The sequence below is a fragment of the Leifsonia sp. Root112D2 genome (genome assembly GCF_001424905.1).
GTDB lineage: Bacteria > Actinomycetota > Actinomycetes > Actinomycetales > Microbacteriaceae > Root112D2.
The window spans coordinates 1-57,074 of record NZ_LMCU01000002.1; the positions used below are offsets into that span (position 1 = coordinate 1).

Genomic DNA, 57,074 nt, shown 5'->3' on the forward strand with positions numbered 1-57,074 from the left:
CCAGGACTGGATCCACAGCTACAATCACCACAGACCCCATACCGGCATCGGCGGCAAATCACCCATCGACCGCGTTCACAACGTCAATGGGAAGAACACCTAGAGCACGCTGTGGATGAGCGACACCATGCGGTCTGTGCCGTCGCGCATGCCCACGCTGGCCGCCCGCTCACCCATCGCCGCCACGGCGGCGCGGTCGCCCAACAGTGCGAGCACCTCGCGCTCGACGAAATCGGGCGTGAAATTCACATCATCGACGAGGATGCCTCCCCCGGCACCGACGACTCCCGCCGCGTTGAAACGCTGCTCACCATTGCCGACCGGGTATGGGATGTACACGGCGGCGATACCGAGCGCGCTCAGCTCGCTCACGGTCGCCGCACCGGCGCGGGACACGGCGAGATCCGTCACGGCGAAGGCCAGGTCCATGCGATCGCAATAGTCGATGAGGTGGTAGCCCTCGATGCCGGGGTCGGTGAGCTCCGCGAGCCCGCCCTGCACGTGCAGAACCTGCCAGCCGGCGCCCACAATGCGTTCCGCGCTCTGCCGGATGGTGCGATTGATGCGGCGCGCGCCCAGCGACCCTCCGGTCACGAGCAACAGGGGCTTCGCCGCATCGAGTCCGAACTCGGCCAGCGCCTGGGTTCGCACGGCCACGCGATCGAGGGTCTCGATCTCGCGACGCAGTGGCATTCCCACCAGTCGTGCGTTGCGCAACGGTGTGCCCGCGAAGGCCACCCCGATGGCGCGCGCCGAACGGCTCCCCAGGCGGTTGGCGAGCCCCGGCTTCGCATTGGCCTCGTGCACCACCAGCGGAACACCCGCTCGCTTTGCCGCGAGATAGGCCGGTGCGGAGGCGTATCCGCCGAACCCGACCACCACATCCACCTCGCGCTCGGCTATCAGGGTCGTGATCTGGGCGATGGTGCGCCGCAGTCGGGGCAGAAAGGTGACGGCCGAGGCGTTCGGTCGCCGTGGAAACGGCAGCCGCGCGATGGTGAGCAGTTCATAGCCGCGCGCCGGCACGAGACGAGCCTCGAGACCCTCCGCGGTGCCGAGTACCAGGATCGTCGCATCCGGTTCGGTGTCGCGGATGCGATCGGCCACGGCAAGCAGCGGATTGACATGGCCCGCGGTTCCCCCGCCGGCAAGAAGGTACGTCGTCATCGGCGAACGCGTCCCCGGGCGGATGACACCGACGCCGCAGCCGGAGGCCGCGCGGCGGTGTCACTGTCACGCGCGTAGGAGAGCACGATTCCGATGGCCACGAGTGAAGAGATCAGGGCTGTGCCACCGGCCGAGATGAGCGGCAACGGCACCCCCAAGACCGGGAACACCCCGAGCACGACGCCGATGTTCACGAGGCCCTGGCCGATGAGCCAGACCATCACGGCCGCCGTCGTGACCCGCGCCGCCGGGTCCGTGCTCGCGTGGAAGATGCGCAGGAAGGCGACGGCCAGCAGCGCGAACAGACCGAGCACGAGGATTGCGCCGATGAGCCCGAGTTCCTCCCCGATGATGGCGAAGATGAAGTCCGTGTCTGCCGACGGAAGCCAGGCCCACTTGGAATGCGAATTGCCGAGCCCCACACCGAAGACGCCGCCGGACGCGAGGGCGAAGAGTCCATTCTGTGTCTGCCAGCCCGTGCTCATGTAGTCGCTCGTGTGCGGCTGCAGGTAGCTCATGATGCGGTCCATGCGATTCGCGCTGGTCACCACGAAGAGCAGCGCGGTGCCGCCGCCGATCAGGAATGTCACGATCAACTGGCGAAGAGGAACCCCGGCGAAGTAGAACGCACCCAGGAGAATCGCGGCCATGATCAGCACGGTGCCCAGGTCACCGCCGGCCAGCACGAGGGCTATCGCAACCCCCATGACCAGAACGGCCGGCAGTAACGTGTGACGCCATTCGGCGAGCTTGTTCTGCTTCTTGGCGAAGAACATGCCCAGCCACAGAACCATCGCGACTTTGATGGCTTCGGAGGGCTGCAGTGCGGGAAGGGAACCGATCTGCAGCCAGTTCTGGTTGCCGTTGACCTCAAGGCCCAATGGGGTTGCAACGACGAGAACCTGAAGGCCACAGGCGGCGGCAAGCGCGACCCATGCCCACCTCTTCCAGAATCGCGCAGGCAAGCGCGACGCGATCAACATCAGCGGAACGCCGATGATCGCGAACATGCCCTGTTTCATGAACTTGGCGAAGAAGTTGTTGTCGTCGATGTGCGAATCCACCGAGGAGGAGGAGAGCACCATGATGAGCCCGAAGACCACCATGAAGAGTGTGATGCCGAGCAGAAAGCCGTAATTGGCCGATTCGGCCTTGAACACGCGGCCCAGCGAAATGCGGGCCGAACCCATCGTCGTGATGGGGGGCGCCGATTCCTGGGTCGGCTTCTGCGGCGATTTCAGCGTCGCAGCTGGCCTGGGGCTTCGCACCCTAGTCGGCCTCGCCACCCGAGGCGGATTCGTCATCCGCCTCACCTCCCAGATACTCATCGACGGCAGAGGCGAAAAGACGACCGCGCTCCGCATAATCCGCGAATTGATCCATGGAGGCTGCGGCCGGCGCGAGAAGAACCGTGTCTCCCGCCCTGGCCGCTTGTCCGGCGAATCGCACCGCGGTCGGCATTACTCCCCTAGTTTCGTCGGCGTCGACCTCGAACAGGGGAAGTGTGGGCGCGTGTCGCTGGAATGCCATCCTCAGCGCTTCGCGATCGACGCCGATGAGCACCACGGCGCGCAGCCGGTCTGCGTGCCGGCTGACCAGGGCGTCGATGTCTACCCCCTTGAGCAAACCACCCGCGATCCAGATCACCGAGTCGAACGCGCGCAGCGAGGCATCCGCCGCGTGCGGGTTTGTCGCCTTCGAGTCATCGACCCAGCGGATGCCCGCCTCCTGCCTCACGATCTGGATGCGATGCGCGTCGAGACTGAACGAACCCAGGCTCTGCCTGATGATCTCCGGGCGAACACCGTAGGAGCGCACCAGGGCACTCGCGGCGAGAATGTTCGCCACGATGTGCGGCGCATCCAGCCCCGCCGCCGCAAGCTCCTCGAGCGTCGTGAGTTCGATGGCGGTGGAGAAGCGGTCTTCGAGGAATGCCCTGTCACAGAGGATGCCGTCGACGATGCCGAGATCGCTCGGGCCCGGCACGCCGAGACCGAAGCCGATGGCACGCGCCCCCTCGGCGACATCTGCCTGCCTCACCATCTGCTCGGTCGCGGCATCCGCCCGATTGTAGACGCAGGCGACGCGCGTGTTCGCATAGATTTTGGCCTTGGCATCCCTGTACCGCTCCGCAGAGCCATGCCAGTCGATGTGATCGTCGGCAATGTTGAGGCACACACTCGAGTAGGGCGAGAGCTGACCGCCAACGTTGCGATTCACCCAGTGCAGCTGGTAGCTGGAGAGTTCGACCACGAGCACGTCGAATCCCTGCGGATCCCGAATCGCGTCGAGCACCGGTATGCCGATGTTGCCGCACGGGGCCGCCCTATACCCTGCCGCCACCAGCATGGTGGCCGTGAGCTGCACGGTGGTGGTCTTGCCGTTGGTGCCCGTGACCGCGATCCAGTCGGCCGGAGTACCGACCTTGTCGCGCAGCCGCCAGGCGAGTTCGATGTCCCCCCAGACCTCTATGCCGCGTTCCTCAGCCCACAGCAGAAGCGGGTGATCGGGGTGGAAGCCAGGTGAGACGACCAGCAGCTCAGGGTCGAATTCGACCAGCCGGGTCGGCGGTTCGCTCAGCTCGGGCGCTGTCAGGAGCTCGGCTCCGATCACCTCAAGCAGGCGAGAGCGCTCCTGGCTGGCGGCGGAGGCGACGACGAGCACATCCGCCCCCAACTCGGCAAGGGTGTCCGCCGCCGCAAATCCCGTCACGCCCAGCCCGAGAACCGCCACCCGAAGGCCCCGCCAGTCGGAATGCCAACTCGTGAGTGTGGCAAGTCGATCCATCAGCGCGTGAGCCATTCAAGGTAGAAGATGCCGACACCGCCCGCGATGAGCAGGCCTGCGACGATCCAGAAACGCACGACCACCGTGATCTCCGCCCAGCCCTTGAGCTCGAAATGATGATGGATGGGGCTCATCAAAAAGATGCGTTTGCCGTGGGTCACCTTGAAGTACGCGCGCTGCACGATCACCGAGCCCGCCTCGATCACGAACAGTCCGCCGATGAGCACGAGCAGCAATTCGGTGTGGCTCAGGATCGCCAGCGCCGCTATGGCGCCACCGAGCGCGAGCGAACCCGTGTCGCCCAGGAAGATCTGCGCCGGCGAGGTGTTCCACCAGAGAAAGCCGATGAGCGCGCCGGCGATGGCCGTGGCGATGATGGCCAGATCGATGGGGTCACGCACGTCGTAACACTTGTAGATGTTGCTCGGATCGATCTTCGAGCTGAAGCAGGACTGGATGGACTGCCAGAACCCGATGATGATGTACGCGCTGAGGGCGAGGATGGACGCCCCGCTCGCGAGGCCGTCGAGTCCGTCCGTCACGTTCACCCCGTTGGAGGTTGCGGTGACGATGAAGTTGATCCAGATCAGGTACAGCACGTAGCCGACCACGACACCGATGGCACCGAGACCGCTCAGGGTTGCGAAGTTGAGGGGGGTGTCGCGAATGAACGACACGGCCATGGAGCCCGGCGTGTGGCCATCCGCCGCCTGCGAGGGAAAGTTGATGGCGAGCACGGCGAACACCGTCGCGACGACCACCTGTCCGCTGACCTTGGCCCAGCCCCCGAGTCCGAGGCTGCGCTGCTTGCGCGTCTTGAGAAAGTCGTCGATGAATCCGACGATCCCGAGTCCCACCATCATGAACAACACGAGCAGGGCAGAAAGAGACGGCACATCGTTGGCGAGCAGAAGCGAGGTGAAGTAGCCGAACAGCACGGCCAGAATGATGATGATGCCGCCCATGGTGGCGGTGCCGCGCTTGGCGTGGTGGCTCTTCGGTCCATCGTCGCGGATGAACTGCCCCCACTGCAGCTTTCTGAACAGGCGGATGAACAGCGGAGTGAGAAATAGCGTGAACGCCAGGGAGAGAGCGCCGGAGGCGAGGAGGACGATCACGAGAACAATTCTCCCAGTCGATCGCCCAGAAACCGCAGTCCTGCGGAATTGGACGATTTCACCAGCACCGTATCGCCCGGTTTCAGAGCGTTCGAGAGGTATTCGAAGGCCTGCTCCGGCGTGTCGGCATAGACCGACTCGCCGTCCCATGAGCCTTCGTTGATCATCGAGATGTGCATTCGGCGGGCGGCAGCGCCCACGACCACGATCCGGGCGATGTTGAGTCGCACCGCGAGCAGCCCGATTCGGTCATGCTCCTCGCCGGAGAATTCCCCGAGTTCGCTCATTTCGCCCAGCACCGCAACGCTGCGACCGCCCGGCTCGACGATCTGCGCGAGGGTCTTGAGCGCCGCGGCCATCGAATCGGGGCTTGCGTTGTATGCGTCGTTGATGATGGTGACACCATTCGCGCCGCCGAGAACCTCCATGCGCCACCGTTCCGCGCGATGCACCGACTCGATGCCTGCAACGATCTGCTCGAGTGGCACACCGAGCCGGTGCGCGGCGGATGCGGCGGCCAGCGCGTTCATCACGTGGTGCTCCCCCAGCACTCCGAATACAACGGGGCTGCTTTCTCCCGTCGGAAGGTGCAGGGTGAATGTGGTGCCGCGCGAGGTGGAGCGCACATCGGTGGCGCGAACATCCGCTCGATCGTCAAGACCGAAGAAGAGAACGGATGCAGCCGTCTTGTCTGCCATGGATGCCACGCGCGCGTCATCGATATTGAGCACGGCCGTGTCAGTGTCGAGCAAATCGGAGACCATCTCGGTCTTCGCGACGAGAGTGGACTCGATGCCACCGAACTCGCCGGCATGGGCAAGGCCCACCTTGAGCACGATACCGACGTCGGGCCGGGCCATACGAATCAGACGCGCGATCTCACCGATACGGCTCGCCCCCATTTCGGCGACGAGGAACGCGGTGTCTTCGGTGAGCTGCAGCATGGTGAGCGGTGCGCCGACCTCGTTGTTGAATGAGGCCTGCGGAGCAACGGTGGGTCCAACACGCTCAAGGATTGCGCGCAACAGGTTCTTGGTCGTGGTCTTGCCGTTGGACCCGGTGACGGCCACGATCTTCAGCCGGCCGAGAGCACGCACGCGGGAGACCACCTCGGTGGCGAGTGCCCCCAGGGCGAGCACGGTGTCGGCCACCACGATCTGAGGCACATCGTGCTCGAGCCGGTGGTCGACGATAAGCAGCGCCGCACCGTTCTGCACGGCCTGCGGTGCGAACAGGTGACCGTCGGTGACCTCGCCGGGCTTGGCGAAGAAGATGTCGCCCGGCATCACCTCGCGAGAGTCGGTGTGCGAGAGCCCCGAGACCAGCCTGTCGTCGCTCGGTCCTGGGCTTGGCAGCAGCAACTCGCCGTCGACGGCGTGTGCGATCTCTCGCAGACTCAGCGCGATCATTCCAGCAACCCCGCTTTGCGCAGCGCGAGCCGCGCATCCTCACGAGCCGAGTAGGGCAGGTGCTCACCGGCGACTTCACGGTAGTCCTCGTGGCCGGGGCCCGCGTACAGCAGCACGTCGCCATCGTGGGCGAGCGAGAGCGCGTGCCGGAACGCGGCACGCACATCCGCAATCTCGTACAGTTCCAGCTCGGGGACCGCGTGCCTGGCGCCCTCGATCAGGGTTCTGCGAATCGCCGCGGGGTCTTCGGTGCGCGGATGAAAGTCGGTGATGACGAGCACGTCGGAGCCACGCGCGGCTATCGCCCCCATGTCGGTGCGCTTGGTGGTGTCCCTGTCGCCGTCGGCGCCGAACATCATGATGATGCGGCCATCGGTGACCTTGCGCAGCGAAGCGAGAGTGGCCAGAAAGGCGTCGGGCGTGTGGCCGTAGTCGATGAATACCGCGGGCCCCTTCTCGCCGGAGACCCGCTCAAGCCGCCCCGGAATGAAGACGTCGATGCCGCCATCCCTCTGCAGGCTGTGGGCGATCGCCTCAACGTCGAATCCGGATTCGACAAGCATGACGATGGCCAGTGCGGCATTCGCCGCCATGTAGGCGCCGGGCAGCGGAATGCTGCTGGTGAGGCTGCGGCCATCCGGTCCGTCGAGTACGAATGCGGTCTGTCCGAGGCTCTCGCTGGTCACCGTGACCGTCCAGTCGGCGTCGCCGCCCGGTGAGGTCGACAGCGTGGTGACCGGGATTCGTGAGGCCGCCGCGATGCGCCGCCCCCAGTCCGAGTCCACCGTCACGACGGCCCGACGCGAGCGATCAGGCTGGAACAACGCGAGCTTCGCCTCGAAGTAGTCCTCCATCGCCGCGTAGTCGTCGAGATGATCGTGGCTGAGATTGGTGAAACCGGCGACGTCGAAGACCAGCCCGTCGATGCGGTGCCGGCTCAGCGCCTGAGCCGAGACTTCCACGGCGGCGGCCCGCACATTCTCTTCACGCATTCGCGCCAGCAGCGCGTGGAGTTCGCTCGCCTCCGGCGTCGTGAGGTTGCTGGTGACGGCCACATCGCCGACCCGGCGCTCCGCGGTGGAACTGAGCCCGGAGACGACACCGAGCTGGGTGAGAATGGCGTTCAGCACGTAGACGACGCTCGTCTTGCCATTCGTTCCAGTCACCGCGAACAGGGTGGCGGGGTTCTCGTCAGTGCGATAGATCCAGGCGGAGACTGCGCCGAGCGCGACGCGGGCATCCGGCGTCACAATGATCGGAAGGCCACTGTCCGCGGCGAGTCTCGCGCCTTCTTCATCGGTCAGGATGGCGGTTGCTCCGGACTCGCGGGCGGCTGCGGCAAAGCTGGCGCCGTGCGTGTGGCGCCCGGGAACACCTACGTAGAGATCGCCCGGCTGCACCGCACCCGAGCTCAACGAGACGCCACTGACCTCGACGCCGTCGAGCGAGCCGCGATTGTCGAGCTCGAAGGCCGCGACGAGCTCGGCCAGTGATCGAACGACGGGATGCTCGGGGCGCAGCGCCTGAGACACCGATGCGGTCACGGGACTCACTTTCTACGTATGCGGAAGGTTTAGTAGTACGCGGGAAGGTTCGGCGACGGCGTCGTCGACGGCTTCACCCGATACGCTTTCAACACCTGCGACATGATCGTCTTGAACAACGGTGCGGCCGCGGCGGACGTAGTAATGGTAGTCGGGTTCGCGATGTTCACCGAAACGACGTACTGCGGATTGTCGGCCGGCGCGATTCCCGTCACCGAAACGATATACGTGGACTTGTAGCCGCCCTCGCCGTTGGACTGCTGGGCGGTACCGGTCTTCGCGGCGACCCGGTAGCCCGGAATGGTGAGCTTGTCGCTGAGCTCGCCGCCGGTGACCACACTCTCCATCATGTTCACGGTCGTGTTCGCCGAGGCCTTCGACACCACCTGGGTGCCCTTGGTGGAGGGTTTCTCGGTCATGGTCCCGTCGGCCTGACGACACCCCTCGACCAGCTGCACCGGCAGTCGAACGCCGTTGTTGGCGAGCGCCTGGTATGCGCTGACGGTCTGGATCGCGGTTGCCGAGACACCCTGTCCGAAAAGCGTCGCGTACTTCGTCTGGTCGCCCCACTCCTGATACGGGTGCAGGATGCCGCCGCTCTCCGCCGGAAAATCGACGGCCGTCGGCGTGCCGATTCCGAACTTCTTCAGGTAGTCGTAGTGGGTCTTCAGTGGCAGGTTGCGACCGAGGATGGAGATTCCGGTGTTCGAGGACATCATCAGCACGCCGGTCAGGGTGAGCCGCCACGGGTCGTGGTAGAAAGCGTCACCGAGGGAGGCCCCCTGGCCGGATTCGAAGTGGAACGGGGCAAGCACGCGCGATGCCGGGGTCGCCAGCTTCTGGTCGAGCAGGGTGGCGGCCGTCAGCGCCTTGAATGTCGAGCCCGGCTCGAACGGAGAGGTGAACGCCCGCGAGCCGCGATCGTCGGCCTGCGTCGCACCGACATTGTTCGGGTCGACCGAAGGATATTCGGCAACGGCCTTGAGTTTTCCGGTCTTGGCCTCCATGACCGTGACGATGCCCCAGTTTCCGTGTAACTGCTTCACCGCCTCGGCGAGCTTCTGCTGCGCGAACCACTCCAGGTCGCTGTCGATCGTCAATACGACTTCCCCGCCGTCCTTGGCCTTCTTCGTCACGACCGTGCTGCCGGGAATGGCGACGCTGTCGGCACCGCGCTGGTACACTTGTTCCCCATTGGTTCCGGAGAGGCAGGCGTTCTGGGCCAGTTCGAGCCCGGCCTGCGCCTTGCCGTCCGATCCGACGAAGCCGACCAGGTTGCCCGCAACGGCGCCATCGGGGTAGGTGCGCGCCTGCTGCCGGGTGGGGTACAGCCAGGGGATGTTCAAGGCGTTGAGCTTGTTGAGCGTCGTGACGTCGACGCCCTTGACGACGGATGCGTACAGCGATTTGGGGTTGCCTGCCAGCGAATCCGTGATGATCTTCATGACCGCGGCGCCGCCCTGCCCCGTCGCCTTGCCTATCGCGTTGGTGTCGCGGGTCAGCTCGCTCTTTTTCTCGAGATTGGCCACGTATGGCGAGACCGAGAAGTCCCAGCGCAGCACGCTGTCGGCGAGCGTCACCCCATTGGCGTCGACGATGTCGCCGCGCACGCCCGCGATCGTCTGGGTGACCGAGCGGCCATTCGTGGACTTCTTGTTGAGTTCGGCGGCATTCACGACCTGGATGTCGACGAGCTTGACGAGAAAGACCCCCATGACGGCCAGGAGCGCAACCACCGTCAGCGCCGTGCGCCGGCGCATCGACTTTTTGGTCATCACGCTGATCGGCTCCCCCACTCGGCTGTCGTCAGTGCGTTACCGGAGACGGCAGCGCACCCTTGAACGGTACGGTCGCATCCGGTTGCGTTGTGCCAGGCGCGCTTGTGCTTGCCGAATTCTCAGCCTTCACCGTCTTCACCGGCGGCTGCACGGTTGCTCCCGTGCTCTGCTCGGTCACGAGAGGAACTCCGGCGAGCAGCGAGTTGGGTACGAGACCGCCGGTCTTGCCCGTCGCGGTGACGCCGTCGGCGGGGGCGCCGGCGGGAGAGCCGAGCACGGCACCATCCGACAGGCGCAGGTAGACCAGATTCGGGTTGCTCACCATGCCGAGCGCCGTGGCGTTGGCCGCGAGGCTCTGCGGAGACGAGATGCGGCTGAGGTCCTCCGTTGCGGACTGGTAGTTGCGCTGCAGGCTCGTCTGTTCCCCCTGCAGGGATTCGATCTGATACGCGCCCTGCGAGACCACGATGCTCAGGAGCAGCTGGGTGACGATGATGGCAAGAAGGGTGCCTATCGCGATCATGGCGTACACGGTGCGCGGGCGAGCCTTGCGCTGGCTGCGCGTCGCGACGACCTCGAGGTGGCTGCCGCGCTCCTCCCGATCAAAGCGGGGTGAGGGCTTCGCCGACCAGGCGTCGCTGAATCCCTGTGCCAATGGTGTGCTCACGAGAGCCTCCTCACACGTTCTGCCGCCCGCAGTCGCACGGGTGTCGCCCGCGGGTTGAGTGCTTTTTCTTCATCGCTGGCCTGTTCCGCACCACGGATCAGGAGTTTCAGTTCGGGGCGGTGTTCCGGCAGCTCCACCGGAAGACCCTGTGGCGCACTCGAGCTGCTGCCGGCCGCGAGTATGCGCTTGACGATGCGATCTTCGAGCGACTGGTAGGCCATGACGGCGATGCGACCGCCCACAGCAAGCGCATCGATAGCCCGGGGAACGGCGCGTTCGAGATCGGCCAGCTCCTGGTTCACCTCGATGCGCAACGCCTGGAAGACCCGCTTGGCCGGATGCCCCTGCCGTTGCACGGCGACGGGCGTCGCTGCGGTGATGATCTCGACCAGCTGCGCCGAGCGGGTCAGCGGATGCGTCTGCCGCGCCTCAACGATGCGCCGGGCATACTTCGGTGCGAGTCGTTCCTCGCCATAGTCCTTGAAGATGCGGCGCAGCTCGCCCTCGCTGTATTCGGCGAGGATGCGCTCGGCCGTGAGCTCACTGGTGGAATCCATGCGCATGTCCAGCGGAGCATCCTTGGAATAGGAGAAACCGCGATCGACGCGATCCAGCTGAAGCGACGAAACCCCGAGGTCGAAGAGCACGCCGTGCACCTCGCCAATGCCGAGTTGCGCCAGTGCACCGTCGATGCCGCCGTAGACCGTGTGCACCAGCCTGACGCGGCTTCCGAAGGGCGCCAGCCGCTCCCCCGCGATCGACAGCGCCTGCGGGTCGCGGTCGAGACCGACAAGAGTGAGTTCGGGAAAGCGGGCGAGGAAGGCTTCGGAGTGGCCGCCCATGCCGAGCGTGGCGTCCACGAGAACGGCACTCGGCCCCGTGAGTGCGGGGCCGAGGAGTTCGATGCTGCGTTCGAGGAAGACCGGGGTGTGGAGCTGGTTCGCTGCCATGATGACGGGGAGCCGAGCCCCTGATTCCTGATCCCCATCCATTGACGACCTGGCACCGGGGAAGTGTGTCAGGGCGTGTGAATGGCTGGGAGTCAGGCACCAGGCGCTAGAAGAGTCCCGGAATCACCTCCTCCGCGGTGTCGGAGAACACGCTCTCCTGCTCGGCCAGGTAGGTCTCCCATGCCCCGGCGTCCCAGATCTCGGCCCGGCTGCCCGCGCCGATCACCACAAGTTCGCGTTCGAGGCCCGCATAGGAACGCAGCGCACCCGGCACCGTGACTCGGTGCTGTTTGTCGGGAGTCTCCGCGCTGGCGCCCGAGAGGAAGACACGCAGGTAGTCACGCGCCTGCTTGCTCGTCACCGGAGCCTGGCGGATCTTCTCGTGCAGCGACTCGAATTCCCGCTGGCTGAAGACATAGACGCAGTGCTCCTGGCCACGCGTCATCACGATGCCGCCGGCGAGTTCGTCACGGAACTTGGCCGGGAGGATGATGCGGCCCTTTTCGTCGAGCTTGGGGCTGTGCGTGCCGAGAAACATCGGCGCCTCCCCTCGCTCTGCGGCCGCGATCTGGCCGTTACTCCACTTTACTCCACAATGATCCACGATTCAATGGATTTGAAACCGTTTTGGCAAAATGCGTCGCCAAAGCCCAATAAATTATTGGTGTGTAGTGGTGGAGGGAAATGGAAGGGCAGGGAGCAGAATGCGACGAATCACACCGAAATCGGCGCTCGCCCGGCGCACGAGGGCATGAAAAAAGGGCCGATCATCAGATCGGCCCTTCGGGTCTCGCGAGAAAAGTCAGGCGGCTAGTGCTCGCCGTCCTGACGCTTGTCCCATCGTTCATTCAGCCTGTCCATGAAGCCGGCCTGGCCGGCGCCGTGCGAGGCACGTGCTTTGCTCGTCGGCTGACCGGCGGGAGGCTCACCCACACTTCGCGATGGCGCAATCGCCACCATCACACCGACGAACATCAGCACAAAGCCGACGATTCCGACGATGGCGAGCTGGGTCAGGACTCCCGTGAGCAGCGCAGCGATGCCGACCACTATGACGAGAATGCCCAAGACTATCGACCGGTACGCGGGGCGACCTCTGCGCCCACCGACCTTTGCCACGAAGTCGGCATCGTTGTGGTAGAGATTGCGCTCCATCTCTTCGAGGAGGCGCTGCTCATGCTCTGAAAGCGGCATCCTGTTCCCCCCTCTTTCGGGTTCAACGCGTTGTAACTGTCAATTCTAGTGCTGTCGCGATAGCTAGGCTAGGCACGTGGCCGAAAGCACCAGTCTCGCTGAGCTTATTCAGCTCAGAATTGATGAGTTTCTCGCCGACCGCACTTCTATTCTCGCCTCTGTCGGGGCAGATCTGGCACCGGTGAGCGAGTTCTCTCGGGAGTTTCTCAGTGGCGGCAAACGTTTTCGTGCCCAGTTCTGCTGGTGGGGCTGGCAGAGCGTGCGCGCGGAGGGCACCGCGAGCGACGAGGCGGAGGCTGCGCGCGCGCTGCGCTGCATCGTGTCGGCGGCAAGTGCGTTGGAGCTGTTCCACGCCGCGGCACTCGTGCACGACGACATCATCGACAAGTCCGATACCCGCCGTGGTGCGCCCAGTGCCCACCGTCGCTTCGAAGATCTGCACCGCGCGGCGGGATACGCCGGCGAGGCCGCCGACTACGGCCGATCCGCCGCCCTGCTGCTCGGCGACCTGCTGCTCGGATTCAGCGACGAGCTCTTCGACGATGCGCTGGCCGATCTTGACGACACGGGGGTCGCCCGGGCGGCCCGGCGTGAGTTCAATCGCATGCGCCTCGAGGTAACGGCGGGGCAGTACCTCGACATCCTCGAGGAGAACGCGTGGAAGGTTCATCCCGAAGAACAGCAGCTGTCACGTGCAGAACGCGTCGTGACCTACAAGTCGGCCAAGTACAGCGTTGAGGCACCGCTGGTCATTGGAGCAACCCTTGCCGGCGGCACTCCCGATCAAATCGACGCCCTGCGCGCATTCGGCCTGCCCCTTGGCGTGGCCTATCAGCTGCGCGACGATCTGCTCGGCGTTTTCGGCGACAGCGCGGTGACGGGAAAACCCAGCGGTGACGACCTGCGCGAGGGCAAGCGCACCATTCTGATAGCCCACGCACGCCAGGCGCTCCCCACGGGCTCCCGTCACGTGCTCGATGACCTTCTCGGCGACCCGGCTCTCGACGCCGATCAGGTGCGGATGCTGCAACGCACCATCGCCGACAGCGGAGCCATCGACCGCGTCGAAGAGCTCATCGACGAGAACGTCGCAAGCGCACGCGCCGCCATCGACGATGCGCCCCTCACCGACAGCGCCAGGGAACACCTCGGCCGGCTCACCACGACGGTGACCCGCCGCACGTTCTAGGGCACGCGAACCGCGCGCGAACGGCTACGCGAGCGCCTGGGCCACACGACGCACCTCGGCCTTACGGCCAGCACGCAGCGCGTCGATCGGCGCGGCACCGAGCGTGTCGTCGGACTCGAGCAGCCAGGCCACAGCCTCATCGTTGCTGAAGCCGTCGTCGCCGAGCAGCATCAACGTTCCGCGCAGTTCGCTGAGCGGCTCTCCGTCGCGAATAAAGTCGGCCGGAACCTTCAGCACACCATCGATACGGACGGCGGCAAGGTGTCGGTCTTCAATCAGTCGGCGAACCCGGCCCACGCCGATGCCGAGGATGTCTACGAGGTCGGGAATGGTCAGCCACTGGCGGGCTGCTGCGTCGTCGGTCACACCACAAGCCTGCCACGGACGCGGCGCCAGCGTGCGCACGGCCGATTGTTACAATCGCGTTAACTCAAATCACTTGCGCCTCGGTAATTGACTCCTCTATAAATGTGTGCCAGCTTTGTGTGGGACGACGACACCACAACGGGGGCCTTTCATGGCGATCACCGATCTGCAGGGCACGACCGGGCACCACACTTCCGCGGCGCGCATTCCGCGGCACGCCGCGCCCACCGCCTTCGGCAGGCGTTCTCGCAGCCTGATCTTCACGGTTCCGCTCGTCATAGTCGGAACCATCGCCGCCTCCCTCAACCTCGCGACTCCCGCCCAGGCGTTCGCCCCCGCCAAGCGCGTGGACAAGGCCAAGAGCGGCACGACGACGATGACGAAGACCGTGCGCGGCGCCGTGCACGCGACATCCGCTGCCCCATCCGTCTCGGTGGGCGTGGTCACAACGGCGGCCGTCGCTCCTCGCCACTACACGGTTGCCGAGGGCGACACCATCAGTGGCATCGCGGGCCACTTCGGCCTGGCAACAGCGAGCGTGCTCGCCCTCAACGGACTCAGCTGGAAGAGCCTCATCTTTCCCGGCCAGGTACTCGCCCTGACCGCAGCGGCACCGGTCGTTGCGCAGGCTCCCGTGGCGCAGACCCTTACCCGGTACACGGTCGTGGCCGGCGATACGATCAGCGGAATTGCCGCGGCGCACGGCGTCTCAACCCAGGCCGTGCTCAGCGCCAACGGGCTTTCCGCGTCCAGCATCATCTTTCCCCGGCAATCGATCACGATTCCGCGCGGCACCGTCGCCGCTCATGTGCACGCCGCGAAGCCCGCGCCCGTCGCGCCCAAGCCTGCTCCGGTACGCGCGTCATCCGTCGTGCCGTTCACGGCCGAGATGCGCCACAACGCGGCGATCATCGTGGCTGTCGGCCGCAAGGACGGCGTGCCCGATCAGGGCATCGTGATTGCGCTGGCCGCGGCCATGCAGGAATCGGGCCTGCGCAACCTGGACTACGGCGACGCCGACTCGCTCGGCCTGTTCCAGCAACGGCCGAGCACGGGCTGGGGCCCTGCGGCCCAGATCATGGATCCCGCCACGGCTGCGCTCGCGTTCTTCGGCGGCGCGAACAATCCGAACCCGGGAAGGACCCGCGGCCTGCTGGATATCGACGGCTGGCAGAAGATGACGCTCACCCAGGCGGCCCAGGCCGTTCAGATCTCCGCGTACCCCACCGCGTACGCGCAGTGGGAGGCTCCCGCGCGCGCCTGGCTCGCCGCCATCGGCTGAGAATCCGATCCGTGATTTCGGGTCGCTTAACACCGACTTCACGGTGTTTTATCCGGGTTGCGGGCGCACGCATCCATAGACTCGATCCGTGACCTCTGCCCAGACCGACCCGATGATCGGCCGTCTCATCGACGGCCGGTATCAGGTGCGCTCGCGCATCGCCCGGGGCGGCATGGCCACCGTGTACCTCGCGACAGATCTGCGGCTCGAGCGTCGGGTCGCCATCAAGATCATGCACGGCCATCTGGCCGACGACTCCTCCTTCAAGAACCGCTTCGTGCAGGAGGCCAGGAGCGCGGCGCGGCTCGCGCATCCGAACGTCGTGAATGTGTTCGACCAGGGTCAGGACTCCGACATGGCCTATCTGGTCATGGAGTACCTGCCAGGCATCACGCTGCGCGACCTGCTCAAGGACTACGGCAAGCTCACCTCCGAGCAGACCATCGACATCATGGAGGCGGTGCTCGGCGGTCTCGCGGCAGCGCACCGCTCCGGCATCGTGCACCGCGACCTCAAGCCCGAGAACGTGCTGCTGGCGGATGACGGGCGCATCAAGATCGGCGACTTCGGGCTGGCGCGCGCGGCATCCGCCAACACCGCCACCGGCCAGGCGCTGCTGGGCACCATCGCCTACCTCTCCCCCGAACTCGTGACCCGCGGCGTTGCGGATGCCCGCAGCGACATCTACGCGCTCGGCATCATGATGTACGAGATGCTCACGGGCGAACAGCCGTTCGTCGGCGAGCAGCCGATGCAGATCGCCTACCAGCACGCCAACGACTCGGTGCCGACGCCCAGCAGCAAGAACCCGGCCGTGCCCGTCGAACTCGACGAGCTGGTGCTGTGGGCGACGGCCAAGGAACCGGATCACCGCCCGATCGACGCCGGCGCGATGCTCGACCGCCTCATCGAGGTGGAGAAGGTGATTCGCGGCGAATCGGATGCCACGAGCCTGCAGCCGACCATGCTGCTAACGCCGACGTACACCGGCTCCGACGACGACACCCAGATTCTCAACTCCGCGGTACGCACCCACACCGCGGCCACGGCGCCGAACACCGTGGAGATTCTCACGAAGACGGCGAAGCGACGGCGAGGCAAGGGCTGGCTGCTGTTCGTCTTTCTGCTGCTCGTCGCCGGCCTCGCCGGGGGCACCGGCTGGTACTTCGGGGCAGGTCCTGGATCGATGGTTCAGGTGCCCGAGCTGGCGTCGAAGACCGAGGCGGTGGCGACGTCGACGCTGCAGGGTCTGGGCTTCGAAACCGACACGAAGCAGGTCTACAGCCTGACCATAGCGAAAAACCTGGTTACCGGCACCGAGCCGGGCAAGGGCAGTTTCGTGCACAAGGGCGGCACGGTGACGATAGACGTGTCCAAGGGCCCGCAGCCGATCGACTTACCCACGCTTGCCGGCCTCACCCAGGCGAAGGCTACCGAGGCCATCACGGCGCTCAAGGCCAAGGTGGGCGACAAGGTCGACCAACAGTTCAACGCCACGGTGGCCAAGGGCCTGGTCATTTCGGCGGCGACCGCCGACGGCACCGACGTCTCGAAGGGCGGCAATTCGTTTCAGGGCATCACGATCAACCTCGTGGTCTCGCTCGGCGCGATTCCGGATGTCACGGGCAAGTCCCTCGATGACGCCAAGCAGACGCTCACCGGCGTCGGCCTCGTGGGTGAGAGCGGCGCCCAGGAGTACAGCGACTCGGTGGCCGAAGGCAAGATCATCAGCGCCGCCCCGAAGAACGACGGCCCCGTGCGCGCCGGCGACTCGATCCTGCTCAACGTGTCGAAGGGGCCGCAGCTCTTTCCCATCCCTGACGTCGTTGGAAAAACACGAGACGACGCCAAACAAGTCTTGACCGATGCTGGTTTCAAGGTCTCGTATTCAGCGTTCTGGGACGGCATACCCAATGGCTTGACGCAGGTTAAGACGATGTCACCGGATGCAAATTCTCAGGCCAAGAAGGGTACAACAGTCACGCTTGGGATAACCGCTTCAGGCTAACCAGCGGGGTATCCATCGCCCAGCAGTAGAGAGTTGCGCTGGTTGAGGAGCGCGAGGAACGAGCGCGTCTCGAAACCAGCCCGCGCGAGCGGGTTTCGAGCCGCTCGTTCCTCGCTCCTCAACCAGCGGGGTGCGGATACGGGTCAGTGGCGGTGGGCGCCGAGCTCTTCGGCGACGAGGAAGGCCAGCTCGAGCGACTGCATGTGGTTGAGCCGCGGGTCGCAAAGCGACTCGTAGCGCGTGGCCAGCGTTGCCTCGTCGATCTGTTCCGAACCGCCCAGGCACTCGGTGACGTCGTCGCCGGTCAGCTCCACGTGGATGCCGCCCGGGTTCGTTCCCACCGCACGGTGCGCCTCGAAGAAGCCCTTGACCTCGTCGACGACGTCATCGAAGCGCCGCGTCTTGTAGCCGGCGGGGGTCGTGAGTCCGTTGCCGTGCATCGGATCGCTCACCCACAGCGGCGTCGCATCCGCGCCCTTGATTCGCTCCAGCAGTGGCGGCAGCGCGTCACGAATCTTGCCTGCACCCATGCGCGTGATGAACGTGAGCCTGCCGGGCTCGCGATCGGGGTCGAGCTTGTCGATGAGCCGCAGCATGTCGTCGCCGCTGGTCGTCGGGCCGAGCTTGACGCCGATAGGGTTGCGCACCCGGGAGAGGAAGTCCACGTGGGCTCCGTCGAGCTCGCGCGTGCGCTCCCCGATCCACACGAAGTGCGCGGAGGTGTTGTACGGCGTTCCCGTGCGGGAGTCAATGCGGGTCATCGGGCGCTCGTAGTCCATGAGCAGCGCCTCGTGGCTGGAGTAGAACTCGACCCGCTTCAGCTCGTCGAAGTCGGCGCCGGCGGCCTCCATGAACTTGATGGCGCGGTCGATCTCACCCGCAAGCCCCTCGTAACGCTGGTTGGCCGGGTTCGCGGCGAAGCCCCGGTTCCAGCTGTGCACCTGGCGCAGGTCGGCGAAACCGCCCTGCGTGAACGCGCGGATGAGGTTGAGGGTCGACGCGGCCGTGTGGTAGCCCTTCACCAGCCGACGCGGGTCTGCCGCGCGCGACTCAGGGGTGAAGTCGTAGCCGTTCACGATGTCGCCACGGTAGGCGGGAAGCGTGACGCCGCCGCGGGTCTCGGTGTCGCTCGAGCGCGGCTTGGCGAACTGGCCGGCCATGCGACCCATCTTGATGACGGGTACGGATGCGCCGTAGGTGAGCACGACGGCCATCTGCAGCACGGTCTTCACCCTGTCGCGAATCTGGTCGGCGGTGGCACCGGCAAACGTCTCGGCGCAGTCGCCTCCCTGCAGCAGGAAAGCCTTGCCCTGGGCAGCCTTGGCAAGCCGATCGCGCAGCTGGTCGACCTCGCCGGCAAAGACAAGCGGGGGCAGCGTGGCGATCTCGGCGGATGCCGCGTGCACGGCATCCTCATCGCTCCAGTTCGGCTGTTGCTTGATGGGCAGCGAACGCCAATAGTCGAGGCCGGCAATCACAGACTCATCAGCCAAAACCACGGGCTCGTCAGGATCAACCACGGCGCTCTTCTTCTCGTTAGGGGCGCACCGGCGCTATGACGGACGCCGGGCCATTCGGGCATGCCTTGTGGGGCACTGACTGTGCCGGATCCTCGAGGACCGCAGCATAGGGTACCGAGCCTATCGTGAAAGGCTCGCCCGCTTCTCTTTCACGCTGGAGGCGTAGACGTCGACATATTCCTGCCGGCTGAGCGCGTGGAGTTCATACATGATCTCGTCGGTGATGGAACGCAGAATGTACCGGTCGCCCTCCATGCCTTCGAAACGCGAGAAATCGAGCGGCTCGCCCACGATCATTCCGATGCGCATGATCTTCGGCAGCCGTGTTCCCGTGGGCATGGCCTTCTCGGTGTCGATCATCACGACGGGAACCACGGGCACCTTGCCCTCGAGAATCATGCGGGCAACCCCCGTGCGCCCGCGGTACATCTTGCCGTCGGGGCTGCGGGTCCCCTCCGGGTAGATTCCGAGTACGTCACCGCGGGCGAGTACGCCCAGCCCGGTGTTCAGCGAATCTTCGGATGCCTTTCCACCCGAGCGATCGATCGGCAGCATACCCGTGGCGGTCATGAAGTTCTTCGTGAGCCAGCCCTTAAGCCCCTTGCGGGTGAAGTAGTCGCTCTTGGCCAGAAACGACACGCGGCGCCTGATCAGCAGCGGCAAAAAGACGGAGTCGATGAACGACAGATGGTTGCTGGCCAGAATCACGCCGCCGTTTTCGGGGATGTTCTCGAGGCCGACCGTCCAGGGCCGAAAGACACTCTTCAGCAGCGGCCCGACGATCAGGTTCTTCAAGATCCAGTAGATCATCTAGTCCTCGACCCCCTTGAGCGAGCGTGCACAATCCTACCGGCGGCCTATCGGTGGCTCGCGTGCAATCGGGCGAGATCGGCCGCACCGACCACTCCTGCGTCGTTGACGAGCTCGGCAATGCGGAAGTCCGGTTCCGGGTGGTAGCCCCGGGCCGGCAGGTTTTCGAGATACGCCTGCCGGATGGGCTCAAGCAGCAGGTCACCGGCCTGGGCGACGCCGCCGCCGAAAACAAAGAGCTGCGGGTCCAGAATGGCTCCCAGGCTGGCACAGGCCTGGCCGAGCCAGCCGCCGAGCTCGCGCAGCGCGGCGAGAGCGCCGGGGTCGCCGGCCATGATCAGCTTGCTGATGTCTTTGCCACCGAGCGAGCCCTTGCGCGAGCGCACATCGGCGAGAGCCTGACCGATGCCGCCGGCATCCGCCAACACGTTGGCCATGCGCTGCAGGGCCCGGCCGGAGCCGTATTGCTCGATGCAGCCGTGGGCGCCGCATCCGCAGGGCAGACCGCCCGGAACAACGCGCATGTGCCCGAGTTCGGCGCCGGCGCCGAAGCCGCCGCGGAACAGGCGGTCCTCGCTCACGATGGCGCCGCCGACGCCGGTGCCGATGGTGAGAGTCACCATGTCGCTGACCAGTCGGCCCGCGCCGTACTGGAATTCGGCCCATCCGGCGGCATTCGCATCGTTCTCGATGATGACGGGCACATCGAGCCGCGCCTCGAGCTTCTCGCGAAACGGCTCCTGGCGCCAGTTGATGTTGGGTGCGTAGTAGACGATCGACTGCGATGCGTCGATGAATCCCGCGGCCGCGACGCCGGCCGCCGCGATGTCGGGGTGGCCCTCACGCAGCCGCTCGATCATCTCCACGACGACGTTCTCGATCTGGTGGGGCTCGCCCGCGGGTGTGGGCTGGCGCTCCTCGGCGACAATCGCGCCAAACTCGTCAACGACGGCCCCGGCGATCTTGGTGCCGCCGATGTCGATCCCGATTGCATGCACGCGCGGCGGCCTTTCTGAAAAAACTGGGGGTGAGCGCGCCCGGTGGGCTCTCAGGAGCCGTTCGATCGCACCATCTAGAGTGTAGTTAACCACCAAGGCAGTTAGCCACGTGGCCGCTTCCGCCGCACAAGGCGGGAAGGCCATGGGGCACTCATCGGTACCGAAGGAGTTACCGTGGAACAATTCGACACGCCGGCCGTTGTACCGGCCGACCCATCCGCCAACGCGAGCGATCTGCTCGTGGATCGGGTCGCCGCGACCCCGGATGCTCCGCTCTTCTCGTTGCCCGTCGATGGCGGTTGGAAGGACGTGACGAGTCGAGAATTTCTTTCCCATGTCGTGGCTCTGTCAAAGGGGCTCATCGCATCCGGAATTCAGCCGGGCGACAAGATCGGCCTGATGTGCAAGACCCGCTACGAGTGGACGCTCATCGACTTCGCCACCTGGTTCGCCGGCGCCATACTCGTTCCCGTATACGAGACTTCCTCGCCCACGCAGGTGCACTGGAACCTCAGCGATTCGGGCGCGACGGCCATGATTCTGGAGACAGCCGAGTATTTCGCCCGCTTCGACGAGGTGCACCCCGAGCTGCCGAAGATCGGCCCGGTCTGGCAGATTCACCTGGGCGATCTCGACAAGCTCGTCGCCGCTGGCGTCGACGTTCCGGATGCCGAGGTCGAGCGCCGTCGTCGGCTCGCTAACGAAGACGACATCGCCACCCTCATCTACACCTCGGGCTCGACCGGCAAGCCGAAGGGCTGCGTGCTGACGCACAAGAACTTCGTCGAGCTCTGCCGCAACTCGGCTGTAGCGATGAGTGAGGTCGTGCACCAGCCCGGGGCGTCCACCCTGCTGTTCATCACGACCGCACACATCTTCGCGCGCTTCATCGCCGTGCTCGCGGTGCACTCCGGCGTGCGGGTCGGCCACCAGTCCGACACCAGCCAGCTGCTGCCGGCCATGGCGTCGTTCAAGCCGACGTTCCTGCTGGCGGTGCCGCGCGTGTTCGAGAAGGTGTACAACTCTGCCGAGCAGAAGGCGGAGGCCGGCGGCAAAGGCAAGATCTTCCGCCGGGCTGCCGCGGTCGCCGTGGCACACTCGAAGGCCGTCGAGGCCGGATCGGTGCCGTTCGGCCTGAAGCTGCAGTTCGCCCTCTTCGACCGACTGGTCTACAGCAAGCTGCGCACGGCCATGGGCGGCAATGTGAAATACGCCGTCTCAGGTTCGGCACCGCTCGGCGCGCACCTTGGCCACTTCTTCCACAGTCTCGGCATCAAGATTCTCGAGGGCTACGGCCTCACCGAGACGACGGCGCCGGCGACGGTCAACCTCGACACCAAGTTCAAGATCGGCACGGTCGGCCCGGCGCTGCCCGGTGTCTCGCTGCGCATCGCCGACGACGGGGAGATCTTCGTCAAGGGCATCAACGTGTTCAAGGAATACTGGCAGAACCCGGAGGCCACGGCCTCCGCGTTCGACGACGGCTGGTTCAGAACGGGTGACCTCGGCACCGTGGATTCGGATGGCTTTCTCACCATCACGGGGCGCAAGAAGGAGATCATCGTCACGGCCGGAGGCAAGAACGTCTCCCCTGCCGCGCTCGAGGATCCGATTCGCTCGAATCCGCTGGTGGGCCAGGTCGTTGTGGTCGGCGACCAGAAGCCGTTTATCGCCGCGCTCATCACCCTCGACGGCGAAATGCTGCCGACGTGGCTGGCAAACAACGGCGAGAACAAGGCCATGACGCTCGCCGAGGCGGCAGAGAACCCGGCGGTGCTCGCCGAGGTGCAGCGCGCCGTCGACCTCGCCAACTCGAAAGTCTCCCGGGCAGAATCCGTGCGCAAGTTCGTCATTCTGCCGACGGAGCTCACGGAGTCGAGCGGTCACCTCACGCCGAAGCTCAGCATCAAGCGCAACGTGATACTCAAGGATTTCGCCGACGATATCGAGTCGATCTACACGGCGGCGCCGGCGACGACGGGCATCTCGCTGCAGCACTGACCCTTCGGCACGCTCACGGACCGGCGGCTAGAACCAGTCGCTTTCGCGCACCTGCTTCATGGCCTCGCGACGGGTCGGCTTGTCGAGCCTGTCGAGGTAGAGCATGCCGTTCAGGTGATCGGTCTCGTGCTGCAGGGCCTGGGCCATCACCCCGGTGCCACTGACCTCTATCGCGTTGCCGTCAAGGTCGATGCCGGTCGCGCGGGCGAATGGGTAGCGCATGGTGGAGAACCACAGCCCGGGAACGGAGAGGCAGCCCTCCTCCATGGCCTCCGGCTCACCGGAGAGCTCCACTATCACCGGGTTGAGCATGTAGCCGATCTCGCCGTCGACGTTGTAACTGAAGGCACGCAGATTCACCCCGATCTGGGCCGCGGCGACACCCGCACGCCCCGGCGGGCGCACGCTGTCGATGAGATCGTCGACGAGGGCGCGAACGCCGTCGTCTACCGCATCGATCGGGTCGGAGACGGTCTTCAGCACGGGGTCGCCAAAGAGTCGGATCTGGCGTTCGGTCACGGTGCCTCCTCGGCGTTCGGTTGGGGTGCGGCGTTCGTGGTGCGTGCAGCGTTCAATTGCTGCACGGCGGCCTCGCGTTCCGCAAGGGCCTCCTCCGCCTTCAACAGGGCGTTCTCGACCACCTCGCTCGCCGCGGGATGCGGCCAGTACTGGCTGCGCGCGAGCCCCCGCACACTCATGCCGTGGCTGGCGGCAAGAACCAGGGTCTGAATCAGGATGCTCGCCTCCGGCCCGATGATGTGGGCACCGAGCAGCAGACCGCTGTCGGCATCGACGATGAGCTTGCAGAAGCTCGTGGTGTCTTCCAGCGCCCAGCCGTAGGCCGTGGTGCGGTATTCCTGCGTCACCGCAACGAACGCACTGCCGTCGACACGCGATGCGGTCTCAGCCTGCGCCTCGGTGAGTCCGAAGTGTGCGATCTGCGGATGGCTGAAGATGGCCGCGGGAATGGGGCCGGGGTCGCCGCCGATGGGTGCATCCGGATGCATGATGTTGTGCTCGACGACGCGCGCCTCGTGATTGGCGACGTGCTTGAGCTGCCACAGGCTGCTCACATCGCCGAGCGCGAAGACCCCCTCGACCGGCGCACCGTTCGACAACACCCGCTGCTGTGCGTCGACGACCAGTCGAGAATCGTCGTGAAGGTCGAAACCGACGGATGCCGCGGCGAGGGTGTCCGTGTTGGGCACGCGCCCGTGCGCCACGAGAACCATCGAGGCCTCGACCCGCCCGCCGGAGGCGAGTGTGAGGTGAAGCTCGCCTCCCACACGCTCGATGGCCTCGACCGCGTCGTTCGCGAGGTGATGCCAGCGATCGTCTGCCAGCTCGGTGAAGCGCTGCGACACATCCGCATCGAGGCCCGTCAGCAGCCGCCCGGAGCGCGTGATGAGGGTGACATCGACACCGAACGACGAGAACACGTGGGCGAATTCCACGGCGACCGCACCGCCGCCGACAATCACGAGCGAACGCGGCAGCGCATCGATGCGCATAATCGAGTTGGAGTCGTGAATCGCCGGATCCGGCTCGTAGGCCGCCAACAGCGGCCGGGGCCGTGAGCCCGCGGCAATGACGATGACGGGCGCGTGCAGTCGCTCTCCGCTGGCGCTGACGACGGTGTGCTGGTCTTCAAAGCCGAAGGACTCGCGGAAGACGGTGACGTTCGGCGACTTCTGGTCACGGTAACGGAATCCGGCACGGGATATCTTGTCGGTCTTGGCGAAGACGCGATCGCGCACCAGCGGCCAGTTCACGGGGTCAATTCTCGCGCTGAGACCGAGCCGCTCGCCGTCGACGGCGTCGGTGGCGACATCCGCGACCCGCACGAACATCTTCGTGGGAATACAGCCGGCGTTCAGGCAGGTGCCGCCGAACCACTCGCCGTCGTCGATGAGTGCGACATTCCACTCGGCGAACTCGGGCCCGATCAGGGAATTGCCCGAGCCTGCACCGATGACGATGAGATCGAACTCCTGCGCCGGCGCACTCGCGCGCTCAGGCACCGCGATTGGCCGGCAGGCCCTCAACGACGAGCGCGGCGAGGGTGCGCGCCGAGTACTTGGTGATCGGCTTGAGGTCTTTGTACGAGACCACCGAGCCCGCCGCCAGCTGCGGGTCGTACGGAATACGCACGATCTCGCGCACCCGGGAGCGGAAGTGCGATTCGATCTCGTCGAGCTTCACGAGATTGGTGCCCTGCGTTGCCGTGTTCAGCGCCACGACGGCGTTGCGCACCAAATCTCCGTAGCCGTTCGCTTCGAGCCAGGTGAGGGTCTCGGATGCCAGCCGCGCCTCGTCGACGCTGCCGCCGGAGACGATCACCACCGAATCGGCGCGCTGCAGGGTGGCCCGCATGACGGAGTGCACGATGCCCGTGCCGCAATCGGTGAGCACAATCGAATAGAAGCGCTCGGCGAGATCGGCAACGACGTTGTAGTCGTTCTCGTCGAACGCCTCGGAGAGCAGTGGGTCGGTATCAGAGGCAAGAATGTCGAGCCGCGTCTCGTCACGGGAGACGAGTGCCGAGAAGTCGGTGAATCCGCCGATTGACGGGGCCTTGTGCACGACGTCGCGCACCGTGGCCCGGGTCTGCTTGGGCACGCGCTCAGAGAGGGTGCCACGGTCGGGGTTGGCATCGACCGCGATGATGCGGTCATCGCGGGCATCGGCAAGAGCCATGCCAAGCAGGGTGGTGACGGTGGTCTTTCCCACGCCGCCCTTGCGCGTCAACACCGGAACGAAGCGGGTTCCACCCTCGAACTGCTTCTGGATGCGGTGGTCAAGCTCCTTGCGCGCCCGCACCGCGGCGGAATCGCCGAGATTGACCGTGTGGAAAGTGAGCCCGTAGACGAAACGACTCCAGCCACCCTCCGGCGCCGGACGCGTCTTGCGATTCACCTCGAGCAGTCGATCCGCCGTCAGCATGGCCGCGGGTTCCGGCTGAACCGAGTGCTCGCCACGCAGGCGATCGCGGCGCGACTGCGAGAACGCGTCGTTGGCGGCGATGGCCGCCGTGTCGATGATGCCGGTGCGCGGGGCGACGATGGCGACGGACATCGTATTGGCGGCATCCGCGCCGATGACATGCCCCGGATTCACGGCGACGTCATCGATGGTGAGAGCCACCTCATCGTCGGGAACCACGTGCACGGGAGCGGGGGGCAGGTCGACGACGACACTGAGGTTCTGCGGCAGATCGACGGCGAGGTCGTCGCTCAGGGAAGGCCTGAGCTCGCGAGAGAACTCCCCCTCCGGGACGGCCGCGGCGTCGGAAGACGGGTTCCGCACGTTCGCGTCCTTCTTGTCCGTTTTATCTGGCACCTGGGCAGTCTCCTTAGCTGAATGACTGTCTCACAGTTTAGCGTGGCACTGAAAATTCGTTCATCAGCACCCGGGCCGTGGGCACGGCCTCGGCCTCGTGTCAGCCGGCAGGGGTGATGACGACGAGCAGGTCGCCCGCGTCGACCTGCTGGGTCTTGGGAATGGCGAGCCTCTCGATGATGCCGGCGATGGGAGCGGTGATGGCTGCCTCCATCTTCATGGCCTCAATGGATGCCACCGACGCTCCGGCGGCGACCGTGTCACCCACGGCCACCTGCAGGGTGACCACGCCCGAGAACGGTGCGGCAACCTGGCCGGGCTTCGCGCTGTCGGCCTTCTCGGCGGCCTTGCTGTCGACCTGGATGCCGCGGTCGCGCACGAACACCGGTCGCAACTGCCCGTTGAGGGTGGTCATCACGGTGCGCATGCCCTTGTCGTCGGCCTCGCCGATGGCCTCAAGCCCGATGTAGAGCCGCACGCCCTTGTCGATCTCGATGACGTGCTCGGCGGTCGGCTGCAGCCCGTAGAGGTAGTCCATGGTGTCGACCACCGAGAGGTCACCGAAGAGCTCGCGGATCTGCTCGAACTGGCGCGTCGGTGCCGGGAACAAGAGCCGGTTCAGGGTGGCACGACGCGTGGCGCTGTCGCCGGCAAGGCCGGCCTCGTCTTCGGCCGTCAGGTCGGCGGTGGGGATCCGCACCGTGCGGCCCGCGAGCACCTTGGAGCGGAACGGCTCGGGCCATCCGCCGGGCAGTTCGCCGAGCTCGCCGGCCATGAAGCCGATCACCGACTCGGGAATGTCGTAGTTCTGCGGGTTCGCCTCGAAATCGGCCGGGTCGGCACGCACCGCGGCCAGCGACAGGGCAAGATCGCCGACGACCTTCGATGACGGGGTCACCTTGGGAACCCGACCGAGGATCTTGTCTGCTGCCGCGTACATGTTCTCGATGAGTTCGAAGTCCTCGGCCAGGCCGAGCGCCTTGGCCTGCTGGCGCAGGTTAGAGAGCTGGCCACCGGGAATCTCGTGCTTATATACGCGGCCCGTGGGGCCCGGCAGACCCGACTCGAAGGGGCGGTAGACGGCGCGCACGGCCTCCCAGTACGGCTCAAGATCGCTGACCGCGCTCAGCGAGAGTCCGGTGTCGCGCTCGGTGTGGGCCAGGGCTGCGACGAGGGCGGATGCCGATGGCTGGCTGGTGGTGCCGGCCATCGGCGCGCTCGCCACGTCTACCGCATCCGCCCCGGCACGGCTGGCCGCCAGCAGGGTGGCCAGCTGGCCGCCGGCGGTGTCGTGGGTGTGCACGTGCACGGGCAGGTCGAAGCGGTCACGGAAGGCCGCCACGAGCTTCTCAGCCGCGGCGGGGCGCAGCAGGCCGGCCATGTCCTTGATGGCCAGGATGTGCGCGCCGGAATCGACGATCTGCTCGGCAAGCTTCAGGTAGTAGTCGAGGGTGTAGAGCTTCTCGGCAGGATCCAGCAGATCGCCGGTGTAGCACACGGCAACCTCGGCAACCGCCGTGCCGGTGGCCAGCACCGATTCGATGGCCGGCCGCATCTGGTCGATGTCGTTCAAGGCATCGAAAATGCGGAAGATATCAACGCCGGTGGCCGCCGCCTCACGCACGAATGCGTCCGTCACCTCGGTCGGATACGGCGTGTAGCCGACGGTGTTACGACCCCGCAACAACATCTGGATGGCCACGTTCGGCAGCGCCTCACGCAGCGACGCGAGCCGATCCCACGGGTCCTCACCCAGGAACCGCAATGCCACGTCGTAGGTTGCCCCGCCCCAGGCCTCGACCGAGAGCAGTTCGGGCGTCATGCGTGCAACATACGGTGCGGCGGCCAGCAGGTCACGCGTGCGTACCCGGGTCGCCAGCAGCGACTGGTGCGCGTCACGGAACGTGGTCTCGGTGACCGCAAGGGCCGTCTGTGCGCGCAAGGCGGCGGCGAAACCCGCCGGGCCGAGCTCGAGCAACCGCTGCCGGGAACCGGCAGGAGCATCAGCCTGCAGGTCGATCTTCGGCAGCTTGTCCACCGGCTCGGCCGTCTCGGGACGCGGACCGTTCGGCTGGTTCACCGTGACATCCGCCAGCCAGTTCAGCATCTTCGTGCCGCGGTCCTTCGACACCCGACCACGCAACAACTCGGGGCGCTCCTCGATGAACGAGGTGCTCAGGTCGCCTGCCACGAACGACGGGTCGTCGAGCACGGCCTGCAGGAAGGGAATGTTGGTGGCAACACCACGAATGCGGAACTCGGCCAGACCGCGCCGGGCCCGGCTCACTGCAGCCTCGAAGGTGCGACCACGGCAGGTCATCTTGGCCAGCATGGAGTCGAAGTGCGGGCTGATCTGCGCGCCCGGGTTGATCGTGCCGCCGTCCAGGCGCACACCGCCACCACCCGGCGAACGGTAGGTCGTGATCTTGCCCGTGTCGGGCCTAAAGCCGGCGGTCGGGTCCTCCGTCGTGATGCGGCACTGCAGGGCCGCCCCGCGCAAAACGAGGTTCTCCTGGTGCAGGCCCAGCTCGCCCAGGGTCTCCCCCGCCGCGATGCGCATCTGCGACTGCACGAGATCCACATCGGTGACCTCCTCGGTCACCGTGTGCTCCACCTGGATGCGCGGGTTCATCTCGATGAACACATGCTGCCCGGCCCGCTCGCCCACCGTGTCGACCAAAAACTCCACGGTTCCCGCGTTGACATAGTTGATCGACTTCGCGAACGCCACGGCATCCTTGTACAGCGACTGTCGAATCTCCTCGTCGAGGTTCGGCGCCGGGGCGATCTCGATGACCTTCTGGTGCCGACGCTGCACCGAGCAGTCACGCTCGAACAGGTGCACCGTCTCGCCCGTGCCGTCCGCCAGAATCTGCACCTCGATGTGCCGGGGGCGCAACACCGCCTGCTCCAAGAACATGGTGGGATCGCCGAAGGCGCTGTCGGCCTCCCGCATCGCCTCCTCGAGCGAGCCACGCAGTTCTTCCTTGGAGTTCACCCGGCGCATCCCGCGCCCGCCGCCACCGGCAACGGCCTTCGCGAAGATCGGAAAACCGATCTCCTCCGCCTGCGAAACCAGCAGATCGACATCCTTCGACGGCGGCGTCGACTTCAGAACCGGAACGCCGGCGGCAATCGCATACTCCTTCGCCGTCACCTTGTTGCCGGCCATCTCCAGCACATGCTCGCCCGGACCGATGAACGTGATGCCCGCCTCGCGCGCCGCCGCCGCCAACTCTGGGTTCTCCGAGAGGAAGCCATAACCGGGGTAGATCGCATCGGCGCCACACTCCTTGGCGACGCGGATGATCTCCGCCACGTTCAGGTACGCACGCACCGGATGCCCCGGCTCACCGATCTGGTACGCCTCATCGGCCTTCAGACGGTGCATAGAGTTGCGGTCCTCATACGGGAACACGGCCACCGTCGCGGCGCCCAACTCATACGCGGCACGGAAAGCACGGATGGCAATTTCGCCGCGATTGGCAACAAGAATCTTACGGAACATGGAGACCTTTCGACCGGGGGCGCGCCACTCAGCAAACGGTTAGGTTCTCTAAGACTAGTGAAGGTAACGTAGCTTCTTGTGCACGTACTCAGCGTCAGTTCCCTCAAAGGTGGTGTCGGCAAGACCACTGTGACGTTAGGCCTCGCCTCCGCCGCTTTCGCCAAAGGACTGCGCACCCTCGTGGTCGATCTGGACCCTCAATCGGATGTTTCGACGGGCATGGACATCCAGATCGCCGGTCATTTGAACGTCGCAGACGTGCTCGCCTCCCCCAAGGAAAAGATCGTTCGTGCCGCCATCGCGCCGAGCGGCTGGACCAAGGGGCGCTCGGGAACCATCGATGTCTTGATCGGAAGCCCGTCGGCGATCAATTTCGATGGACCGCACCCGAGCATCCGGGATATTTGGAAACTCGAAGAGGCGCTCGCGCACGTCGAGCACGACTACGATCTCGTACTCATCGACTGCGCACCGTCGCTCAACGCGCTCACCCGCACCGCCTGGGCGGCCAGCGACCGCGTGACGGTCGTGACGGAGCCGGGGCTTTTCTCGGTTGCAGCAGCGGATCGCGCATTGCGCGCCATCGAAGAGATTCGCCGTGGGCTCAGCCCGCGATTGCAGCCTCTCGGCATCATCGTCAACCGAGCGCGGGTGCAGTCCCTGGAGCACCAGTTCCGCATCAAGGAGCTGCGCGACATGTTCGGCCCTCTCGTGCTGAGCCCTCAGCTGCCCGAGCGCACCTCACTGCAGCAGGCGCAGGGCGCCGCGAAACCCCTGCACATCTGGCCCGGCGAGAGCGCCCAGGAGATGGCGCACAACTTCGACGTGCTCCTCGAGCGCGTGCTGCGCACGGCCCGCATCGGCGAATACGCGCAACTGCCGTAGCGCGCTGGCGCAGCTCGAGTAGCGAGGGTTGCGCTCAGGAGATCTTGCGTGCGGCGGCGCGACGAGCCGCGAGTTCGTCCATGGGGTCTGCCGACTGGGTGTCGAGCTCGACGAGGCTCGACTCCACCTCGCGCAGAACCTTGCCGACGGCGATGCCGAAGACACCCTGGCCCCGGCTGACCAGGTCGATGACCTCGTCGTTGGAGGTGCACAGGTACACGCTGGCGCCGTCGCTCATGAGCGTGGTCTGCGCAAGATCGTTGACCCCGGATTCACGAAGCTGGTTGACGGCCGTGCGAATCTGCTGAAGAGAGATACCCGTGTCGAGCAGTCGCTTCACGAGCTTGAGCACGAGAATGTCGCGAAATCCATAAAGACGCTGTGATCCCGAACCCGCTGCGCCGCGCACGGTGGGCTCGACCAGGCCGGTTCGGGCCCAGTAGTCCAACTGGCGGTAGCTGATTCCGGCCGCACGAGCGGCGACGGCACCGCGATAGCCGGCCGTCGCATCCATTTCGGGAAGTCCGTCGGTGAAGAGCAGTCCGAGGTCGTAGCGGGAGTCGCTTGCACCCAATTCACTCATGCGCTTGCCTCTCGCCCCGCCTTAGATTTCGACGCCTGAGCGTCGTCTTCTCAACGGTACCCATGCCCGAGGCCGCGGGCAACGACATTCGCGAAAAGCGGTGCGGCGTGTCGGGCCGCATCACGGAGTGAGCCGGCCCAGCGCCGAGCGAATGAGGCTGCCCCGCACCACCTCGAGTTGTGCCGCGATGTCCCGCGCCAATTCAACGGCCTGGGCCCGACTCGAGGCGTCTTTGCGACGAGAGACCGGCATGAGCGCACTCTCGATCAGTCCGAGTTCACGCTCGGCGGCAGCACGGAATCCCCTCAGATGTCGCGGCTCGATTCCGCACCTCTGCAGTTCGACGAGGGCCTTGAGAACCCCGAGGGTCTCTTCTTCGTACATCTCGGCCGGCACGATGACCGAGGCCGAAATCGCGTCTTGCAGCAGCATGGGCGTGGCCCCTGCCTCGCGAACGAGATCGGCCTTCTTGAAGCGCCTGCCGGTGGAGAGCATCGATGGGGCCGTCGTGACCGTGCCCGGCAGCGACGGCGAACGACCGGCATCCAGGTCGGCAAGATAGCCGCGAATGACCTTGAGCGGCAAGTAGTGATCGCGCTGCATCGTGAGAATCGTGCGCAACCGTTCGAGGTCTTCCGCGCAGAACTTGCGGTACCCGGATGCCGTGCGTGCCGGCGCGACCAGCCCCTGCTCCTCGAGGAAGCGCAGCTTGGACGGCGTGAGGTCGGCAAACTCGGGTGTGAGCTTGGCCAGCACCTGGCCGATGCTCAAAAGCCCGGCGGGGGCGGGCTGACGCGCCTGAGCGCCCTCCCGGGCCACTAGTTTGCGGTCGCGATGCCCGCGACGGCTCGTGAGGAATAGAACGTCAGCCGGAACTTGCCGACCTGCACCTCGGCGCCGTCGGCCATCAGTGCATTCTCGATTCGAACACCGTCGTAGTAGGTGCCGTTCAGCGATCCGAGATCCTTGACCTCGAAAGCGCTCGCATGCCGCACGAATTCCGCGTGTCGCCTCGAGACGGTGACGTCGTCGAGAAAGATGTCGGCATCCGGATGACGCCCCACGGTCGTCAGGTCTGCATCCAGCAGAAAACGTGCACCGGAATTCGGGCCTCGCCGCACGACCAGCAGCGCCGATCCGTCGGGCAGCGCAGCGATGGCCTGCTGCTCCTCCGCAGAGATGGCTGCGTCGGAGGCATTCATCGCGCTGGCGAACTCCTCCCCGAAGCGTGCCGTCGTGTCATCGTTTCCACGGGACGCGTCGCGCAGGGGGTTGTTCACGGGGCCTCCATCGTTCTCCGGTGTGCGTTCCCTCTCAGGAACCTCAGGGTTTTGGGAATTGTCCACGGTCAACCTCCTCTCTTCTCCAGCGTATCCGATTGGCGGGGCGCGGGTTCGGTCGGATTTCGAACGACCCGAGTGGTTTCGGCGATATAGATGATGCCTGCCCACCAATACAAAAATGCTCCCCACAGGGCAAACGCCCAGCCCAAGGGCAACGATATCGGGGCAAGCACGGGGAACGCCTCCCCCAACATGAGGAGGGGTAAGGCGAAGAAGAGGCAGAACGTGGCCACCTTGCCCAGATGATGCACAGGGAGAGGCCCGAAGCCGTGATTGGCCAGAATCACGCCCAGGATCGCGAGCATCACGTCACGGCCGACGATCACCCCGACCAGCCACCAGGGAATCACTTCGCGCCAGGCCAGTCCGATGAGCGCGGCGAAGATGTAGAGCCGGTCGGCGGCCGGGTCGAGCAGCTGGCCGAGGCGCGAAACCTGGTTCAGCCGACGTGCGAGATAGCCGTCGAGAAAATCCGTGATGCTCGAGATGACAAGAATACCCAGCGCGAGCGCGTCTTCGCCGAGGATCACGAAGACGAGGAAGACAGGCACGAGAGCGAGCCGTGCAAAACTGAGCACATTCGGCACGGTGAGAACCCGCGAACTGACCGTCTCACCGTTGCCCACCATGAGTGTCGAGTCTACTTAATGTCCGGGCACAGAGGAGACCGCTCCTACAATGCGAAGATGCACCCGTTCACCCTGAGCCTGTACGTTCTCGCCGGTATCTGCGCTGCCACCTGGGTCGCCTCCCTGATGACCCGCGAATACTCGTGGGTGGATCGCATCTGGTCGATAGTTCCGCTCGTCTACGTGTGGATTTTTGCCGCTGCCGCGGGGTTGCAGGATGCGAGGCTGAACCTGATGGCGGCGCTCGTGACGGTGTGGGGCATCCGACTGACATTCAACTTCGCGCGCAAGGGCGGATACGCACCCGGCGGCGAGGACTACCGCTGGGCGATCCTGCGCACCCGCATCGCCGGCTGGCAATGGATGCTGTTCAACCTGTTCTTCATTGTGATCTACCAGAACGTGCTGCTCTGGCTCATCACGCTGCCGGCGTGGACGGCCTTCGAGCACCGCGGAGCGCTCACATCGTTGGATGTGATTGCCGCCGCCGTGTTCCTCGCCCTGTTAGCCGGCGAGACCATCGCCGATCAGCAGCAGTGGGCGTTCCATCGTTTCAAGAAGGCCGAGAGCGCCGCCGGCCGGGAGCCCCAGCCCCGGTTTCTGCAGAGCGGCCTGTTTCGGCTGTCGCGGCATCCGAATTTCTTCTTCGAACAGGCGCAGTGGTGGGTTCTCTTCGTCTTCGGCGCCATTGCTGCCGGCTCGCTGCTGCAGTGGACCGTGCTCGGGGCCGTTCTGCTGACGCTCCTCTTTGTCGGTTCGACAGTGTTCACGGAGAGCATCTCACGCTCGCGCTACCCCGAGTACGTCGAATACCAGCGACGAACCTCGGCCGTCATACCGTGGTTCCCTCGCCGTGCCGAGTCGGCGTCGGTCACTCCGACTTCGTGATCTCAGCGATCTGAGCCTCGGTGAGGGCGACCCACGGCGAGCTGTCCGGGTTCGACGAGGATGCTTCGGGGCTCTCCCCCTGATTCCACCACTTCGACTCGTACGGCACCCCGTCGAAGAGCACGCGATCGCCCTTGTTATAGACGGTGCCGCCCGCCCAGTCGGTGTATGTGCCGGCCGGAAGGGTGGGAACCGGTATCGGAGTCTCGCCAGGCAGAACCGGTCCGACGAGGGTCCACGGCGTCGACCACGCGTTGAGCACGGGATTGTCAGGCAGATCTCCGCGCGTCCACCACTTCGCCACATACACGTTGTGGTGCCACACCACTTTGGTGCCCTGCAGATACGCGGAGGTCTTCGCCCAGATCTGGTACGGGCTGGCCGCGGGATCGTCCGTGGCCTCGGCCGCACTCGTGGGATCGGAGGTCGTGACGACGCCCGCCGCGAGCTCCGGGCTTCCCGAGTAGCCGGGTGAGAGCGCAGCGACGAAGGTCTTGCCCTTTTGGTCGATGCCGCTGCAGGCATCCGATACCACCGTCAGATCGACGTAGTTCGGCCCGCAGCTCGTGTCACGGTTCACCGACCACATCGAGACGCGGGCAATGCCCTTCGTGACGGCGAAGGTGTTGAGTGCCGTGGCATCGTCGAGGCCGAAGACCTCCCCGGCGATGTCGTTCTGCCCGATCATGGGCGTCATGCCGAGCTTTGCCCAGACGCTGGTGTCGCTCAGATTGGTTCCGGCCTGCTTGTACAGGATGCCGAGTTGGCGGTGGGTGGCCGTGAGCGCATTCTCCGAGGCGCGCGCCATGCTGTCCTTGGCGGGCTTCGCGGCACCGTAGTCCATGGTCATTGCATTCACACCGGTGAGGTCGACGCCAGCGGCGAGCATCTGGGCGACGGCATCCGTGCCCTGTTCGCTGAGCCCGGTCGGCGAGACCGGCAGTGTCAGCCAGACCGCGAGGGGCTTACCGGATGCGCGCCGCTCCTTCTGCAGGGCGGCAATGGCCGTTGCCCGCCGTTGGCCGCCCGCGCTGTCGGAGAGCGCCCCCGCCTCGACGTCGAGATCGATGGTCGTGAGCGAATAGCGGTCGATGACCTGCCTGTAGGCGTCGAGGAGTTTCTCGGGATCGGTGCATGCGGTCGCCAGCTCCTGGTTGTTCAAGCCGCCGAACGAGACTATTGCGCCACCGCCGCGCTGTTCCAGCCGGGCAATGCGCCGGTCGAGATCGAGCGACGCCGACGCACCGTCGAGAGAATATGCCCCACCCCAACTGGGTGCGCAGTCGTTCTTGGGGTCGGCGACGATGAAGGAGAGTACGACGTCGCGTGCTGCCTTGGACGAGGAGCCCTCGAAGGCGAACGTCGGCGTGGCGGTGACGTCGACGTATCCGGCGAACCACTTCTGTGCAACGGGATCTGCCTTGGCGACCATCGACTGAAACCCGAGGAATCCGGCGACAATGACAGCGGCCGTCACGACGATGGCGATGGTGACCCGGATCGGCGACAGACGCCGAGCACGGGGCGCACGCCCCTTCGACAGGCTCACCTCGGGGGCTGCGGGGTCAACGACTGACACTGTCACTCTTTTCTCCATGCGCGACCGGGGCCGCTTCGACGACCGCGGAAGTGCGGCGGTGCACGATGTGCTCGCCGTGATTCGCGTTGCCGTGGTAAAGCACGGCGCGCCAGTCGAGCGAGGCCGTCTGGGGGTCACCGGCCTCCGCGGTCTTCGCCTTCGTGTTCTCGACGAAGAGCCAGCCGGTCATGCCGACCCAGATGTCGACGAAGAAGGCTCCGACGCCGATGTACGCGAAGAATGCCCACGTGGCGAGAACGGCGTTCAGCCCGGCAAATGCCGCGTTTCCCCAGTTTGCCGCGAGGATGTCGCGCCACAGCGTGAACAGGGAGAACGCAATGATCAGAACGGGAAAGACCACGTAGAGCACGGGCGAGGCCGTGCGGTTTCTGACCTTCGGCGTTCGGGCGAACGGGATCTTCTTGCCGGTGACGGCCTGCTGCAACGACTTGAGCACCCCGGCCAACTGCACGGGCAGCAGAATGAGGTTGAAGCCGTAGATGCGGAAGATGTCGCTGAACTTGTAGCCGCAATAGCGCAGATCGCTGCCCATCGCCAAGAAGTACGGCAACGCCGCGACCAGCACGAAGGGGCTGAGCAGCCGACTGTCATACGGGTAGACGAGCAGGAAGACCAGACCGAAGCTCGCCCAGGCGATAGACATCATGTAGTTGATGCGCAGCAGCGACTCGGTGAATCCCACGCGCTCGCCGCGCTTGCGGCGCTCACGCAGCTGCGTGACCAGCTTGGGCATGATCAGCAGGCCGCCATTGGCCCAGCGGCGGCGCTGAACGATGAGCGAACCGAAGTCGGGCGGCGTCGCGCTATAGCTGAGGCGCTCCGGGTAGTTCACGAGCGACCAGCCATGAGTGCCAAGGTCGATGCTCGACTCGGTGTCCTCGATGACGGTGCGATCCTGCACGTAACGGTGCACGTCGAATCCGCCGATGCGTTCGGTCTCCACGATGTCCTCGAGGGCGCTCTTGCGGATGACCGCGTTGGCGCCCACCCAGAACGTGGCGTTCGCCTTCGTCATGCCCTGGTGCAGAATGTGCTGGATGTCGGTGGTGGCCCCGGCGAGACGCTCGATGCGCGTGGCTGCCCCGCGGAACGAGGAGTACGGAGTCTGGGTGACCGCAACGCGCTCGTTGCCCGGCTGCTGAAGCAGGTGCACGAGTCGCAGGCAGTACTCACGCAGCAACAGCGAGTCGGCATCGAGGGTGAGCAGAAACTCACTGTCGTCAACGAGAAGATCGGCATCGACCCTGTTCGAAGTCACCCGCAGGATGGTGCCCTGGGGCGTGTGCTCCTCGACGTAGTCGTGGCCCATGAGGCCGATGTACGCGTTGAGATTCATGGCCTTGTTGGCCTCCTGCGAGAGTGAGGCGTAACGCTTGCGCTCGAAGGTTGTCAGCTCGGCGCTGAAGGTGCGCACCAGACGGCGGTAGAGCTGGCGCACCCGCTCGAGACTCGGCATCTCGTTTTGATCGGCTGCCGCGTTCAGCGCTGCCCCGGTGAGGGTGAGTTCTTCGGAAAGGCCGAGCAGAACCTGCTCGATGAAGAAGACATCCACGTGATCGTTCTGCTGCTCGGCATCGGCCATATCCGTGAGCCAGCTGCCCGCCCAACTGAAGTGACCGGCGAGTTCCCGAACCTGGTCGAGGGTGAGCGGCCCATGCTCGGCCAGCTGAAGATCGAAGATGACCTGGGCGTCGCCGAAGCGCAGCGCGGGCTCGCGCAGCGCCGCATCGATATCGGCGGTCAGCGCACGAGTGGCCTCCAGCCGCGCGGCAATGGCCGGATCCGTGGGAAACGGCGGGTCATCCACGAGCAGCACGACGCGCACGGAGGGGTATTCCTGAAGTGCCGCTGACCACAGGGTCTGCCGCACGACATCCGGCTCCTCCGCATACGAGGGCACGAGCACGGTCATGGCCGACTTCTCGCCGGCAAAGTGCAGGTCGAGTTCGGCCCGCGGCGCACGAGCGTGCGCCCGGAACCGCTGCAGAGCGCCCTGGCGGGCCACGAGGTACATGAGCGCCGAGAAGGTCAGGAAGGTGACGACCACGACGTAGGAGACGGCGTCCATCGTGAACCGGAAGCCGCCTGCGCCACCGTCGAGCACCTGGCGCAGGATGGTCGAGACCACGTAAATGACCCAGGCAAGGATCGTCACAATGATCGCCAGACGACCGAGTACGAGCTTGCGGTCGGAGGGATTCGGGTGGGTTACGGGCAACGGTTGAATACGGCGCTCGGCGCCCCACTGCCGTTTTCTGGCAGAGGCGTATGAGGACTTTTCGGGCATGAGGGTCCTTGGAAGCAGGCGGCGGGGTTCGGGTCTCGCCATCGGGTGTCCTGCACCGTTCACTCTATGGTGCGCAAACGCGCACTCGAACGTCCCATTTCGAGGGTCAGCGTCGGCAACCGGATGCCGCTGCGATCGCCCGAGTCACGGCGAGAGCGGGCGTCGCTCCCGCCGCGACGCGCGGCATCCGATTCATACACGATGCCCGTGCAGCGCGGTACCGTGAAAGACATGTCCTGCATTCGATTCAACACACCCGCTCAGCGGCAGGCCATGCGAGACAGCGTTCCCGCGATGCTCACCGCTGAGGAAGCCGCGGCGCTGCATCCGTCTCCCCCGGTGACGGAAAGCAAAATACGCCGACTACGATTGCTGGCGACGAATGCAAATCCGAAGATCCGCGAGAGCGTTGCGAGCAGTTACAACGCCCCTGAAGACGTCTTCGCAGCCCTCGCCGCTGATCCTGACGAGGGCGTGCGCTCGTGTCTGGCGCGCAACGAGGCGACCCCGTGCGACATTCTGCGGCAACTCGCCACAGACAAATCCGAGACGGTACGCGGATGGGTCGCGGTGAACTATTTCGTTCCGACCGACGCCATGGAGGCGCTCGCCAAGGATCGCAGCAAGACGGTGCGCGGTCTGGTCAAGTGGAAGTCGGAGTTGGCGAGCGCCTGAGCGCCGTGCCGACTAAGCGTTGCGTCTGATGAAGCGCAGCAGCCCCACGATGATGCCGATGATCAGCAGCACGATGCCGATCCAGAGCAGCACCTTGACTGCCGCGATGAAGACGCCGAGAAAGAGACCAATCAGGCCGATCACGATGAGGATTACAGCGAGTGATGTCATGTCTGCACCGTACCCTGAGCGGCCTCGACGCGTAAGTGCCACGCGCATGAAGGCTGAGAATACCTATCGCACCATTACCGCCCGGAGCCAGCGGTGCTAGACCGAGGGCATGGATTCAGAACGCCCTGAGCTCGACCTTGTTCCTCTTGCCGGCAGCGAGCGAAGCGCCGCGCCGGGCGTAAGCGCGACCCAGCAGGGGGTGAAGCCGGGAACACGCGTCGAGGCGACGCTCGTGCTGCGTCGCCGGGCGCCGCTCGACGACTCCGTACTGTTCGAATCACCCACCCCGCTGCGCTCCCCCCGTGAGCTCGGCGAGCGATTCGGTGCCGACCCGACGGACGTCACGCTGGTCGTCGAGACGCTCGGCGCGCTCGGCCTTCAGATCGTGAGTACGGATGCCGCATCCCGGCGCGTGCGTATCGCCGGGCCCGTCGAGCTGGTCACCGCGGTCTTCGGCACCGATCTGCGGCAGGTGACCTCGAAGACGGTGACGGGAGCATCCGCGGATCATCGCCACCGTACCGGTGCGCTCAGCATTCCCCGTCAACTCGACGGAATCGTGACAGCGGTGCTCGGATTGGATGACCGGCCGCAGTCACATGCGCAGTTTCGCATCGCGCAGGCCGAGGCCGTAACCGCCAGCTACACACCCGTGCAGGTGGGCGCCTTCTACGACTTCCCCGCGAACACGGACGGTGCGGGTCAGAGCATCGCCATCGTCGAGCTCGGCGGCGGATTCGCCCAGGGCGATCTCGACACGTATTTCTCGGGTCTCGGTCTGGCAACTCCCACCGTCAGCGCCGTGGGCGTCGACGGCGCAGCGAATCAGCCGGGAAAGGATCCGAACGGCGCTGACGGGGAGGTGTTGCTCGACATCGAGGTGATCGGGGCGCTTGCACCGGCCGCAGACATCCGGGTCTATTTCGCGCCGAACACCGACGCGGGTTTTCTCGACGCGGTGAGCGACGCCGCGCATGCCTCGCCCACACCGGTGGCCATCAGCATCAGCTGGGGCCAGAGCGAGGACGACTGGACCGCGCAGGCACGCAACGCACTCGATGCGGCCATGACGGATGCCGCGGCGCTCGGCATCACCGTGACCGCGGCCTCGGGAGACGACGGCAGCACGGACCGGGCGACTGATGGCAAGGCCCACGTGGACTTTCCCGCATCGAGCCCCCATGCTCTCGCCTGCGGCGGAACGAGGCTCGAGGGCGATGCCACGAAGGGAACCGTCACGAGCGAGGTGGTGTGGAACAACGGAAGCGGCCAGGGTGCTTCGGGTGGAGGGGTGAGTGATGCTTTCACACTGCCGAGCTGGCAGCGCAACGCCGGCGTGCCGATGTCACAGGGGCGCGGCGGCGGTCGCGGAGTTCCCGATGTCGCCGGCAACGCCGACCCCGAGACGGGCTACCGGGTGCGGGTCGATGGCACAGACATGGTGATCGGCGGAACAAGCGCCGTGTCGCCACTGTGGGCCGCGCTCATCGCCCGCCTGGCGCAGTCGACGGGGCGAGGATTCGCACTGATTCAACCGGCACTGTATGGCACTGTCGCGGCCGGTCAGGTCGCACCGGGCTTTCGTGATGTGACGCAGGGCGACAACGGGGCTTTCCACGCGGGGGCGGGGTGGGATGCCTGCACGGGCCTGGGCGTGCCGGAGGGCACGGCACTGCTGGGCTTGCTGGATCCGAAGAGTTCGTAAGCGGCGGCCACGCGTCGGGCAAGCGGCACTGCGTCGCACGGCGCGCGTTCTCAGGCGGTGAGCACGGAGAGCACGTTGCCCGCAGGATCGGTGAACCAGGCGATATCGGGGCCGCGCTGTGCCGCTCGACCACGCAGAATACCCTTTGCGTCCGTCGGCATGTTCGGATCATCGTAGATATCGGTCTTCACCCCGGCCGCGTTGAGCTCGTCGACCGCCGAATCGATGTCGTCGACAACAAGATTGAGCACGGTGAACGAGGCAGGCTCATGATTGGGCTTCGGATAGATGAAGACTTCGGCACCACCGGGCAAGGTGAGCTGCAGCGCCCCCATCTCATTCCCGGCAATGGTGAGACCGAGCGTTTCACCGTAGAAGGTCTGCGCGGCAGCGATGTCGTCGACGCTGAATCCGCTGAATGCATGGACTGGGGTGAACATGAAGTGCTCCTTGGGGACTTCGGTAGGCGGCATCGACAAGATCGTTCGGATGCTCACACCGGCTACTTTGCCACCATGAGCGCGGCTTTCCCACCCCTCTCACAAGCTGAGATATGGTCACCGTGTTGGACAAAGACGTTCAGTACGAGAGGAAACCGTGTCAGAAGAACAGTCGTGGAACCTTGCCCGGTTGATTCCGACTTCCGGAATTAACGGTGCGGACGAACAGGAACGTCGAGCAACCTCAGCGTTGCTGGCTGTCATGAGCTCGGTTAAGGAATTTGGCCGGGCATTGACCGCACCTCTTGGAGCGCCCGCCGGGAAGATTGAGACATTCATCGAGGTTCCTTTCAAACTCGGCGAAGCGAAGGTCTTCCCGGATGGCCTCATTCGGTTGACGCGGGGTAAATCGACTTGGACGGCTCTGGTCGAGGTGAAGACCGGTAATAACCTGCTGGCGGTCCAGCAGCTGGAGAATTATCTGGACGTCGCTCGCGAGCACGGCTATCAGGCCTTGATTACGATCTCGAACGAAATTCCCCCCACGGAGGGTCAGCATCCGACGGCGGTGGATAAACGCAAACTGAAGCGGGTAAGCCTGCATCACTGGTCGTGGACCAAGGTCCTGGCCGAGGCCGTCATTCAGAAAGAACACCGCGGTGTTGCCGACCCGGATCAGGCTTGGATACTCGGAGAGCTCATTCGCTATCTTGAGCATCCACGATCCGGTGCACTCGCCTTTGATGACATGGGCCAGAATTGGGTACACGTCAGGGACGCTGTCGAGGCGAATACCCTCCGCGCTCACGACAAGGCCGCCGCGGAAGTTGCATCGCGCTTCGATGCGCTTGTCCGATATTCGTGCCTCAAGCTAGGCCAGCGCCTCGGCACGGAAGTTGTTCCTTTCCTCACCCGTGCGGAGCAGAACGACCCCTTACGTCGACAGTCCACTCTCGTGACATCGCTCGTCGATAACGGCATCATGACCGCAGCAATCCGAGTTCCGAACACGGTCGGACCTATCGAATTGGTTGCAGATATTCGGGCGGGAAGGGTCACGTGTCATATAGACGTCGATGCACCGCGCGAAGGAAGATCCACTACTCGTGTCAACTGGCTTCTGCGTCAGCTGAAGGATGCCCCGGATTCCCTTCGACTGGAGGCGTTTGCCATACGCGCGCGGAGCGGAGCAACCGACCTCCTTGGTGCAGTGCGATCCGACCCAGCCGTGCTCATCGATGATCCAACGAAGGAATTGAAGTCGTTTCGAGTCGCGAACTCGGGGCCGATGGGCACTAAGCGCGGCGTTGGTCGGGGCTCTTTTATCGACTCGGTGCTTGAGTGCGTTCAGAACACATACGAACTGGTGGGCCAGAATATCAAGGCATGGGCGCCCACGCCTCCTCGCCTGCGCTCATCAACTGAGGTTGAGATCGAAGCCGGGAAGCCTCCCGCGATCCCTTCTGCGGCGTTGTCGTCGCAGGACGGCGAAGCTTCCATTTCAGCCGCGAGAGAGCTCAAATCAGCGAACGGAATGCCTTAAACAGCCGCTGTTCTCACCAACTGTAATGTCGGTGGTGTCGTGTTGACTTGAGGCATGAACCGCAGCGCAGCGCATGAGTTGCAGACAACAGCCGGTACCGCTGTTTCTGCCGCCGTTGCCGCGCCGCCTCGCCTTTCTGCGGTCATGGCAGACACGCTCGGCGAGCTTGTCGACGGCATTGCTGCACTCGATTCCATGCTCGCCACCGTCACGGCGATGCGCGCCGAACTGATCGATCAGGCGCGACAGTGGAGCGAGGTGACGGAACACGCATCCGCCCTCTCTGGCGATGCCGGTTGGAGCGCCGAGACGGTCGCGCGCCGGGTTCTCGTGACCGAACTCGCGTGTGCACTGCGGATGCCGGAACGCACGGTGGAAGGACTGGTACACGAGAGCGAGAGCCTCCTGCACGAGTTGCCGGGCACTCTGCGGGCGCTGCACGACGGCGCGATCAGCTATCGGCATGCCCAGTCACTCATCGACCACGCCCGCTCGGTTCCTGAGGAGGCGTTGGAGCAGTTCGAGAGCGCCGCGCTCCCGTTCGCGAAGACGCTGACCGTCAGTCGCTTCGAGCGCAAGGCACGCGTGCTGCGCGAGCGGGCGCATCCGCAGACCATCGCCGAACGGCATGTCGCCGCCGTCGACGATCGCCGTATCGAACTGCAGCCGGCGCGAGACGGAATGTCATGGTTCAGCGCCCTGCTGCCGGCACCCTCAGCGCAGGCGATCTACGACCGCGCCACCGAGCTCGCGGTCGGGTTGCAGTCGCCCGACGAGCCGCGAACCCTGACGCAGTTGCGTGCGGACGTGCTGACCGATCTGCTTGTCGATGGAACAACGGATGCGCCTGGCGCGTCCGCGGATGCGGTGGGAGCCCGCGGTGCCCCCGGCGGCCTCGGTCATGGCATCCGCGCTCGCGTACTCGTGACGGTGCCCGTTTTGACACTCCTCGGTCACAGCGAGGAGCCTGGCAGTCTGGAGGGGTACGGTCCGATCGACGCCGACACGGCTCGTCGACTTGCCGCACACGCGCCGAGCTTCACGCGCATTCTCACTCACCCCGAGACCGGCTGCGTGCTTTCGGTCGGGCGCGAGAGATACGTGGTTCCCCAAGACCTGCGCACCTGGCTTCGGGTTCGCGACGAGACCTGCCGATTTCCCGGATGCGCGCGCGGGGCCGCGCGCTGCGACCTCGATCACACTCTCGACTGGCAGCACGGCGGCCGCACGGAGCACGACAACCTGGCACATCTGTGTCCTTCGCACCACAAGGTCAAACATCACACCGCCTGGACCGTCACGAACGCGCGAGACGGAACGCTGGAGTGGGTGTCGCCGACTGCGCACCACTACACGACGCAGCCCGCGACGAGCATGCGGCAGGCTACGGCGAGCTTTCGGCCAGCAACGGATAGTTCCGAGGAGGAACCGTGCGCTCCGCAACTTCCTCTGACATCACCGCATTCATGAACGACGAAAGGAACAGAACAATGGACTGGAAGATCGAGCTTGTCTTCGTACCGGTGACCGATGTCGATCGGGCGAAGGCGTTCTACACCGAGAAGGTCGGCTTCAACGCCGACTTCGACCATCAGGTCACCGACGAGCTGAGATTCGTGCAGCTCACCCCGCCCGGGTCAGCCTGTTCCATAGCGATAGGTACCGGTCTGGGTAACACGAACATGGCGCCCGGTTCACAGAACATTCAGATCGTGATCGCCGACGCCGACGCCGCGCGTGCGCAGTTGCTCGAGCGCGGAGCCGAGCCGAGCGAAGTCGACGAGCAGGCATGGGGGCGCTTCGTATACTTCAGCGATCCGGACGGCAACAGGTGGGCGCTGCAGCAGCCGCCCCAGCGCGACTGAAATCACCGCACTATGCTGAATTCCTCAGCTATAAAACACATCGGTTATCAAGCACAACGGGGGCATCATGAGTTTTCAGGCTTATCTCGACACCATCAAGGAGAAGACGGGCAAGGGGCCGGACGATTTCGTCGAGCTGGCCGCCGAGAAGGGCCTGCTGGGGCCAACGGTGAAAGCCGGCGCCGTGATCGACTGGCTCGCCGCCGACTACGGTCTCGGGCGCGGTCATGCAATGGCGATCTACGCGATCCTCAAGTCGAAGACACAGCCGAGACCGGCTGCCGATGAGCGTATCGATAAGCAGTTCGCCGGTGCCAAAGCGGTGTGGAGTGCCCCATACGACGCCCTGCTGCACAGGATTCAAGAGTTCGGGCCGGATGTCTCGACCCAGCCCACCGACAGCTACATCAGCCTCGTACGCAACGGCAAAAAGTTCGCGATAGTCGCGGTTGCGTCCAAGCGCCTCGATCTCGGAATCAAGCTCAAGGGCACGGATGCCGTCGGTCGGCTGGCCGAGGCGGGTTCCTGGAATTCGATGGTCACCCATCGGGTTCAGATCGCGGATCCGGCTGAACTCGACGACGAGCTGCTCGGCTGGCTGCGCGACGCCTACGACCGCGCCGCCTGAGCCGACCGTGCCGCCTCGACCGCCCGCTCAGTCAGCAACGCACGCTCACGCTCATTGTCGGTCTGTGCTGCGGCGCGCTCGAATTCGTCGCAAGCCTCCTGCATACGACCGAGTTTGACGAGCAGGTCGGCTCGCACGGCGGGCAGCAGATGGTAGCCATCGAGCCGCCCGGCGGCGGCGAGAGCATCGGCCACGTCGAGGCCGGCCTGCGGTCCTTCGGCCATCGACAGCGCCACCGCCCTGTTGAGCTCGACCACGGGCGAGGCGGTCAGCCGGGAAAGCGCGCCATAGAGCGTGGCAATGCGAGGCCAGTCGGTGTCCACGCCCTCAGCTGCGCGGGCATGACACGCGGCGATGGCCGCCTGCAGTGCATACGAGCCGGGCGCACCCCCGAGCGCCTCGGCACGCCGCAACGCGGCCAGTCCGCGCCGGATCAGCAGCTGGTCCCAGCGGGACCGATCCTGATCCATCAGCAGAATCGGCTCTCCCGCAGCGGTCGTGCGGGCGCCGATGCGTGAGGCCTGAATCTCCATGAGGGCAACGAGTGCGTGCGCCTCAGCCTCGCCGGGAACCAGCTCGGCGAGGATGCGGCCGAGCCGCAGCGCCTCCTGGCACAGCGCCGGGCGCATCCAGTCCTCCCCCGCCGTCGCCGAATACCCCTCATTGAAGATGAGATAGACGGCACCGAGCACCGAGCCGAGACGCTCGGGAAATTCCGGACGAGACGGCACCTCGAACGGCACGTTCGCCGCCGAGAGGGTCTTCTTGGCACGCACGATGCGCTGCGCGATGGTGGGGGTCGAGACGAGGAACGCGCGAGCGATCTCCTCGGTGCTGAGGCCGCCGAGCATCCGCAGCGTCAGCGCCACCTGGGCCGGTTGCGCCAGCACCGGGTGGCAGGCGATGAAGATCAGTCGAAGCAGGTCGTCGTCGATCGGGTTGTCCAGCGCCTCGATATCTATCTCACCGAACGTGGATTCCGTGCCGAGCCGGTGTGCGACCTCGGCGTACTTGCGCTCGCGGTTCTCCAGCCTGCGCCAATGGTCTATTGCGCGCCTCTTGGCCACGGCGGTGAGCCAGGCGCCGGGGTTGCGGGGTACACCGGATGCCGGCCACTGCTCAAGCGCCTCGGCCAGGGCATCCTGCGCCACATCTTCGGCGAGCGACACGTCACGCACCATGCGCACCAGGCCGGCGATGAGCCGCCCCGATTCGATACGCCACACCGCCTCGACGGCGCTGCGCGCGTCTGCTGCCACCACCACTACCCCTGCCTATTTCGAGAGAACCGACCTACACTGCGGTTAAGCCCAACCGCTCAGGGACCTCAACGCAACCGTAGCGTCGCCTGCGTCGGGATCTTTTTCGTATCGCTTGACGAAAACCTTCGTGTCACACCGCGTCCCTCTCGGCGACCGGGCTGCGAAAGGAAGGAAAATCATGCCAGGAAACAGAGCTGTTGCCTATAAGAGCCCGGGAAAGGTCGAGGTCATCGACATCGACTATCCCACATTCGAGTTGAAGGATGGGCCGGGCGTCAACCCCGCCAATGTGGGACGCCAGGTTCGTCATGGGGCCATCGTGAAGACGGTGGCGACGAATATCTGCGGCTCGGATCAACACATGGTGCGCGGTCGCACCACGGCACCCGCCGATCTCGTGCTCGGACACGAGATCACGGGCGAAGTCGTCGAGGTCGGGCCGGATGTGGAATTCATCAAGGTCGGCGATCTCGTCTCCGTGCCGTTCAACATCGCCTGCGGGAGGTGCAAGAACTGCAAGGAGCGCAAGACGGGCGTGTGCTTGAACGTCAACCCGGATCGCCCCGGCAGCGCCTACGGTTACGTGGACATGGGCGGCTGGGTCGGCGGCCAGGCCAACTACGTGCTTGTGCCGTATGCGGATTGGAACGCGCTGAAGTTCCCCGACAAAGACCAGGCCATGGAGAAGATCCTCGACCTGGCCATGCTTTCGGATATCTTCCCCACCGGCTACCACGGTGCCGTCTCGGCGGGCGTCACGACAGGTTCGACGGCGTATGTGGCCGGTGCCGGTCCGGTGGGATTGGCGGCCGCGACATCCGCACAGCTTCTCGGTGCGGCAGTGGTCATCGTCGGTGATATGAATGCCGACCGGCTGGCGCAGGCCCGCAGCTTCGGATGCGAGACAGTGGACCTGAGCAAGGGGGAACCGCTGGATCAGATCGAACAAATCCTCGGAGTCCCCGAGGTCGATTCTGCCGTCGACGCGGTCGGCTTCGAGGCGAAAGGGCACGGCGCAGACGCGAAGGAGGCTCCGGCGACGGTGCTGAACTCGCTCATGGTCATGACCGCGGCCGGCGGCGCGCTCGGCATTCCGGGGCTTTACGTCACGGGAGATCCGGGCGGCGTAGACGAGGCCGCGAAGACCGGCTCACTCTCGCTGAACCTCGGTGCAGGCTGGGCCCGGTCGCTGTCATTCACCACGGGGCAATGCCCGGTGATGAAGTACAACTACGGGCTCATGAAGGCGATTCTCGCGGATCGAGTGCACATCGCGAAGAACGTCAACGCCAAGGCGATCAGCCTCGAGGATGCCCCGCGCGGCTACGAGGAGTTCGACAAGGGTGCCGCCACCAAGTACGTGCTCAACGCGAACGGATATCTCGACGCCGCCTGAGCACAGCACCTGATGCGCAAACGGATCGGGCCGTGCTCCAGGAGAGCACGGCCCGATCCGTTCGTCGGGTTGCATGCGAATCTTCGTATGCGAAAAAGCGCTACGCGGTGCGGGACTCGCCCGTCTCTTCGCGCCACTGCACCTCTTTTTGCACGAACTCGTTGCTCTGGTCGAACTCCTCAACGCCGAAAACCTGGCGCACCTCGATGCGACCCGACTGGATCGGCGCACGACGCGCCCGCTCGATGGCCTCCTGCTTCGAGGCAGCCTCCAGAATCCAGAAGCCGGCTATGAGTTCCTTCGTCTCGGCGAACGGGCCATCGGTGACGGTGCGGTCGTCGCCCGCGAAATCGACGCGGGCGCCCTCCGAGCTCGGGTGCAGTCCCTCACCGGCCAGCAGCACGCCGTCCTTGATGAGTTCCTCGTTGTAACGCCCCATGGCGTTGAGATCGTCTTCGCTCGGCATGGCGTTCGACTCGGTGTTCTCGTCGGCCTTCAGCAGCAGCATGAACTTCATGGTCGTTCTCCTTCGCTCAGGTGTATGGGCCGGTGTGCCCTTACCTTGACGTCGAACACGCAGGGCACACATCGACAGGGTCGCTGACAAGAGTTTCACCATCGCGTGGAACTCTCTGTGATCGGTTCCCAGCGTATGCACGCAGTGCAGATTAAGACAGGGCCGATCAGAGAAGGCGGATGCCATTCTGCAGCCGGGTGCGCACCTCGAAGACGTCGGCGACGTCGAGGCGCCCCGTCAGCCCCGTGCGCAGGAGTTGCGGCAGGATCGAACGCCTCACGAGCGCCGTGGATGCGTGCCTGCCGCGCTCAACGATCTCGAGCGGCTCGGCCAGGGCCTCGTCGGGCACCACAACCGCATAGCCGGTGAAGCGCACACCCAGCGAGCGAGCCAGGCGCCGGGCATTGCGCACAAGCGCCCTCACCGGTTCCTCGCCGCGGCCGAGCGCATCGCCGGTCACCTCACCCTTCACAAGGCGAACCTCGCCACCCCAGTCTTCGGAACGCACGGCGAACAGTCCAGCCGGCCCCAACACGACATGGTCGATGGCATAACCGCGATCGGCAGCGGCCACCGCGTTCCAGATGGTGTACCCGATGCCGAGTGTCGACACCATGCGTGCGGTTTCCTCCTCGGCCAACGCCTTCGCCAGAAGGCGACGGATCTCGAGCGGGGCCGAACGGACAAGGGCAGCATCGTATGGATCCTCGAGCCCGGCCCCGATGCCCGCCCACTCTCTCATGAGAGTGAGAAAGCCCTCCCGGGCTCCCCCGCCCGGGTGTCCGTATGAGCGGGCCCGTGGAGACGATGCGTTGGCGCGCGCACGCGATCGGGAGGGCGCGGGGCCGGCAGGTCGGGCATCCGGAGCCGTCTCGGCAGCACCGTGCCCGCGATCGTATGCGGCACGCTTGCTCGGGTCGCCCACGCGATCCCAGGCGAATTGCACCGCGTGAAATCGAGCGGCGCTCCCGCCGGTATCCGGATGCGTCTCGCGCAGCAAGCGGCGATACGCACGCCGCAGCTCGTCCTGGCTGACGGATGCGCCGACCCCGAGCACCTCGTATGGCGTAGGCGAAGCGGGGCTTTCGGGCATGCGGGGCAGTCTCCTTGTGTGCCCAGACAGCCTACCGGCGCCCGGCTGAGTCACGCCCGAGCGGTCGCCGACGTGCCGCGAGGCGCTGCCGCGCCTCAGCCCCGCGTCCGGTAACGCAGGTAGACCACACCGTTGCCGAAGCGGCGCTCCTCGATCAGTTCGAGCGGAACGTGCACGTCATCGGGCAGGAATCGGGTGCCACCGCCCACAATGACCGGTGAGACGAACTGCCGGTATTCATCGACCAGGCCCGACGCTATCGCGTGGGCCGCCAGGTTCGGGCCGCCAATGCTGATGTCCCGGTTCTCTGTCTCTTTCAATCGCCGCACCGCATCGACATCGAACGTGCGCTCGATACGCGTCAGAGCGCTGGATGGTTCTCCCAACGTTGAGGAGTACACGATCTTGTTCGCCGCACGCCAGATGGTCGCGTAATCCGCTATGACGGGCGGCTCCCCTGCAAGGTCAACACCCTCCCAGAAGACCATCACCTCGTAAAGCCGACGCCCGTAGAGGTAGGTTCCGACGTCACGCTCAAGATCGTTGACGAAGCCGTGCACCTCTTCGTCGGGCATACTCCAATCGAAATTGCCGCTCGCATCCGCGATATAGCCGTCGAGCGAGGTGATTGCCGTGTAGACCAGCCTGGCCATGGTGTACTCCCATCCTCAATATGTGAAGTTAAGCTTTGCAGTTTGCCTTGCTATTTGTTAGCGTGTGATGGTGAAAGCAGAACGACCCTCCGAGTCGAGCCCTCCCCTGAGCGTGGCCACGGATCTTCGTGTGCTGATCGGTAAACTACGCCGCCGATTGCGAGATCAGGGCAATGCGGGGGAATTCACCTGGGCGCAGGTCGCGGTGCTCACTCGCCTGGAACGGGATGGACCCGCGAGTGTGACGGCGCTTGCCCACGCCGAGGGTGTGCGCCCGCAATCGATGGGCGCGACGGTTGCCACGCTCGAAGAAGCCGGAATCGTCAGCGGGTCGCCGGACCCCACAGACGGTCGCCGCACAATTCTTTCCCTCACCGACACAGCGGTAGAACGGCTGACGACAACGCGGGCGGCGAAAGAAGACTGGCTCGCCCGCAGCATCGACACCCTGTTCACGCCAGCCGAGCAACGGCAACTCGCCATCGGGGTCGAACTCCTCACCCGTCTCGCCAACTCCTGAAGAGGACAAGCACACATGACCATCAGCTCACTCGACCCGAAGACCGCCCTCATCCTCATCGACCTGCAAACCGCCGTGCTCGCGCTGCCCTCCGCGCACCCCATGGACCGGGTTGTGGAGAATGCGGGCACACTCGCCGATGCGTTTCGGCTTCACGATCTGCCCGTTGTGCTCGTCACCGTAGCCGGAGGAGCGCCGGGCCGCACCGAGGGGGTGCGCCGGTCAGGCGGCGAGCGCCCGGCGGGGTGGGCCGATCTTGCTCCCCGGCTGGACGGGCATCCGGATGACTACCGGGTCACCAAACACACCTGGGGCGCCTTCACCGGCACCGGGCTCGACGAATACCTGAAGGGCCGGGGTGTGACCCAGGTCGTTCTCTGCGGCGTCTCAACGAGCGCCGGTGTCGAATCCACGGCGCGTCATGCCCACGAGAACGGCTTCAACGTAGCCCTCGCCATCGATGCCATGACCGACTCGAACGCGGATGCGCACCACAACAGCGTCACCCGCATCTTCCCGCGGCTCGGCGAGACCGGCACGACCGCGGAGATTATCGACCTGCTCGAGCACGGCGTCGCCCAGAACAGCAGCATCAAGAACGGCAGTTTCAAGCACGGCGGCGAATGACCAGGCATACAACCACGCACACCAGCCCCAAACCCTTCGGGTGGAGGTTCACCGCTCCCCTGCTGCTCGGTTCCACGCTGAACCCGATCAACAGCTCGATGATCGCGACCGGCCTGGTCGGCATCGGCGTGGACTTTCACACCGGACCGGGAACCACCGCGACACTCATCTCGGTTCTCTACCTATGCAGCGCCGTCATGCAGCCCACGATGGGCAAGCTCTCCACCATCTTCGGGCCCCGACGGGTCTTCCTCGGCGGAATCGTCATTCTGCTCGCGGCCGGGATCGTCGGCGCTGCGGCCCCGAGCTTCGGATTCCTTCTCCTCTCCCGAGCACTGATCGGGGTCGGCACGGCCGCGGCGTACCCGACCGCGATGGCCCTCGTTCGCAAGCGGGCCGATGAGGCCGAGACCGGCGTGCCGAGCCGCGTTCTCGGCAACTTCTCGATCGCCGCGCAGATCACCACCGTGTTCGGGCTACCCCTCGGAGGCATCCTCACCGGCGTATTCGGCTGGCGCGCGCTCTTCGCGGTGAACATCCCGCTCGCCGTCATCACGATGATCTTCACGCTTATCGGGGTGGCCAAAGACGAGCCAATGGTGCGCGAGGGCCGGGCCCGGGTGCTGGCCGCCCTCGATATTCCGGGCATCCTGCTCTTCGCAGGCACCATCACGAGCCTGCTGCTGTTCCTGTCGAGCCTGACGGCACCGGTGTGGTGGCTGCTGCCGGTGGTCGTCGTTCTGGCGGCAGGGCTGATCGTCTGGGAGCGACGGGCGAGTCGCCCCCTCATCGATGTGCGGATGCTCGCCGGCAACACGCCGCTGCAGCGCACCTACCTGCGGCAGATGCTCGCCGCGCTCGGCATCTACTCCGCGCTCTACGGCGCGAGCCAGTGGATGGAACAGAGTGCACACCTCAGCGCCTCGGCCGTCGGTCTCGTTCTGTTGCCGCTCTCGGGGCTCAGCATCGTGATCGCCAGAGTGGTCTCGCGCCGGGGCTGGGTGCGCTGGCCGCTCATTCTCGCCGGCGTCGCACTCGTTCTCACGGCCGGGGTCATGCTCACGATGACGCACGACTCGAACGTTCTCGTTCTCATCGGCATGTCACTGCTCTTCGGCTTCACCAACGGATTCAGCGGCTTCGCAAACCAGGCCGCGCTCTACGTGCAGACGCCCGCCGAGCAGACTGCCGTGGCATCCGGGCTGTATCGAACCGCCGCATACATCGGGGCGATCTTCTCCGCGAGTCTGATCGGTCTCACCTTCGGTGATGCGGCCACGGATGACGGGTTCCACGTTCTCGCCTGGGTCATCGGCGCACTGGGCGTCGGCATCATGCTGCTGAGCATTCTCGACAGGAAGATTCCACGCGTCACGGCGTGACCGGCCAACCGTCGGGCCGCGATTTAAAATATCAGGCGGGCGGTGCTTGGGAAATGCGCACCATGTTGCCCGAGGGGTCGCGGAACGCGCAGTCGCGCGGGCCCCAGGCCTGGTCGATGGGCTCCTGCAGAACCTCGGCACCGGATGCGCGCACCGTCTCGAACGTCGCATCCACATCGTCGGAGCGAAACACGAGCATCGGCAGCACCCCCTTGGTCAAGAGTTCCTGCAGCGCGTCACCATCGGCCTGCGAGCGGCCGGCATGAGGTTCGGAGATCACGATGCCGAGCCCGGGCTGCGCGGCGCTGCCGAGGGTCACCCAACGGTGGTCGCCCGAGGCGACGTCGTTCTGAACATCGAGGCCGAGCGCGCCGCTGTAGAAGGCGATCGACTCATCCACGTCGTTGACGGTGATGTTGGTGTACTGGAGTGAGATTGTCATAACCGCGACTCTATGCGGCGGAATTCTCGGCCGCTTCTTGAATCCTGCTCGAATCGTCGATGCGACGCGGCCCGTTCCGCGCCGGGCGCGTATGCGACTTCGCTACACAGTTGGGCATCGCCTTGACCGCGTGATGCTCGCGACTGCGGTAGGCGCGAGGGCTCTCCCCCACGATCTCGGTGAATCGCGAGCTGAACGAGCCGAGCGACGTACAGCCGACCGCCATGCACGCATCCGTCACGCTCATGCCCTCCCGCAGCAGCGCCATCGCCCGCTCGATTCTGCGGGTCATCAGATAGCTGTACGGCGTCTCGCCGTAGGCCGCGCGGAACTGCCTGGAGAAGTGCGCAGGCGACATGAATGCCCGCTCGGCCATCGTCGGAACGTCGAGTGGTCTCGCATACTCCCGGTCGATCAGATCCCGGGCACGGCGCAGCGAAGCAAGGTTCTCAAGCTCGTGCGGAGTCATGCGCCGAGAGTACCACTGGCGAGAAACGGTTTGCGCGACGTTCTACCCCTCCAGCCCCAAGCGGACGCGTTTGGGGAGCGAGGCGACCACGATGGCGTGCGACTCGGCGATGAGTTCCCGCACGTGGCCGGCGACCACGGTTCCGTCGAGGCGCACCGTGACCCAGTGACGCTTGTTCATGTGATAGCCGGGGTCGATCCCCTCCACGCTGCGAATGAGCCTCGGCACGTTCTCGGGCAGCGCCTTGAGCGTGATGGTGCGCTCCGCCGCATCCGGGCTGTCGATCGAGAAGACCTTGCCTGCCACCTTGAAGACCCGAGCCTCGGGGCCGAATGGATACGTCTCCTCGGCACCGTTCAGGTCGAGGAGGAAGGTCGTCAGTTCGTTGGGTGTCATCTCGGTTGCTCCCCGTCACTCGTCGTCTCCGCCGATCATCGCGGATGCCACCGACAGGGAGGTCTAGCCTCGCAAGTCGAGCCAGCGCACCTGCTCGTCTGCGAGGTGGATGCTCAGCCCCTCCATCGAGGTGCGCGTCTCCTCGATGCTGCGCGGTCCGATCAGCGGGAACGTCGGGAACGACTGGGCGAGAACGTACGCCAGCGCAACCGCGGTCGGCGCGACGCCCAACTCGGCGGAGAGCTGTCGCGCGCGCGCCAGCCGTTCGAAGTTCTCGTCACTGTAGTAGCAGCGCACCAACTCGGCATCCGCGGTGTTCTCGCGGTCGGCCCTGGCGAAGAATCCCCGCGCCTGCGATGACCATGGCAGAAGCGGCGTATTGGTTCGCTCCAGCCACTGGCGATCCGCGGGGTCGGTGACATGTTCGCATCCGGCCCACGGCACATCTTCGGCGTGCGCGAGCCCGAAGTGGTCGCTCAGCGCCGCAAAGCCCGTCTTGCCATTGGCCTGCGCATACCGGTTGGCCTCCTCGAATCGAGGGATGCTCCAGTTGGAGACACCGAATGCGCGGATGCGACCGGCTCGCACGTGCTCGTCGAGCACGTCCACGAACTCCGCGACCGGCACATCCGCGTTGTCGCGGTGCATGAGATAAAGGTCGAGGTGGTCGGTCTGCAGCCGATCCAGGCTCTCGTGCAGCTGGCGCGTAAGCGATTCCGGGTCGCAGTACGGCGTGTGGGCGCCCTTGCCGATGATCACGACGTCGTCGCGAAGGCCGCGGTTGGCCACCCACTGCCCCAGGAGGCGTTCCATCGCTCCGCCGCCGTAGATGTATGCGGTGTCGAAGGCATTGCCGCCCCGCTCGACGAAATCGTCGAACATCGCGGAGGCGTGGCTCAGGGTCGCCTGGTTGTCCACACCCATCACGAGCCGCGACATGCGCTTGCCAATACCCGCGATGGTGCCATACGGCATGGTCGCGTCACCGCGCACGGCGAGCGGTTTTCCGCTGAACGTCGGAATGTTCGCGGTGGCGGCCTCGAAGGGAAAATTCAGCCCCAGCTGTGCCCGCAGCTGATCGAGCGTTCGAGCGTTGCCGAGGCTGTCTGCCCAGCCCATCTGCGGGCTCTGGCCGGCCTCAACGTTCTCGGCCAGCGCATCCGCCTGCACCGCGTACTGGTATGCGGCAGCCACCTCGATGGTCTCGACAGGCTCACCCACACGGGCCACCTCGATGGTCGAGCCCTCCGTCTCGCTCGGCAGCCACGGTTCGCTCACCGTGATGCGCCCGGCCGAGCCGTACACGACGATGCGGTTCTCGTCCTGCAGGCCGACACCGCTCGTGACGTGCGCCGTGAGACCTGAGGCGAACACGAGGGATGCGCTCATCCACTCGTCCACGCCACTCGCGCCGATCGTGCCGTGTGCGGTCAGCGAAACGGGGTCGGCGAACAGTGCGTCGCTCGCAGCCCCGGCGATCAGTCGTGCGGCAGAAACCGGGTATCCGCCGACATCCAGGATGCCCCCGCCGGCGAGATCGGGGTTCTTCAGCCGGTGGTCGGCCGGCAGTTCCGCGGCGAACGCGAACGATGCATCCACGTGCTGGATGTCACCGATTGCGCCCTCGCGCACCAGTTGCGCGAGCCGCTCGGTCTGCGGGTGAAAGCGGTACATGAAGCCCTCGGCCAGGTAGAGGCCGGCCCGTCGGGCCGCCTCCACGACGACCATGACGCCAGCGTGATCGACCGAGAGCGGCTTTTCGCTGATCACGTGCTTGCCCGCCTCGAGGGCCTCAAGCGCCAGCCTGATGTGTTCGGTGTGCACCGTCGCGATGTACACCGCGTCGATCTGCGGATCGGCGAAGAGCTCGGCATAGGAGCCGTATGCGCGCACCGGCGCCGCCTCGCTTGAATATTCGGCGGCGAAGGACTGCGCGCGCTCGAGGGTGCGACTCGCCGCCGCGACCAGGCTGCCGGTGCGGCTATGCACCAGCTGGTCGGCGAAACGATGGGCAATCGAACCCGGCCCGACGATGCCCCATCTCACGTGTTCAAGACTCACGTTCTCGCTCCCTCATCTCTGCGCTGAAATCTGTACAGGAATCTGTACTCAAATTCACTACCGTGAACGTTCACGGCAACAATATCAGTAGCATTCCACTATGACCAGACGCGACGATCAGCAGACGCCCGCCGCCCATTCGAGCCGCGCCGTCACGATTATCGACGTCGCACACGCCGCAGGCGTCTCACGCCAGACGGTGACCAGGGCGCTCAATGGCATGGCCGATGTCAGCGCGGCCACGCGCGAGCGTGTCATCGAGGCGGCGCATCGCTTGAACTACCGCCCAAACCGTGCCGCGCAGGGCCTCGTGCGTGGTCGAGAGATAGCCATCGGCTTCGTCGTCAGCGATCTGCGCAATCCGTACTATCCCGAACTCGCCTCCGAACTGACTCGTCTCGCGTCGGAGCACGGCTGGGGCGTCATGTTGTGCGATCTCGGGTCCGATCGCACCGACGCACGCAAGCGGCTCGAAACGATAGTGCACCGCGTCGACGCCATCGTCGGTCACGTCGCGAATCCTGAATTCTCCGATCTGCTCGCCTCGCTGCCCACGGTCATCTTCGATGCGCCAGCGGATGCGTCCGGACCGCTCGGGCGCGCGGTGATCGAGATCGACTATCGCCCGGGCATCCGCGCAGCACTCGATCATCTGGTGGCGATCGGGCGCAAACGCATTGCGATGATCGACGGCTCCGGAAGCGATACCCGCGCATCTGATGCCCCCGTGCGGGTCTCGGGGCGACGACAGCTTTATCGTGAGCATCTTCGGGAATACGATCTCGCGTGGTCCGAGGCATCCGAAGTGTCCGGGATCGACACCCACGACGGCGGCATCGAGGCGGCCATGCGGCTGAGGGCGCAGTATCCGCATGCCGATGCCGCGCTGGTGTTCAACGACGTCATGGCACTGGGTGCGCTCAAGGGCTTCGCTCGAGTTGGGGCGCGCGTGCCGCAGGATGTTGCCGTCATCGGCATCGACGGCCTGAACATCGGAACGCTCGTCACCCCCGAACTCACCAGCATCGCCCTCGACAAGACCGAGCTCGCACGGCACGCCATCGATCTCGTCGACGGGATGCTGTCCGGTCGCATCGCGGCCGGCCAGGCCGCCCGACGAACAATCACCCACACACTAATCGTGCGCGAGTCCGCCTGAGAGCCACCGTCGCGCCCTCTCGCGCCAATCGCTTCCGCGCGCTCCTCCGCACATGCTGTCGGTGGCAATTGACATACTCGAACATATGTTCGAATATGAGGGCATGGCCGGTTCCGTTGCGACGCTTCCCGAGCCCGTTCCCGCCACGGTGGGCGCGGGCGGCACGTCGCGCGCCCGCACTGCACAGGCCAACAACGCGCAGGCCCGCGACGCGCAGACA

The 57,074-nt window shown here is 65.3% G+C and carries 55 protein-coding genes (1 of these 55 running past the window's edge); 19 read left to right on the top strand and 36 right to left on the bottom strand.

Features of this window, described 5'->3' with window-relative positions; translation table 11 throughout:
• Positions 1-103, top strand: a 103-nt coding sequence (locus tag ASC63_RS16355; protein WP_157487724.1) for an integrase core domain-containing protein, incomplete at its 5' end; no start/stop codon positions are given.
• Here ASC63_RS16355 and ASC63_RS13870 read toward each other — a convergent pair.
• The 11 genes from ASC63_RS13870 to ASC63_RS13920 all read right to left on the bottom strand — a co-directional run bounded on the left by ASC63_RS13870 (position 100) and on the right by ASC63_RS13920 (position 12,614).
• Positions 100-1,167: a UDP-N-acetylglucosamine--N-acetylmuramyl-(pentapeptide) pyrophosphoryl-undecaprenol N-acetylglucosamine transferase gene (locus ASC63_RS13870; RefSeq protein WP_055815605.1), complete on the bottom strand. Its 1,068-nt coding sequence runs from the start codon at positions 1,165-1,167 to the stop codon at positions 100-102. The genes ASC63_RS16355 and ASC63_RS13870 overlap by 4 nt on opposite strands.
• Complete coding sequence (gene ftsW / locus ASC63_RS13875; RefSeq protein WP_055815608.1) at positions 1,164-2,471, bottom strand: putative lipid II flippase FtsW; 1,308 nt, start codon at positions 2,469-2,471, stop codon at positions 1,164-1,166. Before ftsW ends, ASC63_RS13870 begins: the two co-directional genes overlap by 4 nt.
• Positions 2,437-3,969 carry a UDP-N-acetylmuramoyl-L-alanine--D-glutamate ligase gene (gene murD / locus ASC63_RS13880; RefSeq protein WP_055815610.1) on the bottom strand — a complete coding sequence of 511 codons (1,533 nt, stop codon included), beginning with the start codon at positions 3,967-3,969 and terminating at the stop codon, positions 2,437-2,439. The genes ftsW and murD overlap by 35 nt, the downstream gene beginning before the upstream one ends.
• The gene (gene mraY, locus ASC63_RS13885; RefSeq protein ID WP_055815613.1) at positions 3,954-5,072 is read right to left on the bottom strand and encodes a phospho-N-acetylmuramoyl-pentapeptide-transferase; all 1,119 of its coding nucleotides are present in this window, start codon (positions 5,070-5,072) and stop codon (positions 3,954-3,956) included. The genes murD and mraY overlap by 16 nt, the downstream gene beginning before the upstream one ends.
• Entirely contained in the window at positions 5,069-6,481 is a 1,413-nt protein-coding gene (locus ASC63_RS13890; protein WP_055815616.1) for a UDP-N-acetylmuramoyl-tripeptide--D-alanyl-D-alanine ligase, read from the bottom strand. The genes mraY and ASC63_RS13890 overlap by 4 nt, the downstream gene beginning before the upstream one ends.
• Entirely contained in the window at positions 6,478-8,025 is a 1,548-nt protein-coding gene (locus tag ASC63_RS13895) for a Mur ligase family protein (protein ID WP_055815619.1), read from the bottom strand. Before ASC63_RS13895 ends, ASC63_RS13890 begins: the two co-directional genes overlap by 4 nt.
• A 29-nt stretch (positions 8,026-8,054) precedes the next feature.
• Positions 8,055-9,800 carry a peptidoglycan D,D-transpeptidase FtsI family protein gene (locus ASC63_RS13900; protein ID WP_235492373.1) on the bottom strand — a complete coding sequence of 582 codons (1,746 nt, stop codon included), beginning with the start codon at positions 9,798-9,800 and terminating at the stop codon, positions 8,055-8,057.
• A gap of 31 nt (positions 9,801-9,831) precedes the next feature.
• Positions 9,832-10,470 carry a hypothetical protein gene (locus ASC63_RS16420; RefSeq protein WP_055815622.1) on the bottom strand — a complete coding sequence of 213 codons (639 nt, stop codon included), beginning with the start codon at positions 10,468-10,470 and terminating at the stop codon, positions 9,832-9,834.
• Positions 10,467-11,420 (bottom strand): 16S rRNA (cytosine(1402)-N(4))-methyltransferase RsmH, encoded by a 954-nt coding sequence (gene rsmH / locus ASC63_RS13910; RefSeq protein ID WP_055815625.1) that lies wholly within the window; start codon positions 11,418-11,420, stop codon positions 10,467-10,469. The genes ASC63_RS16420 and rsmH overlap by 4 nt, the downstream gene beginning before the upstream one ends.
• 106 nt (positions 11,421-11,526) lie before the next feature.
• The gene (gene mraZ / locus ASC63_RS13915; protein ID WP_055815628.1) at positions 11,527-11,958 is read right to left on the bottom strand and encodes a division/cell wall cluster transcriptional repressor MraZ; all 432 of its coding nucleotides are present in this window, start codon (positions 11,956-11,958) and stop codon (positions 11,527-11,529) included.
• A gap of 272 nt (positions 11,959-12,230) precedes the next feature.
• Positions 12,231-12,614 carry a DUF3040 domain-containing protein gene (locus ASC63_RS13920; protein ID WP_055815631.1) on the bottom strand — a complete coding sequence of 128 codons (384 nt, stop codon included), beginning with the start codon at positions 12,612-12,614 and terminating at the stop codon, positions 12,231-12,233.
• A 76-nt stretch (positions 12,615-12,690) separates the two neighbouring features.
• Here ASC63_RS13920 and ASC63_RS13925 point away from each other — a divergent pair, with 76 nt between their 5' ends.
• Positions 12,691-13,803 carry a polyprenyl synthetase family protein gene (locus ASC63_RS13925; RefSeq protein ID WP_055815634.1) on the top strand — a complete coding sequence of 371 codons (1,113 nt, stop codon included), beginning with the start codon at positions 12,691-12,693 and terminating at the stop codon, positions 13,801-13,803.
• A gap of 24 nt (positions 13,804-13,827) precedes the next feature.
• Here ASC63_RS13925 and ASC63_RS13930 read toward each other — a convergent pair whose 3' ends face one another.
• Entirely contained in the window at positions 13,828-14,169 is a 342-nt protein-coding gene (locus tag ASC63_RS13930) for an Rv2175c family DNA-binding protein (protein WP_055815638.1), read from the bottom strand.
• 151 nt (positions 14,170-14,320) lie between these two features.
• Here ASC63_RS13930 and ASC63_RS13935 point away from each other — a divergent pair, with 151 nt between their 5' ends.
• Positions 14,321-15,451, top strand: a complete 1,131-nt coding sequence (locus ASC63_RS13935) for a LysM peptidoglycan-binding domain-containing protein (RefSeq protein WP_082487845.1) — start codon at positions 14,321-14,323, stop codon at positions 15,449-15,451.
• Between the two features lie 88 nt (positions 15,452-15,539).
• Entirely contained in the window at positions 15,540-17,459 is a 1,920-nt protein-coding gene (gene pknB, locus ASC63_RS13940; protein ID WP_055815641.1) for a Stk1 family PASTA domain-containing Ser/Thr kinase, read from the top strand.
• Positions 17,460-17,602: 143 nt separating this feature from the next.
• Here the strand turns inward: pknB and ASC63_RS13945 are convergent, their stop codons facing one another.
• The 3 genes from ASC63_RS13945 to ASC63_RS13955 all read right to left on the bottom strand — a co-directional run bounded on the left by ASC63_RS13945 (position 17,603) and on the right by ASC63_RS13955 (position 20,787).
• Positions 17,603-18,979 (bottom strand): class II 3-deoxy-7-phosphoheptulonate synthase, encoded by a 1,377-nt coding sequence (locus ASC63_RS13945; protein WP_055815644.1) that lies wholly within the window; start codon positions 18,977-18,979, stop codon positions 17,603-17,605.
• A 120-nt stretch (positions 18,980-19,099) separates the two neighbouring features.
• On the bottom strand, positions 19,100-19,789 hold the full coding sequence (locus ASC63_RS13950) for a lysophospholipid acyltransferase family protein (RefSeq protein ID WP_055815647.1): 690 nt from the start codon (positions 19,787-19,789) through the stop codon (positions 19,100-19,102).
• A 47-nt stretch (positions 19,790-19,836) separates the two neighbouring features.
• The gene (locus ASC63_RS13955) at positions 19,837-20,787 is read right to left on the bottom strand and encodes an ROK family glucokinase (protein ID WP_055815649.1); all 951 of its coding nucleotides are present in this window, start codon (positions 20,785-20,787) and stop codon (positions 19,837-19,839) included.
• Positions 20,788-20,961: 174 nt separating this feature from the next.
• Between ASC63_RS13955 and ASC63_RS13960 the strand changes: the two genes are divergently transcribed.
• Entirely contained in the window at positions 20,962-22,788 is a 1,827-nt protein-coding gene (locus tag ASC63_RS13960; protein ID WP_055815652.1) for an AMP-dependent synthetase/ligase, read from the top strand.
• 27 nt (positions 22,789-22,815) lie between these two features.
• Here the strand turns inward: ASC63_RS13960 and def are convergent, their stop codons facing one another.
• From def to ASC63_RS13980, 4 genes are all read right to left on the bottom strand, one after another.
• On the bottom strand, positions 22,816-23,307 hold the full coding sequence (def, locus tag ASC63_RS13965; RefSeq protein ID WP_055815655.1) for a peptide deformylase: 492 nt from the start codon (positions 23,305-23,307) through the stop codon (positions 22,816-22,818).
• Positions 23,304-24,809, bottom strand: a complete 1,506-nt coding sequence (locus ASC63_RS13970; protein ID WP_082487847.1) for a mycothione reductase — start codon at positions 24,807-24,809, stop codon at positions 23,304-23,306. The genes def and ASC63_RS13970 overlap by 4 nt, the downstream gene beginning before the upstream one ends.
• Positions 24,802-26,127, bottom strand: a complete 1,326-nt coding sequence (locus ASC63_RS13975) for a MinD/ParA family ATP-binding protein (RefSeq protein WP_082487849.1) — start codon at positions 26,125-26,127, stop codon at positions 24,802-24,804. The genes ASC63_RS13970 and ASC63_RS13975 overlap by 8 nt, the downstream gene beginning before the upstream one ends.
• Positions 26,128-26,227: 100 nt before the next feature.
• Positions 26,228-29,635: a pyruvate carboxylase gene (locus ASC63_RS13980; protein WP_055815659.1), complete on the bottom strand. Its 3,408-nt coding sequence runs from the start codon at positions 29,633-29,635 to the stop codon at positions 26,228-26,230.
• A gap of 78 nt (positions 29,636-29,713) precedes the next feature.
• Here ASC63_RS13980 and ASC63_RS13985 point away from each other — a divergent pair, with 78 nt between their 5' ends.
• Positions 29,714-30,520: a ParA family protein gene (locus ASC63_RS13985; protein ID WP_055815661.1), complete on the top strand. Its 807-nt coding sequence runs from the start codon at positions 29,714-29,716 to the stop codon at positions 30,518-30,520.
• Between the two features lie 34 nt (positions 30,521-30,554).
• Here the strand turns inward: ASC63_RS13985 and ASC63_RS13990 are convergent, their stop codons facing one another.
• The 4 genes from ASC63_RS13990 to ASC63_RS14005 form a co-directional block, all read right to left on the bottom strand.
• Positions 30,555-31,103, bottom strand: a complete 549-nt coding sequence (locus tag ASC63_RS13990; RefSeq protein WP_055815664.1) for a MerR family transcriptional regulator — start codon at positions 31,101-31,103, stop codon at positions 30,555-30,557.
• Positions 31,104-31,223: 120 nt separating this feature from the next.
• Positions 31,224-31,922: a transcriptional regulator FtsR gene (gene ftsR, locus ASC63_RS13995; RefSeq protein ID WP_055815667.1), complete on the bottom strand. Its 699-nt coding sequence runs from the start codon at positions 31,920-31,922 to the stop codon at positions 31,224-31,226.
• Positions 31,922-32,383: an FHA domain-containing protein gene (locus ASC63_RS14000; protein WP_055815670.1), complete on the bottom strand. Its 462-nt coding sequence runs from the start codon at positions 32,381-32,383 to the stop codon at positions 31,922-31,924. The genes ftsR and ASC63_RS14000 overlap by 1 nt, the downstream gene beginning before the upstream one ends.
• 68 nt (positions 32,384-32,451) lie before the next feature.
• Complete coding sequence (locus ASC63_RS14005) at positions 32,452-33,075, bottom strand: CDP-alcohol phosphatidyltransferase family protein (protein WP_055815673.1); 624 nt, start codon at positions 33,073-33,075, stop codon at positions 32,452-32,454.
• Positions 33,076-33,132: 57 nt separating this feature from the next.
• On the opposite strand from ASC63_RS14005, the gene ASC63_RS14010 reads away from it, so the two are divergent.
• Positions 33,133-33,963, top strand: a complete 831-nt coding sequence (locus ASC63_RS14010; protein WP_055816571.1) for a DUF1295 domain-containing protein — start codon at positions 33,133-33,135, stop codon at positions 33,961-33,963.
• On the opposite strand, the gene ASC63_RS14015 is transcribed toward ASC63_RS14010, so the two are convergent.
• Genes ASC63_RS14015 through ASC63_RS16365 form a run of 3 tightly spaced genes read right to left on the bottom strand, consistent with a single transcriptional unit; the run spans position 33,947 to position 38,083 of the window.
• Positions 33,947-35,542: a chitinase gene (locus ASC63_RS14015; protein ID WP_235492339.1), complete on the bottom strand. Its 1,596-nt coding sequence runs from the start codon at positions 35,540-35,542 to the stop codon at positions 33,947-33,949. The two genes, ASC63_RS14010 and ASC63_RS14015, sit on opposite strands and share 17 nt — an antisense overlap.
• Positions 35,529-37,850: a glycosyltransferase family 2 protein gene (locus tag ASC63_RS14020; protein WP_055815679.1), complete on the bottom strand. Its 2,322-nt coding sequence runs from the start codon at positions 37,848-37,850 to the stop codon at positions 35,529-35,531. The genes ASC63_RS14015 and ASC63_RS14020 overlap by 14 nt, the downstream gene beginning before the upstream one ends.
• A 59-nt stretch (positions 37,851-37,909) precedes the next feature.
• Positions 37,910-38,083 (bottom strand): hypothetical protein, encoded by a 174-nt coding sequence (locus tag ASC63_RS16365; protein WP_157487725.1) that lies wholly within the window; start codon positions 38,081-38,083, stop codon positions 37,910-37,912.
• On the opposite strand from ASC63_RS16365, the gene ASC63_RS14025 reads away from it, so the two are divergent.
• A complete protein-coding gene (locus ASC63_RS14025) occupies positions 38,082-38,525 on the top strand; it encodes a hypothetical protein (RefSeq protein WP_055815682.1) in 444 nt (147 codons plus the stop codon). The genes ASC63_RS16365 and ASC63_RS14025 overlap by 2 nt on opposite strands.
• Positions 38,526-38,537: 12 nt before the next feature.
• On the opposite strand, the gene ASC63_RS16530 is transcribed toward ASC63_RS14025, so the two are convergent.
• Positions 38,538-38,696, bottom strand: a complete 159-nt coding sequence (locus ASC63_RS16530) for a hypothetical protein (RefSeq protein WP_200936935.1) — start codon at positions 38,694-38,696, stop codon at positions 38,538-38,540.
• A 109-nt stretch (positions 38,697-38,805) separates the two neighbouring features.
• On the opposite strand from ASC63_RS16530, the gene ASC63_RS14030 reads away from it, so the two are divergent.
• On the top strand, positions 38,806-40,401 hold the full coding sequence (locus ASC63_RS14030; RefSeq protein WP_055815685.1) for a S53 family peptidase: 1,596 nt from the start codon (positions 38,806-38,808) through the stop codon (positions 40,399-40,401).
• A gap of 50 nt (positions 40,402-40,451) precedes the next feature.
• Here ASC63_RS14030 and ASC63_RS14035 read toward each other — a convergent pair whose 3' ends face one another.
• Positions 40,452-40,841, bottom strand: a complete 390-nt coding sequence (locus ASC63_RS14035; RefSeq protein ID WP_055816573.1) for a VOC family protein — start codon at positions 40,839-40,841, stop codon at positions 40,452-40,454.
• 157 nt (positions 40,842-40,998) lie between these two features.
• On the opposite strand from ASC63_RS14035, the gene ASC63_RS14040 reads away from it, so the two are divergent.
• The 4 genes from ASC63_RS14040 (at position 40,999) to ASC63_RS14055 (ending at position 44,877) form a co-directional block, all read left to right on the top strand.
• Positions 40,999-42,384 carry a hypothetical protein gene (locus ASC63_RS14040; protein WP_157487726.1) on the top strand — a complete coding sequence of 462 codons (1,386 nt, stop codon included), beginning with the start codon at positions 40,999-41,001 and terminating at the stop codon, positions 42,382-42,384.
• A 54-nt stretch (positions 42,385-42,438) separates the two neighbouring features.
• On the top strand, positions 42,439-43,854 hold the full coding sequence (locus ASC63_RS14045) for an HNH endonuclease signature motif containing protein (RefSeq protein ID WP_055815692.1): 1,416 nt from the start codon (positions 42,439-42,441) through the stop codon (positions 43,852-43,854).
• Between the two features lie 20 nt (positions 43,855-43,874).
• A complete protein-coding gene (locus ASC63_RS14050) occupies positions 43,875-44,249 on the top strand; it encodes a glyoxalase superfamily protein (protein WP_055815694.1) in 375 nt (124 codons plus the stop codon).
• Positions 44,250-44,316: 67 nt separating this feature from the next.
• Positions 44,317-44,877, top strand: a complete 561-nt coding sequence (locus ASC63_RS14055; RefSeq protein WP_055815697.1) for a DUF4287 domain-containing protein — start codon at positions 44,317-44,319, stop codon at positions 44,875-44,877.
• Here ASC63_RS14055 and ASC63_RS14060 read toward each other — a convergent pair.
• Positions 44,859-46,139 (bottom strand): RNA polymerase sigma factor, encoded by a 1,281-nt coding sequence (locus ASC63_RS14060; RefSeq protein WP_055816575.1) that lies wholly within the window; start codon positions 46,137-46,139, stop codon positions 44,859-44,861. The genes ASC63_RS14055 and ASC63_RS14060 overlap by 19 nt on opposite strands.
• Before the next feature lie 178 nt (positions 46,140-46,317).
• Between ASC63_RS14060 and fdhA the strand changes: the two genes are divergently transcribed.
• Positions 46,318-47,535 carry a formaldehyde dehydrogenase, glutathione-independent gene (fdhA, locus tag ASC63_RS14065; protein ID WP_055815700.1) on the top strand — a complete coding sequence of 406 codons (1,218 nt, stop codon included), beginning with the start codon at positions 46,318-46,320 and terminating at the stop codon, positions 47,533-47,535.
• A 100-nt stretch (positions 47,536-47,635) separates the two neighbouring features.
• Here fdhA and ASC63_RS14070 read toward each other — a convergent pair whose 3' ends face one another.
• The 3 genes from ASC63_RS14070 to ASC63_RS14080 form a co-directional block, all read right to left on the bottom strand.
• Positions 47,636-48,052 (bottom strand): YciI family protein, encoded by a 417-nt coding sequence (locus ASC63_RS14070; RefSeq protein WP_055815703.1) that lies wholly within the window; start codon positions 48,050-48,052, stop codon positions 47,636-47,638.
• A 166-nt stretch (positions 48,053-48,218) separates the two neighbouring features.
• A complete protein-coding gene (locus ASC63_RS14075) occupies positions 48,219-49,145 on the bottom strand; it encodes a DnaJ domain-containing protein (RefSeq protein ID WP_055815706.1) in 927 nt (308 codons plus the stop codon).
• Positions 49,146-49,240: 95 nt separating this feature from the next.
• Positions 49,241-49,798: a dihydrofolate reductase family protein gene (locus ASC63_RS14080; RefSeq protein WP_055815709.1), complete on the bottom strand. Its 558-nt coding sequence runs from the start codon at positions 49,796-49,798 to the stop codon at positions 49,241-49,243.
• 70 nt (positions 49,799-49,868) lie between these two features.
• On the opposite strand from ASC63_RS14080, the gene ASC63_RS14085 reads away from it, so the two are divergent.
• Genes ASC63_RS14085 through ASC63_RS14095 form a run of 3 tightly spaced genes read left to right on the top strand, consistent with a single transcriptional unit; the run spans position 49,869 to position 52,327 of the window.
• Positions 49,869-50,318 (top strand): MarR family winged helix-turn-helix transcriptional regulator, encoded by a 450-nt coding sequence (locus tag ASC63_RS14085; RefSeq protein ID WP_200936936.1) that lies wholly within the window; start codon positions 49,869-49,871, stop codon positions 50,316-50,318.
• 15 nt (positions 50,319-50,333) lie between these two features.
• A complete protein-coding gene (locus ASC63_RS14090; RefSeq protein ID WP_055815715.1) occupies positions 50,334-50,945 on the top strand; it encodes an isochorismatase family protein in 612 nt (203 codons plus the stop codon).
• Positions 50,942-52,327, top strand: a complete 1,386-nt coding sequence (locus tag ASC63_RS14095) for an MFS transporter (protein WP_055815717.1) — start codon at positions 50,942-50,944, stop codon at positions 52,325-52,327. The genes ASC63_RS14090 and ASC63_RS14095 overlap by 4 nt, the downstream gene beginning before the upstream one ends.
• Positions 52,328-52,358: 31 nt before the next feature.
• Here ASC63_RS14095 and ASC63_RS14100 read toward each other — a convergent pair whose 3' ends face one another.
• The 4 genes from ASC63_RS14100 to ASC63_RS14115 form a co-directional block, all read right to left on the bottom strand.
• Positions 52,359-52,769 carry a VOC family protein gene (locus tag ASC63_RS14100; protein WP_055815720.1) on the bottom strand — a complete coding sequence of 137 codons (411 nt, stop codon included), beginning with the start codon at positions 52,767-52,769 and terminating at the stop codon, positions 52,359-52,361.
• 10 nt (positions 52,770-52,779) lie between these two features.
• Entirely contained in the window at positions 52,780-53,238 is a 459-nt protein-coding gene (locus tag ASC63_RS14105) for a helix-turn-helix transcriptional regulator (protein ID WP_055815723.1), read from the bottom strand.
• Between the two features lie 42 nt (positions 53,239-53,280).
• Positions 53,281-53,634, bottom strand: a complete 354-nt coding sequence (locus tag ASC63_RS14110; RefSeq protein WP_055815726.1) for an MmcQ/YjbR family DNA-binding protein — start codon at positions 53,632-53,634, stop codon at positions 53,281-53,283.
• Positions 53,635-53,697: 63 nt separating this feature from the next.
• Positions 53,698-55,695: an aldo/keto reductase gene (locus ASC63_RS14115; RefSeq protein WP_055815730.1), complete on the bottom strand. Its 1,998-nt coding sequence runs from the start codon at positions 55,693-55,695 to the stop codon at positions 53,698-53,700.
• A 100-nt stretch (positions 55,696-55,795) separates the two neighbouring features.
• Between ASC63_RS14115 and ASC63_RS14120 the strand changes: the two genes are divergently transcribed.
• Both ASC63_RS14120 and ASC63_RS14125 read left to right on the top strand, forming a co-directional pair.
• Positions 55,796-56,854, top strand: a complete 1,059-nt coding sequence (locus tag ASC63_RS14120; protein ID WP_055815733.1) for a LacI family DNA-binding transcriptional regulator — start codon at positions 55,796-55,798, stop codon at positions 56,852-56,854.
• Positions 56,855-56,939: 85 nt separating this feature from the next.
• Positions 56,940-57,074: the 5' end (the start) of a hypothetical protein gene (locus ASC63_RS14125; RefSeq protein WP_200936937.1), read on the top strand. The gene runs 747 nt beyond the window's last position; only the first 135 of its 882 coding nucleotides appear in the window; it begins with the start codon at positions 56,940-56,942; its stop codon lies off the right edge, out of view.

Excerpts from the sequence above, each read along its gene's own strand:
- ASC63_RS13870 (WP_055815605.1), bottom strand. The coding sequence starts at position 1,167 with ATGACGACGTACCTTCTTGCCGGCGGGGGAACCGCGGGCCATGTCAAT.
- ftsW (WP_055815608.1), bottom strand. The coding sequence starts at position 2,471 with ATGACGAATCCGCCTCGGGTGGCGAGGCCGACTAGGGTGCGAAGCCCC.
- murD (WP_055815610.1), bottom strand. The coding sequence starts at position 3,969 with ATGGCTCACGCGCTGATGGATCGACTTGCCACACTCACGAGTTGGCAT.
- ASC63_RS13890 (WP_055815616.1), bottom strand. The coding sequence starts at position 6,481 with ATGATCGCGCTGAGTCTGCGAGAGATCGCACACGCCGTCGACGGCGAG.
- ASC63_RS13900 (WP_235492373.1), bottom strand. The coding sequence starts at position 9,800 with ATGACCAAAAAGTCGATGCGCCGGCGCACGGCGCTGACGGTGGTTGCG.
- rsmH (WP_055815625.1), bottom strand. The coding sequence starts at position 11,420 with ATGGCAGCGAACCAGCTCCACACCCCGGTCTTCCTCGAACGCAGCATC.
- mraZ (WP_055815628.1), bottom strand. The coding sequence starts at position 11,958 with ATGTTTCTCGGCACGCACAGCCCCAAGCTCGACGAAAAGGGCCGCATC.
- ASC63_RS13920 (WP_055815631.1), bottom strand. The coding sequence starts at position 12,614 with ATGCCGCTTTCAGAGCATGAGCAGCGCCTCCTCGAAGAGATGGAGCGC.
- ASC63_RS13935 (WP_082487845.1), top strand. The coding sequence starts at position 14,321 with ATGGCGATCACCGATCTGCAGGGCACGACCGGGCACCACACTTCCGCG.
- ASC63_RS13950 (WP_055815647.1), bottom strand. The coding sequence starts at position 19,789 with ATGATCTACTGGATCTTGAAGAACCTGATCGTCGGGCCGCTGCTGAAG.
- ASC63_RS13980 (WP_055815659.1), bottom strand. The coding sequence starts at position 29,635 with ATGTTCCGTAAGATTCTTGTTGCCAATCGCGGCGAAATTGCCATCCGT.
- ASC63_RS13990 (WP_055815664.1), bottom strand. The coding sequence starts at position 31,103 with ATGAGTGAATTGGGTGCAAGCGACTCCCGCTACGACCTCGGACTGCTC.
- ASC63_RS14005 (WP_055815673.1), bottom strand. The coding sequence starts at position 33,075 with ATGGTGGGCAACGGTGAGACGGTCAGTTCGCGGGTTCTCACCGTGCCG.
- ASC63_RS14010 (WP_055816571.1), top strand. The coding sequence starts at position 33,133 with ATGCACCCGTTCACCCTGAGCCTGTACGTTCTCGCCGGTATCTGCGCT.
- ASC63_RS14020 (WP_055815679.1), bottom strand. The coding sequence starts at position 37,850 with ATGCCCGAAAAGTCCTCATACGCCTCTGCCAGAAAACGGCAGTGGGGC.
- ASC63_RS14025 (WP_055815682.1), top strand. The coding sequence starts at position 38,082 with ATGTCCTGCATTCGATTCAACACACCCGCTCAGCGGCAGGCCATGCGA.
- ASC63_RS16365 (WP_157487725.1), bottom strand. The coding sequence starts at position 38,083 with ATGTCTTTCACGGTACCGCGCTGCACGGGCATCGTGTATGAATCGGAT.
- ASC63_RS16530 (WP_200936935.1), bottom strand. The coding sequence starts at position 38,696 with ATGACATCACTCGCTGTAATCCTCATCGTGATCGGCCTGATTGGTCTC.
- ASC63_RS14030 (WP_055815685.1), top strand. The coding sequence starts at position 38,806 with ATGGATTCAGAACGCCCTGAGCTCGACCTTGTTCCTCTTGCCGGCAGC.
- ASC63_RS14035 (WP_055816573.1), bottom strand. The coding sequence starts at position 40,841 with ATGTTCACCCCAGTCCATGCATTCAGCGGATTCAGCGTCGACGACATC.
- ASC63_RS14045 (WP_055815692.1), top strand. The coding sequence starts at position 42,439 with ATGAACCGCAGCGCAGCGCATGAGTTGCAGACAACAGCCGGTACCGCT.
- ASC63_RS14050 (WP_055815694.1), top strand. The coding sequence starts at position 43,875 with ATGGACTGGAAGATCGAGCTTGTCTTCGTACCGGTGACCGATGTCGAT.
- ASC63_RS14055 (WP_055815697.1), top strand. The coding sequence starts at position 44,317 with ATGAGTTTTCAGGCTTATCTCGACACCATCAAGGAGAAGACGGGCAAG.
- fdhA (WP_055815700.1), top strand. The coding sequence starts at position 46,318 with ATGCCAGGAAACAGAGCTGTTGCCTATAAGAGCCCGGGAAAGGTCGAG.
- ASC63_RS14070 (WP_055815703.1), bottom strand. The coding sequence starts at position 48,052 with ATGAAGTTCATGCTGCTGCTGAAGGCCGACGAGAACACCGAGTCGAAC.
- ASC63_RS14075 (WP_055815706.1), bottom strand. The coding sequence starts at position 49,145 with ATGCCCGAAAGCCCCGCTTCGCCTACGCCATACGAGGTGCTCGGGGTC.
- ASC63_RS14080 (WP_055815709.1), bottom strand. The coding sequence starts at position 49,798 with ATGGCCAGGCTGGTCTACACGGCAATCACCTCGCTCGACGGCTATATC.
- ASC63_RS14090 (WP_055815715.1), top strand. The coding sequence starts at position 50,334 with ATGACCATCAGCTCACTCGACCCGAAGACCGCCCTCATCCTCATCGAC.
- ASC63_RS14095 (WP_055815717.1), top strand. The coding sequence starts at position 50,942 with ATGACCAGGCATACAACCACGCACACCAGCCCCAAACCCTTCGGGTGG.
- ASC63_RS14100 (WP_055815720.1), bottom strand. The coding sequence starts at position 52,769 with ATGACAATCTCACTCCAGTACACCAACATCACCGTCAACGACGTGGAT.
- ASC63_RS14105 (WP_055815723.1), bottom strand. The coding sequence starts at position 53,238 with ATGACTCCGCACGAGCTTGAGAACCTTGCTTCGCTGCGCCGTGCCCGG.
- ASC63_RS14110 (WP_055815726.1), bottom strand. The coding sequence starts at position 53,634 with ATGACACCCAACGAACTGACGACCTTCCTCCTCGACCTGAACGGTGCC.
- ASC63_RS14120 (WP_055815733.1), top strand. The coding sequence starts at position 55,796 with ATGACCAGACGCGACGATCAGCAGACGCCCGCCGCCCATTCGAGCCGC.